We start from the raw sequence: 57,671 nt of genomic DNA on the forward strand, positions 1-57,671 counted from the left end.
CGCCCCGTCGGCGTACACCGAGGCCGGTCCGCCGGAGAGGATGATCGCCGCGGGATCCTTGGCGAGCATCTGCGCGACGCTCATGGTGTGCGGGACGATCTCGGAGTAGACCGACGCCTCACGCACCCTCCGGGCGATGAGCTGGGAGTACTGGGCACCGTAGTCGACGACCAGGACGAGGTCGTGGAGTTGATCCATGGGCGGCAGTCTATGGTCTTCACCTCGTGGCGGACAGCCGGGCGTCCCGGGCAGGGCCTGTGGCGTCCCGCGACCTTGTATCGTTCAGGGCATCGTCCGCGCGTCGTGCGGGCCGCCAAGATCGCGAGGTTGACCCATGACTTCTGTGACCGACATCCTCAAGCTCGCCCGGGAGCGGATGAGCGAGGACCTCGACGCCGCCATGCGTGAGGACCCTGCGGCCACGTCCCGGGTGCTCGTCGCCCTGAGCTACCAGGGGGTCCACGCCATCTGGTCGCACCGCCTCGCCCATGCCCTCTGGACGACGTCGCCGGCCCTGCGGCCCGTGGCGCGCATCATGTCGCAGATCTCCCGTCACGCCACGGGAATCGAGATCCACCCGGGGGCGACGATCGGCCGACGCTTCTTCATCGACCACGGCATGGGGGTCGTCATCGGGGAGACGGCGATCGTCGGGGACGACGTCCTCATGTACCACCAGGTGACCCTCGGCGGTCGGGCGCGGGGGCGGTTCAAGCGCCACCCGACGATCGGGGACCGGGTGCTGCTGGGCGCAGGGGCCAAGGTCATCGGTGACATCACCGTCGGGGACGACGCGAAGATCGGGGCCAATGCGCTGGTCGTCAAGGACGTCGCTCCCGGGGCTGTCGTCGTGGGGAGTCCCGCGACCGTCCACGAAGGGGACGTCGTCGCCTGACCGACACCGCGACCGTCCACGAAGGGGACGTCGTCGCCTGACCGACACCGCGACCGTCCACGAAGGGGACGTCGTTGCCTAAGGGCTCGTCAGTCGGTGTCCCGAGCACCCTCCCCGGCGATCTCGGTGTGGTGACGGACGACCTCGGCGACGATGAAGCCGATGAACTTCTCGGCGAACTCGGGGTCGAGGTGCGACTCGACGGCGAGGGCGCGCAGCCGTGCCACCTGGGCCCTCTCGCGAGCCGGGTCGGCCGGCGGCAGGCCCTTGGCGGCCTTGAGGACACCGACCCGCTGGGTGATCTTGAACCGTTCGGCCAGCAGGTGGATGAGGGCGGCGTCCATGTTGTCGATGCTGTCGCGCAGGGCCAGCAGTTCCTCGGGTACCTCGCTCATGGCCGAACCCTAGGTGACCGGACGGCGCGGGCCGCCCGGTTCTCACCAGACGGCCCGCGGGGATGTCCCGTCATGGCGACGGCGTCGGCCGCCTCCGCCCGGGCGCTCAGTGGACGACGAGCTCGATCCGCTGGAACTCCTTGACGTCCGAGTACCCGGTCGACGCCATGGCCTGACGCAGGCCACCGACGAGGTTCATCGTCCCGTCCGGGATGTGCGAGGGCCCGTTGACGACCTCGGCGAGGGTGCCGACGGTGTCGAAGTGCACCCGCTCGCCGCGCGGCAGACGCGGGTGCCAGGCCTCGGCCCCCCAGTGCCATCCCTTGCCCGGGGCCTCCTGGGCCCGGGCCAGCGGGGACCCGACCATGACGGCGTCCGCCCCGCAGGCGATGGCCTTGGCGATGTCGCCCGACCGTCCCACCGAGCCGTCCGCGATGAGGTGGACGTAGCGTCCACCCGACTCGTCCATGTAGTCACGACGGGCCTCGGCGACGTCGGCGATGGCCGAGGCCATGGGCACCTCGATGCCGAGGACCTGGCGGGTCGTGTGGGCCGCGCCACCCCCGAATCCGACGAGCACCCCGGCGGCCCCGGTGCGCATGAGGTGCAGGGCCGTCTGGTACGAGGCGCATCCGCCGACGATGACCGGCACGTCGAGCTCGTAGATGAACTTGCGCAGGTCGAGCACCTCGGCGGCGTCCGAAACGTGCTCGGCGGAGACCGTCGTCCCGCGGATGACGAAGAAGTCGACCCCGGAGGCGACGACGGCGTCGGCGTAGCGGGCGGCGTTCTTGGGTGACAGGGACCCGGCCACCGGCACGTCGGCGGCCCGGATCTGCGCCATCCGCGCGCCGATGAGCTCCGGTTTGATCGGCTCGGCGTAGATCTCCTGCATCCGGGCGGTGACGCGCAGGTCGTCACCGAGCTCGGCGAGCTCCTCGAAGAACGGGGTCGGGTCCTCGTAGCGGGTCCACAGGCCCTCGAGGTTGAGCACCCCCAGACCGCCCAGACGTCCGAACTCGATGGCCGTCGCCGGGCTCATGACCGAGTCCATGGGGGCGGCCATGATGGGGAAGTCGAAGGTGAGGGCGTCGATCCGCCACTCGAGGTTGACCATCTCGGTTCCCCGGGTGCGCCTGGACGGGACGATGGCGATGTCGTCGAGCCCGTAGGCGTGGGTGGCGCGCTTGCTGCGTCCGATGTCGTACATGTCTCCTCGTCCCCGACGCCGCCGGTTGTCCCGGAGGACGTCGTCGTGTCAGCGTGATGAGTAGTTGGGGGCCTCGACGGTCATCTGGATGTCGTGCGGGTGGGACTCGCGCAGACCCGCCGAGGTGATGCGCACGAAGTGGCCCCGCTCGTGCAGCTCGTCGATGGTGTTGGCACCGGTGTAGAACATCGACTGCCGCAGGCCCCCGACGAGCTGGTAGACGACGGACCCGAGCGGACCCCGGTAGGCCACCTGGCCCTCGATGCCCTCGGGGACGATCTTGTCGTTGCTCGTCACGTCACCCTGGAAGTAGCGATCCTTGGAGTACGACAGCTTCTCACCGCGGGCCGACATGGCCCCCAGGGAGCCCATGCCGCGGTAGCTCTTGAACTGCTTGCCGTTGATGAAGACGAGCTCGCCGGGAGACTCCTCGCAGCCGGCCAGCAACGACCCGAGCATGACCGAGTCGGCCCCGGCGACGATGGCCTTGGCGATGTCCCCGGAGTACTGCAGGCCGCCGTCCCCGATGACCGGGACGTCGAAGGGACGAGCCGCGCGGGCGGCCTCGAAGATGGCCGTCACCTGCGGGACGCCGACCCCCGAGACGACGCGGGTGGTGCAGATCGACCCCGGTCCGATGCCGACCTTGATGCCGTCGGCACCGGCCTCGCACAGGGCCTTGGCCCCGGCGTAGGTGCCGATGTTGCCGCCGATGACGTCGACCCCGGCGGCTGCCGGTTCCTTCTTGAGCCGCGCGATCATGTCGAGCACCCCCTGGGTGTGGCCGTGGGCCGTGTCGACGACGATGACGTCGACCCCCTCCTCGACCAGGGCCATGGCCCGCTCCCAGGCGTTGCCGAAGAAGCCCACGGCGGCGCCGACGCGCAGCCTGCCCTGACCGTCCTTGGTGGCCTTGGGGTACTGGTCGGCCTTGACGAAGTCCTTGAGAGTGAACAGACCCTTGAGCCGACCGTCGGCGTCGACCAGGGGCAACTTCTCGATCTTGTGCGCGGCGAGGAGCTTGAGGGCGTCGGCCGGGGCGGTGCCCACCGGCGCGGTGACGAGCGGGGCGGGGGTCATGACCTCGTGCACCGGCCGGTCGGGGTCGTCCTCGAAACGCATGTCACGGTTGGTGATGATGCCGACGAGGTTGAGCCGCTCGTCGACGACCGGGACGCCGGAGATGCGGTAGGTGTGGCACAGGGCCTCGGCCTCGGCCATCGTCGCGTCGGGGCTGATGGTGATGGGTTGGTCGACCATGCCCGCCTCGGACCTCTTCACCTGGTCGACCATGGTCGCCTGGTCCTCGATGGACAGGTTCCGATGGAGGATGCCCAGGCCGCCCTCCCGGGCCATGGAGATCGCCATCCGGGACTCGGTGACGGTGTCCATCGCCGCGCTCACCAGCGGGATCGCGATCCGGATGTTGCGCGACAGGCGGGTCCCCGTGTCCACCTGGGAGGGGATGACGTTGCTCTCGACCGGCTGGAGGAGGACGTCGTCGAAGGTGAGGGCCAGGGGGGCCAGCTCATCGACGCTGGCGGGGGCACGATCGCTCATGAACAGCCTTTCGGTCCGGGGATGGCGCCAATCCTAGACCCGGCCCGTCGGGGGTCGAGGGGCTCAGTCGGCCCCAGGTCGGTCGGCAGCCCCGAGCCGGTCCGAGGCCGGACGCCAGAGCATGGCGGTGCCCACCGCGACGAGGGGCAGGGCCAGGAAGGGCGAGGAGAACCACTGGAGGAAGCTCAGGGCGACCACCGCCACGGTGAGGATCGTCAGGGCGGTGAGCCGGCGGGACCCGAACGTCGTCACCGCGACGAGCAGCAGCGGACCGACGAGGTACCACGGCTGCAGCCCTGCACCGCACAGGGCGAAGGCCAGGAGGACGCCGGCCTGGAGGAGCAGCGGATCGGCCGGGCGGCCCGGGTTCCCCGTCCGCCCGGGGACCGGCCCCCACCGCACCCAGCAGACGATGATCGCTGCAGCCGTGAGGACCAGGCTCGTCGCCGTGGCCGCAGGGACCAGGGAGGTCACCGGAACCCCGGTCCAGCCGATGATCTGGACGAGGAGCGCGATGGGCGCGTCGCTCGTCACCGACGCCGGGCTGCCGGCGGTGTCATTGAGCCACCCCAGGCCCAGCCCGCCGATGGCGGAGATGGCCGCGAAGGAGCCGATCGCGGGCAGCGCCCCAGCCAGGGCTTCGAGGACCAGCCGTCCCCAGCCGTCCCGCTGCCGACCCGACCTCACCGCCTCGACGTGGACGAGAGCGACCAGCCCCAGGCCGAAGAGCACCCCGGGCTGCTTGAGCGTCCCAGCAAGTCCGACGAGGAGACCACCGGCGACCAGACCTGCCCAGGAACGGCCGGACCGGGCGAGGGTCCAGCCGACGACCAGGGCCCAGAGCCCCACGGCGCACTGGAGGCCGTCGTTGTGCATCCCCCCGACGACGTGCAGCAGCACGAGGGGATTGGCGACGGTGAACCACCGGACGCGGTCGACGTCGGCGCCGGCCAGCTGGGCCAGGCAGGTGACAGCCAGCCCGATGAGCACGAGGGCGAGGAGGCCGGGGATCCTCATCGCCACCGTCGACCAGTACGGGTGGTAGCCGGCGAGCGCCGTCATGGCGGCCTGGATCCACAGCGACCCGGGCGGGTAGACCGCGGTCGTCGCGACCCAGTGCGCGTCGACATGGAGCCCGAGATCGGCGGCCCGACCCTGGGGCACGAGGTAGGGGTTCATCCCGTGGGCGAGCAGCCAGCCCTGGGCGGCGTAGGCCCAGGCGTCGAGGCTGAGCAGCGGCGGGACCGGCAGCAACGGGACGGTCCACGCCCCGACCATGAGGGCACGGTGTCCTCGCAGTGGCCGTGATCGCAGCCAGGCCCACACGAGCGCGACGACACCCAGGGCTCCCGCCACCCAGGACGCCATCTCGACCGGGGAGGTACCGGGGACATGCCCCGGATAGCGGTCGGCGAGGGCCCACAGGGCCAACAGGAGGCTGCCGACCGTGCCGACGAGGAGCACCTCGCCGAGTCGTCGGTGGTCGGTCATGGACGTCCCTTCACTCGGTCGCTCCCAGCGTAGTGGGGTGGGGCGACAGGAAGCGGCCCCGGGACCGCGCGGGTCCCGGGGCCGATCAGCCGTGAGCTCAGCGACTCACTTCTCGTCCTCGTCCTCCGGCTTGTCCACCACGAGGGTCTCGGTGGTGAGCAGCAGGGAGGCGATGGAGGCGGCGTTCGCCAGGGCGGAGCGGGTCACCTTGACCGGGTCGATGACACCGTCGGCGATGAGGTCGACGTACTCACCGGTCTTGCCGTTGTAGCCGTGCCCGGGCTCGAGCTCGGCGACCTTGGCGACGATGACGTAGCCGGGCTCGCCGCCGTTCTCGGCGATCCAGCGCAGCGGCTCGCGCACGGCCTTCTCGACGATCTGGGCGCCGACGAGCTCGTCGCCCTCGAGGCCCAGCTTGTCGGCCAGACCGGCCGAGGCGTGGACCAGGGCCGAGCCGCCACCGGCGACGATGCCCTCCTCGATGGCCGCACGGGTGGCCGAGACGGCGTCCTCGATGCGGTGCTTCTTCTCGTTGAGCTCGACCTCGGTGGCCGCACCCACGCGGATGACGCAGACCCCACCGGCGAGCTTGGCGATGCGCTCCTGGAGCTTCTCGCGGTCCCAGTCGGAGTCGGACTTGTCGTACTCGGCGCGCAGCTGGGCGACCCGGCCGGCGACCTCCTCGGAGGACCCGGCACCGTCGACGATCGTCGTGTTGTCCTTGGTGACGACGACCCGCTTGGCGCGGCCCAGGACGTCCAGACCCACCTGGTCGAGCTTGAGGCCGACCTCGGGGGCGATGACCTGGCCGCCGGTGAGGGTGGCGATGTCCTGGAGCATGGCCTTGCGGCGGTCACCGAAGGCCGGGGCCTTGACGGCCACGGAGGTGAAGGTGCCGCGGATCTTGTTGACGACGAGGGTGCTCAGAGCCTCCCCGTCGACGTCCTCGGCCACGATGAAGAGCGTGCCCTTGGCGGCGATGACCTTCTCCAGCACCGGCAGGAGGTCGTTCATCGACGAGATCTTGCCGGAGTTGATGAGGATGTAGGGGTCCTCGAGGACGGCCTCCATCCGATCCTGGTCGGTCACCATGTACGGGGACAGGTAGCCCTTGTCGAACTGCATGCCCTCGGTGAACTCGAGCTCCGTGCCGAAGGTCTGGGACTCGTCGACGGTGATGACGCCGTCCTTGCCGACCTTGTCGAAGGCCTCGGCGATGAGCTCGCCGATCTGCTCGTCACGGCTGGAGATCGTCGCGACATTCGCCATGTCGTGGGTGGTCTCGACGGCGCGCGAGAGGCTGCGCAGGTTCTCGACGAGGGCCTCCACGGCCTTGTCGATGCCGCGCTTGAGGCCGACCGGGTTCGACCCGGAGGCCACCGCCCGCAGACCCTCGTGCACCATGGCCTGGGCGAGCACCGTGGCGGTGGTCGTCCCGTCGCCGGCGACGTCGTTGGTCTTGGTGGCGACCTCCTTGGCGAGCTGGGCGCCGAGGTTCTCGTACGGATCGGTGAGGTCGACCTCCTTGGCGACGGTGACGCCGTCGTTGGTGATGGTCGGGGCTCCCCACTTCTTGTCAATGACGACGTAGCGGCCCTTGGGGCCGAGCGTCACCTTGACGGTGTCGGCGAGGATGTCGACGCCGCGCTCGAGGGAGCGGCGAGCCTCCTCGTCGAACTGAAGCTGCTTGGCTGCCATGTGTCAGTGCCTCACTTCTCGACGACGGCGAGGATGTCGCGCGCGTTGAGCAGCAGGTACTCGTTGCCGTCGTACTTGACCTCGGTGCCGCCGTACTTGGAGAAGATGACGACGTCGCCCTCCTTGACGTCCATGGGGACGCGGACGCCCTTGTCGTCGACGCGGCCGGGGCCGGCGGCGACGACCTTGCCCTCCTGCGGCTTCTCCTTGGCGGTGTCCGGGATGACGAGTCCGGAAGCGGTGGTCTGCTCGGCCTCGAGAGGCTGGACGAGGACGCGGTCCTCGAGCGGCTTGATCGTGGTTGCCACGTCAAGACCCCTTTCATGATGAAGACGGATGTTTCGTTGTCTCTCGCCAGGGGTTGCGAGCCCCGAGCGTGCGGGCCGTCTGCGTCGCGGGTGCGTCAGGTCCGTTGGCACACTCACCACGAGAGTGCCAACAAGAAACGTACACCGGGGTTAGCACTCAGGCAACACGAGTGCCAAGGGCGGGTGAGCCGACCTCCCCGACGCAATGTGGCACGAACCGGCCGAGGCGGTACCTGGTGGCCCTACAGCGGTCGATGCGTGCCACATTGCCGTCGTCGCGTGACGAGACGGCGACCCCGGGGAGCTACGAACGGGACGCTGCGGCTCGCGGTCGGTGCCCCGGGCACTCCCGGGCGGCGCGGCGTCGCCCACGTTGCTCCGGAAACCTCCGTCCCCCCAGCCCTCCTTGCCGTCCCTGCTCCGGAAGCTGCACCATGCTCCGTGTATTCGGGGCGCACGGTGCACCTTCCGGAGCTTCGTGGGATGCGGGCCGACGGCGTCGGCCGTTTCCGGAGCAGGGTGCGACCACAGCGGTGCCGAGCATTGTCGGGGCCCAGCACTGTCGGGCCCCAGCATCGTCAAGGCGTGCGGCGCCGTCGCCTCCCCTGCAGGTCCGGGACACCGCCGGGCCACCGGAGCCGGGCCCGCGCCATGACGGCGTCTGCCCAGGTCTGGGGCACCGCAACTCCGGATGACGCGGAGCCGGCCGGACGAGGGCTCGCCGACGCCACCGATCCACAACAGGGTCGTCATCTCCGGAAGCGCGACCTCGGCGGTCCTCGTCGCCGGCGCCGACCGGTCCGAACCTCGCGCCGGGATCGTCGGTCGGTCGGCTGCAATGTGGCACGACCCGGCCGAGGGACCACCCGATGCCCCGACCTCGACGAATCCGTTCCACATTGCAGTCATGGGGAGCTGCGATTCGGAGCGGGAGTCCGACTCGCCCGACGATCCGCACCCCCGATCGCCTGTCCACCATCGATGAGTACCCCGACCGCCCGTACCCCGTCCACGGATCCCCGTCGATGAGTCCCCGGACCGTCGACTCAGCTGACGGTGACCCGCGTCGCCACCACTGCCCGGGCCCCGTCGACGGTCGGCGTGCAGATGAGGGTCGCGCTGGCCGGTCCGGAGGGACGCAGGCGTCGTCGCAGGGCTGCCGGATCGACGTCGAGGCCCCGCTTCTTCACCTCGAGGGTGCCGACGTGATGGTCCCGTACCCATCCGCGAAGCACCTTCTCCGACATCGGCAGCGACTCCTCCACCTTGAACCATCTGAGCCACGGGCTGGTCCAGGGGCGGTCGGCGGTCAGGTAGGCGATCCCACGGCTCACCGTGCGGGCATCGGGATGGCCCTCGACGAGGGTCCCCGACGCACGGGCACGGATGGCCGCCGGATGGGGTTCGGCCAGGTAGGACCCGACCGGACCCGGGTCGGGCTCGGGAGAGTCGCCGCCCACCACCTCGTCCCCAGGCACGAGCACTGCGGAGGCCCCGCGCCCCATCCGGGGCCCCTTCCAGATGGTGGCCTCGACGAGGTCCCCACGGCTCCCCACGAAGGTGGTGGCGGCATCCCCCGGGAGGACGCCGCGATCGACCCCGGGGGCCATCTTGACCACGGTGACCCACGGGCCCTCGAGGACCCGGGTGACGAAGGGCCACGGCGGCCGGATGTCCTCCAGACGCCAACTGCGCCCACGCCCACCCCGTCGGGCGGGATCGAGGAGGACAGCGGTCTCCGGGCCGGCACCCGACACGAGGTCCGCAGCGACCGCGGTGGCGTCGGCGGCAACCACCCGTGCCCCGGGCAGGTTGTGGGCCGCGAGCGTGGCCACCGCCGGATCGATCTCGACCGCGGTCACCTCGAGTCCGGCGTCGAGACAGGCGCGGGCATCCGCGCCGCACGAACACCCGAGGTCAATGACCCGACGCACGCCGGCAGCCACGAGACGCTCCGCACGCCACGTCGAGACCTCGCCGCGGGTGGCCTGCTCGAGGCCGTCCCGGGTCCACAGCATCGAGCGTGCCACCTCGCCGATCTTGGTGACCGCACGCTCGGTCATGGACGCCTGGTCGAGGGCCGCGGCGGCCAGGTCGGGGGCGAATTGCGAGCGCAGACGCGCAGCGGCACCGAGGGAGTCCGGGTCGGACTCAGCGCGGGCGACCTCGAGGGCCCTGTCACCCTCCGGTCCGACCAACGCCCGGGCCACCTCGACATCCACGCCGGCACCCTACGCCAGTCGCCGGAGGACGCAATGTGGCACGACTCGCCTCGATCCGCCCCGACCGTGTGCGCAGCCCCTTGGAAGTGCCACATTGCGTCCCCGGAGGGGCCCGTCGGGGCGCGTCCGGCGTCGATGAGCCCGTACAGGCCCGTCGGGGCCCGTCCGGGCCATGGGCCGTGGTCCCGACGTACTCCCACGTCCCCGGCCACCGTGCGTCAAGGCCGGTGGCCCGGACGCCTCACAACACGGTGCAGGTCCATCCCGTCGGCCGACCGTTCTCGTACGGGATGCAGCCGTGGAACTGCCCGACCCCCTCGTCGAAGACGAGCGGCAGGAAGTACCGGTCGCCCTCCCACATGGGCAGCTCCGCCAGGTGGTCGATCCTCTCCCAGGTGAGCGGCCCCTCCTCATTGGCCTCCGGCACCACCCCGTGCCATCGGTCCACGACGAAGACGAGCCCGAAGTGGTCCTCACCGTGCGGGCCGAACCCGGGCCAGGACACCGTGCCACGCAGCCTCATCGAGTCGACCTCGATCCGGGCCTCCTCGCGCAACTCACGCCTCATGCCGGCGGCGACGTCCTCCCCCGGCTCGACCTTCCCACCCAGGCCGTTGTACTTGCCGAGCTGGTCGTCATCGGGGCGGGCCACCCGGTGCACCATGAGCACTCGCTGTCCGTCGGGGTGCAGGACGAATCCGAGCGTGGTGAGGATCGGCGTCATCATGGCCCCATCCTTGCGCACGCCTACGCTGGCCCCATGGCACACCCCAGCCCTGACTCCCACGGCCGCACCCGAGCCGCCACCCGCGCCCTCGTCATCCGGGACGGCCGGCTGCTCGTCGAGACCAATGACGACGGCGACGTCGAGTGGTGGTCACTGCCCGGAGGCGGGCAGGAGTTCGGCGAGACCAAGGAGGAGGGGCTGCGGCGCGAGTGTCGCGAGGAGATCGGGTGCGACGTCGTCGTCGGTCCCCTCGCCCTGGCCCTCGACTACATCGGGGCCCATCACCGATTCGGCGAGGACCTCTTCTGCCAGACCGAGGTGTACTTCTGGTGCACCTTGCCGCCCGACGCCGAACCGACCCCGACCGCGGCCGGCCGGGACGACCACCAGACCGGGATCGCCTGGGTGAGCCTCGAGGACCTGCCCGGCTCCCCGTTCTTCCCCCAGCGCGTCGCCCGCTGGCTCAACGAGGACCCGGGGACCCGGCCCCGGTGGCTGGGTGACGCCGACTGACCCCACCCGGCACCGGCCCGATGGCGTGGCGCCACGGGCCCGGGGCGGCGCCCCCGTCGAAGCCGGGAGGCCCTCCTACCGGGTAGCCGTCACAGGACGTCCCACTCGGGGATGACCGTGAGTTCCCCGTCGAGCGCGGCCTGCTGGTCCGCCGTCAGCCGCGACTTCGGCACGATGACCTCGAAGACGTACTCGTCGAACCACGAGTCGTTCATGGTGAAGAAGCCCTTGGTGCCGACCTCGTCACCCCAGGAGTTCTCGACCCTCCAGCGCACCGGCCTGCCGTCGACGAGGTCGACCCCGACGAAGGTCATGGCATGGGTCGGACCGCTGTGGTGCAGCCGCATCCGGTCCGCCTTGGAGATGCCCAGGTCGACGCCGTAGAGGCTGTCGTAGTCGTGGAGCTTGACGTCCCACACCCCGAGCTTGCGGTCGAACTGCTTCTTGACGTCGCAGGAGAACCACACCGGCTCCCCGGCCCTGATCGACTCGATGGCCAGAGACTTGATCTCGTCGACCCTGGCGGTGACGAAGGAGTACGGCGTCCCGCCCTCCATCCACGGGGTGTGCTCGAGGACGTAGCCGTGGCCGACCGGGTGCTCGGCGCGCGGATCGTCGACGACCGAGACGTACTCGCGCAGGTTCTCCGTGACGACCTGGGAGGCGAACTCGAGCGGGGTGAATTCGCCGACTCGGTGGAAGTTCTTGTCCTTGTCGCGGTACTGCCAGGTGAACCGCTGCGGCGGAGTGCCCAGGTGGATGGCCAGCACCCGCCAGGCGTCCTCGAGCCCCTGGCGTCGGACCTCCTCGGTGCGTCGCGACGCCTCGGCCGGGTCGGAGTCGGTGGCCGCGGCCCGCAGCAGCCCGATGGTGCGCCGGACGATGGTGTCGAGGGCGCGGTTCATCTGGTCGGTGTTGCCGGCCGACTCGGTGTCGGGCATGGCCCACTGCGGCACCAGACCGTACTTGACGACGATGTCGACGAACTGGATCCAGTAGCCGCCGTCACCCACCCCGTCCTCGAGGAGGTTGCGCACCTGCTCGTCCTCGAGGGGACGATCGGCGGTGGCGATGGCCCTGGCCAGGATGTGGTTGACCTTCTCGATCTTGTCGAAGAAGGCGATGTAGTTCTGGGAGAACTCGAAGTCCTCGAGCGAGAGCTGCTTCATGACCTTGGCGCGCAGGACGTTGAGCCCGGCGAACTCCCAGCATCGACCCGAGTGCTTCTGGTTGGCGACCTTCCAGGCATCGAGCCGCTCCGAGGTCGTCTCGTCGATGCCGTTGAGGACGTCGCGGTCGAGGCTGACGGTGTCGGCGTCGGTACCGGTGACGGCGTTCTGGACGATGCGCGAGGTCGGGTCGGCGCGGAAGGCGTCGGCACGGTCGGCGCTGAAGGACGCGTCGAGGGCGAGGGATTCACTCATGAGGTCGGTCTCCTGGGTCGGGTCGGGCAACGGACGTGGACGTGCCGAGTGACTCGGGCGTCCACGTCACACTCTGCCACCGACCGCCGACAGGTCCGCCCGTCAGTAACGGCCGACCGACCCGCCCTGTCGGACCGCGGCACGTCGCCGACCGCGGACGCCCGGCACGCGTCCGCGGGCCGCTGCCGGAGTCTCAGACGAGGACCCGGCTCACCGGCAGGCCGGAGTCGGCGGAGATGTCGAGGCTGGACGGCGGCAGCCCGGCCTTGACGCCCTGGACGCCGAGGGCCGCGATCATGGCCCCGTTGTCGGTGCACAGTCCCGGCCGCGGGCGACGCAGCTCCACGCCGGCGGCCTCCATCCGTTCGGCCAGCAGGGTCCGCAGCCGGGAGTTGGCCGCGACCCCGCCGCCGATGAGGAAGTGCTCGAGTCCGTACTCACGGCACAGGTCGACCGCCTTGGCGGTGAGGACGTCGGCCACGGCCTCCTGGAAGGACGCCGCGACGTCGTCGACCGGCACCGGACGGCCGGCGGCCTGCTCGGTCTCGACCCAGCGGGAGACCGCCGTCTTGAGGCCGGAGAAGGAGAAGTCGAAGCGGTGTCGGGCCAGGTCGTGGCGGGCGGTGAGTCCACGCGGGAAGTGGACCGCCGTCGGGTCGCCCTGGGCTGCGGCGCGGTCGATGACCGGCCCACCCGGGTAGGGCAGCCCGAGCAATCGGGCGACCTTGTCATAGGCCTCCCCGGCGGCGTCGTCGATGGTCGACCCGACCTCGGTGATGCCGGTGGCGATCGAGGTCACCTTGAGCAGCGAGGTGTGTCCGCCCGATACGAGCAGGGCGCCGCACGGCATGGGCAGGTCGCCGTGCTCGAGCAGGTCGACCGCGACGTGCCCGGCCAGGTGGTTGACGCCGTAGAGCGGCTTGCCGAGGTAGCGGGACAGGGCCTTGGCCGCCGACAGGCCGATGACGAGGGCACCCATGAGTCCTGGACCGGCGGTGACGGCGATGCCGTCGAGCTGCGCCAGGTCGACGTCGGCCGTGGCGCAGGCCGCCTCGAGCACCGGGACCATGGCCTCCAGATGGGCCCTGGAGGCGACCTCCGGCACGACCCCGCCGAAGCGCACGTGCTGTTCCATCGAGGAGGCGACCTCGTTGGCGAGCAGCTCGTTGCCCCGGACGATGCCGACCCCGGTCTCGTCGCAGGACGACTCGATGCCCAGGATGAGCGGTTCAGACATGGTTCTCCTCCGAGGGTGTGGTGGTGAGGTCGAGGCCCATGACGAGGGCGTCGACCCCGGCCCCGTAGTATCCGGCGCGCCGGGACCAGACGGTGAACCCGGCGGATTCGTAGAGGTGGCGGGCGGACGGGTTGTCCTCACGGACCTCCAACAGGACGCGGTCGGCACCGTGGGTACGAGCCCAGTCGAGCCCCCGGGCCAACAGCTCGCCGCCCAGCCCCCGACCGCGACGGTCGGGCCGCACCATGATCCGGTCAAGATCGCACAGGTCGACGACGAGATGGAAGGTGGCGGCGCCCGCCGGGCGACCGGCGGCCCGCTCGTCACCCTCGTCCTCCTCGATGACGAGGACGTGACGGTCCCCGGCGGCCAGGTCGTCGGCCCAGGAGCGGCGCGACCACCGCTCCCCCGCCCCGAAGCACGAGTCCTCGAGGTCCATGACGGCCTCGAGGTCCTCGGGCCGGGCGGTGCGCACGCTCATCGGCGCGGCAGGCGGATGCGCGCCGGGGCGAGGGTCGCCTTGCGGGTCGTGGGGACGGTGGCGTCGGGGTCGCGCAGGTAGAGCGGCTCCAGGCCGACGTCGGGCAGCTCGTGCCAGCGGGCGGCCAACAGGCCCGCGTCGAGGTGTTCCGGGGATCCGGCGGCCGGCGTCAGGTCGCGGGCTGCGCAGCCGGGTCCACCGACCGGCAGTCCCCCCGGAAGCCCCTGGGGAGAGGTGACGTGGGGCCCGTCGAGTCGCTGCCCACGCTGGTCGTAACGAGCCCAGTACAGCTCGTGGCGGCGGGCGTCGGAGCAGACGACGAACTCGCCGGTGGGCGCGTTGTCACCAGACACCCACTGGGCGGCCAGGACGTCGAGGGAGCACACCGGGTGCGGCGTGGAGCCGCCCAGGTGGGCCAGCACGCGTCCGGTGACCACGCCGACCCGCAGCCCGGTGTAGGGGCCGGGGCCGACCCCGACGGCGATCTCGTCGACATCGGTGAGGGCCACCCCCGCCTCGGCGCACACCTGCTCGACGAGCGGCATGAGCTGCTCGGCGTGGGCGCGCGGATCGTCGACCCGCCGCTGCGCGAGCACCTGCCCACCGCGCGCCAGGCCCACGCACACGGCACTCGAGGTGTCGATGCCCAGGGTGAGGGAGTCGACGGTTTCGGTCATCACTGCTCCTTGTCGGTGGTCGCGGCCGGTACGGAGGCCACGGCGTCGACGAGGTGCGTCAGGTCGACGCCCTCCCACCGTGGTCCGACCGGATCGAGATAGACGGTGCGGGTGTCGTCGGCGGGGTCCTCGGAGCGGACGATGTCGACGGCCAGGTAGGACCTCTCGAGGTCCTCGGCGATCCCGGCGCCCCACTCGACGAGGGTGACGCAGCTGTCCATCGTCTCGTCGAGGTCGAGGTCGACGAGCTCGGCCAGGGAGCCGAGGCGGTAGGCGTCGACGTGGACGAGACCGGGGCGCCCGTCGACGCCGGCATGGCGTCGCACGAGGACGAAGGTCGGGGAGATGACGGGTTCGCGGACTCCCAGGGCCTCGCCGATTCCCTGGGCCAAGGTCGTCTTCCCGGCGCCCAGATCGCCCGACGCGACGATGACGTCGCCGGCACGCAGGTCGTCGACGAGGGCACGTCCCAGGGCCCACATGGCCTCGGTCGTCGGCACCTCGACGCGGACGGGCAGGGTGCGCACGAGGTCGGGTCCGTCGGCGCGGTAGCCGTGCTGGACGAGCAGTGCGTGCATCCGGGACCGAGTCGACGGATGGGCCGCCCAGCCACGGACGACGAGGTCACGGCAACCCAGGTCGGTCGCGACCTGGACGGCAGCGGTGAGCATCCGGATGTCGATCGGCTCATGATCGTGTCCCGGGGCGACGATGACGGACCGCACCTCGCCGACCTCGCCCCGCTGGTCCAGTTGCAGGACGCCGACCGGTCGGTGGCCCTGGGCGGCGGCGGTCGGGGCGTCGGTCTCGGCGACCAGGCACAGGTCCTCGTCGATCCACCGGGTGAAGGCCTCGAGCATCCGGTCGCCGGAGCTCTGCGCCGTGCGGGTCTCGCGCAGCTGCCCGCTCAACGCCTCCGCGAGCACGGCGGCGTCGGGCGGCTCGGCGAGTCGCACCGTGATCTGCTCCGGGTCGAGCGTTCGCGTCCGCTCACTACTCAGCTCTGTGTTGCCCACGAGGGTCCATCCTAGGGCTGTCATGTCGTCGTGCAGGGTCCGAATGCACCGACGTGCACCCGGACCGTGCCCTCGGCCCACCGTGGTTCAGACCGCCGGGCCCGGACGGACCCGAACGGGGGAATTCACGGCAGGGTCTCAGTCGCCCCAGGTGTCGTTGCCGGAACGACCGTAACGCGACTCACGGTCGCGTCGGGCCTCGTCCTTGCGCAGCCGGTCACCGCGTCGGCCGTGCTCACCGTGACCCCGGCCGCCACGGCCGTACCCGCCGTGGCCCCACTCGCCATGGCCTCGGCCACCGTGGGACCCGCGTCCCTGGCGGGACTGGTGGGAACGGGACTTCTGGGACCGCCCCTTCTGGGGACGGGGGGCGACGAGGGCGTCGTACTCCTCCTGGGCGATGGGGGCCCCGAGGCACGGGGTGCACGCGGCGACCTCGGCCACGTGCTCGTCACCGAGGACGACCTGGGCCTCGACCGGGTGCACCCCGGCCGAGCGGTACAGCCTGGCCATGGTACGGCGCTGGTGCGGCAGGACCAGGCTGATGACGGCCCCGTCCTGGCCGGCGCGGGCGGTGCGTCCGGCCCGGTGCAGGTAGTCCTTCGAGTTCATCGGCGGGTCCATCTGGAGCACCAGGGTGACGTCGTCGACGTCGATACCGCGGGCCGCGACGTCGGTGGCGACGAGGACGGGCAGGGAGCCCTCCTTGAAGGCCGCGAGGGTGCGGGCGCGAGCACCCTGGGTGAGTCCTCCGTGCAGGGCTCCGGCCATGACCCCGGCCTCACGCAGCTGCTCGGCCATCCGCGAGGCGCCGCGCTGGGTGCGGGCGAAGACGATGGTGTGCCCGCCCCGGTTGGAGATCTCGCACATGAGCGGGACCTTCTCGTGCGGGCGGATCTGGAAGGCGTGATGGGTCATCGTCGCGACCGATCCGCGCTCCGGGTCGATCTCGTGGGTCACCGGGTCGTGGAGGTAGGTCGTCACGAGGTTGTTGACGGCGTCGTCCAGGGTCGCCGAGAAGAGCATCTTCTGGCACTCGCCGGGGACGGCGTCGAGGATGGCGCCGACGGCCGGCATGAAGCCGAGGTCGGCCATGTGGTCGGCCTCGTCGAGAACGGTGATCTCGATCCCGGACAGGTCGGCGTCGCCGGTCTCGAGGAGGTCGACGAGACGCCCGGGAGTGGCCACGACGATGTCGACGCCCTTCTTGAAGGCCTTGGTCTGTGGGCCGTAGCTCATGCCACCGGCGATGAGGATCGTCGAGAGGCGCATGGACGAGGCCAGGGGCGAGACGACGTCGGCGATCTGCATGGCCAGCTCGCGGGTCGGCGAGAGGATGAGCGCACGGGGGCGGCGGTCAGGACGCTGCGCGGCCGACAGGCGCGCCAGGACGGGGACCCCGAAGGCCAGGGTCTTGCCCGATCCGGTGGAGGCGCGTCCCAGGACGTCACGGCCGGCGATGGCGTCGGGGATGGCGGCGACCTGGATGCGGAACGGGGAGGTGATCCCGGTGGCGGCCAGGGCGGCCACGATGGGGTCGGGCACGCCGAGGGTGGAGAACCCCTGGGTGTGGTCGACGGCGGAGGTGTCGAGGTCGGTCAGCTCCTCGGCCGTCCACTCCATGACGTCGGGGTTCTCGTCGTGTCCGGCGTGGTCGAAGCGGTCACCGCGTCCCGAGCGGAACTCGCCTCGGGTGGAACCGGAGCGACGGTCGTCGCGGGTCGAACCGGGGCGACGGTCGTCGCGGGCGAACCCGTCCCGGCGACCGGACCGGTCGAAACGGTCGGACCGTTCATGACGGTCCTCACGACGCGCACGCCCGGACCGGTCGAAACCGTCGTCCTCACGTCGGTCGTCCCGGGGGTCGTCGTCCCGACGGTCGAACCGGCGGTCGAACCGGCGGTCGTCGTCCCGACGACGGGGGCCACGGCGACGGTCGTCCTGACGGCGGTCGTCACTCCATCGTCGATCGCCGTTCCAGGAGTCGCGACCTCGGTCGTCGTTCCATCGACCACGACGGTCGCCCTCCCGACCCCGCGACCGGCGGTCCTCGCGCCCCTCGTCCCGCCCGCCGCGCGGCTGCCAGGACTCGAAGGTGCGGCCGCGCGAGTCGGACTCGCCACGGTGCGGGCGCACGTCGACGTCACCACGACGGGTGCGGTCACCACGGCCTGCGCGGGCCTCACGGAAGTCGTCGCGTCGGGTCCCCCGGGCATCGTCGCGGAAGTATCCGGCGTCGTCCCGACGGGTTGATCGAGCGTCGTCCCGACGAGTTGATCGAGCGTCGTCCCGACGAGTTGATCGAGCGTCGTCCCGACGGGGACGCCCCGCCCCGCCACGGGTGCGCGGCTTGTGTCCACGAGCAGCGCGTTCCGCAGCGCTCCATCGCTTCTTCGGTGATCCGTCCGCCTTGAACGACTTGGGGCGACGGGAAGCTGAATTGTTGGGCATGTCATGGTCCTCACGGCACACGGACACGACCGCGTGCACGACGCGGCCGGACGCAGGTTCACTGCGTCGATCGGACTGGAATCGATCGTCCTGGATGGGTTGCTTGTCTCGATGGCGGGGCGAAGAGCTGCTGGTCGTACGCCACTGGCAGTGACGTGCCACGGGGGTCGGGATCGCCGTCCGGCATCCCGCCCAGACGCCCCGGGAATCCGGGCGCATCGAGCAACTGAACGCATCATGGGCCCCGTGCGGGGCCAGAGCCAACGTCCTCACTCTACTCCGACCCCGGACAAGCACCAAACGAGAAAGCCGACGCCGTCACCGCGTGTTCATCCAGGCGAAAGATGTCGCACAGGATCCCGTCACCGTCGCCGGATACCATCGAGATGTGCGCGTAGCGATCATCACCGAGTCCTTCCTGCCCCAGGTCAACGGGGTGACGAACTCGGTGCTCAGGGTTCTCGAGCACCTGCGGGCCCATGGCCATGAGGCGATGGTCATGGCCCCGGGCGACGCCGACACCCCCAAGGAGTACGAGGGATTCCCCGTCATCCCGCTCGCCTCCCTCGCCTTCCCGGGCTACACCGACGTGCGCGTCTCGACGACCCCGCAGTGGACGATGGAGCGCTACCTCAGTGAGTTCCAGCCCGACGTCGTCCACCTCGCCGCCCCGTTCATGATCGGCTACAAGGGAGCCCTGGCCGCCGCCGCGCTCGGTGTGCCGTCGGTCGCCATCTACCAGACCGACATCCCCTCGTACGCCGCTCGGTACGGCCTGGGCAAGCTCGAGGCCTACGGCTGGTACCGGGTGCGTCAGATCCACTCCCTCTCGGTGGCGACCTACGCCCCCTCGACCTTCTCCCGCGACCAGCTCGTCGTCCACGGCGTCCCTCGGGTCGGCATCTGGGGGCGCGGCGTCGACAAGGTGCGGTTCGACCCGTCGAAGCGGTCCCAGGAGCTCCATGATCGCTGGGCTCCCCATGGCGAGGTCGTCGTCGGCTACATGGGGCGTCTGGCCGCCGAGAAGCGAGTCCAGGACATGGCGGTGCTCGCCGACATCCCCGGGGTCAAGCTCGTCATCGTCGGCCATGGACCCGACCGCGAGGAACTCGAACGGCTCATGCCCGATGCCGTCTTCACCGGCGGGCTCGGCGGCGAGGCCCTGCCCCAGGCGGTGGCGTCGATGGACGTCTTCTGCTCGACCGGCGAGCTCGAGACCTTCTGCCAGGCCATCCAGGAGGCCAAGGCCTGTGCGGTCCCGGTCATCAGCCCACGCCGTGGCGGACCCATCGACCTCGTCGACCCCTCGCGCACCGGGTGGTTGTACGAGCCGGGCAACCTCACCGAGTTCCGACGCCACGTCGTCGACCTCGTCGGCGACGCCTACAAGCGTCGGGCCATGGGCCTGGCCGCGCGGGCGTCGATCGAGGAACGCACGTGGGAGCACCTGTGCTCCGAGCTCGTCGGCCACTACGAGGACGCCATCCGGGTCGGCGGGCGTACCCCGCACGCCAGGCATGCCCTGTGGAGTGACGCCGACCTGCGCGAGATCGCCTGAGGTCAGACCCGGCGGGCGGGCGTCGTGAGGTCGCCGATGACCTGCGGCAGGTGGTCGGCCAGGGCGTCCGGGGAGATCGGCCCGCGCCACCGGTCCGCCGTGAGGGCCTGGATGCTCGCACCCGCCAGCGCGGCCCGTCGGGCGCTCAAGCCGGCAGCCAGAAGGGACCCGCAGATTCCGGCGAGCACGTCCCCCGACCCTGCCTGGGCGGTCCACGCCGGGCCGGGCAGGGCGACGTCGACCTGCCCGTCGGGTCCGGCGACCCACTGCACCGACCCCTTGAGCAGGACGGTCGCACCCCATCGAGCCGCGGCCGTGAGGGCGGACTCACGAGGCCGTACCGACACCTCCTCGCGGGAGAGGTCGAGCAGCCGGGCGAGCTCCCCGGCATGGGGAGTGAGCAAGGACCCGGCGGGCAGCCGCATCCGGCCGGTCGACAGGAGCCGCAGGGCATCGGCATCGACGACCACGGGAACCCCCTCGTCGACCCGCCGTCGCAGTCGGTCCGGATCGGCGTCAGGCCCCCACCCCGACCCGACCACCCAGGCCTGCACCCGTCCCCGGCCGACGACGACCGAAGGCATGCGTGACAGGACGAGGTCGGCGGCCCGCTGCGGGCCGGCGAAACGGACCATGCCTGCCCCGGCACGCAGCGCACCGAGCACGCCGAGCACCGCCGCCCCGGGGTAGGTCGACGAGCCGGTGTCGAGGCCGACGACCCCGCGGGAGTACTTGTCGTCCCGTGGACCGGGCGCCGGCCACCACCGGGCCAGGTCGTCGACGGTGGCCATCGGCTCCCCCGGCTGCTCGACGCCGATGTCGACGACGTGCACCCGACCACACAGGAGGGACGCCGGCTCGACGACATGGCACCACTTACGACTGGCGAAGGTCATCGTCTCGGTGGCGGGCACCGCCGTCGTCACCTCTCCCGAATCGGCGTCGAGACCCGAGGGGAGGTCGACGGAGAGCACCGGGATGCCGCGTCGACGAAGGTCCCGGCCGAGGTGGGCCAGACGGTCAGGGATCCCGGGGCGACCTCCGATGCCCAGCACGGCGTCGATGACGAGGTCATGGTCGGCGGCGGCGACCTCGTCGAGGCTCACCCGGCGGCAGCCGGCGGAGGTCGCGGCGGCCAGTCCGGCCGGGTGCGCGGAGCCGATGACCTGGCACAGGTCGACCTGTGCTCCCGAGCGCCCGAGGTCGGCGGCGGCGAAGAGGCCGTCCCCGCCGTTGTTGCCGGGGCCGACGAGGACGAGGACACGGCTCCCGGACATCCGCGTGCCGGGCGCAACTCCTGCCTTGCCCGCGATCATGGTCCTGGCCAGGTCGGCGACGTGGCCGGCGGCCACCTGCATGAGGTCGACGCCGGGGTGACCGGCGACGTATCGCTCCTCGGCGGCGCGCATCTGGGCCGCGGTGCACACCGTGATCATGTCGCCTCGCAGATGACCACGGCGATGGCGACACCGGCGTCATGACTCAAGGACAGGTGCACCCGGTCCACGCCTCGGTCGTCGAGGGTCTGCGCACTCACGCCGCGGAACCGGAACCGGGGCGCCCCACCGGCCTCGCCGATGACCTCGACCTCACGCCACCGCAGGCCATCCGGCCCTCCCAGCGCCTTGACGAGGGCCTCCTTGGCGGCGAAGCGAGCGGCCTGGGAGGCCGGCGGCAGGTCGAGCTCGGAGCCGACGAGGACCCGCCCGGCCAAGCCCGGACGGCGCCGCAGCGCCTCCTCCCAGCGCGACACCTGGCACAGGTCGACGCCGACACCGATGATCATGGGGTCAGCGTAGCGAGGGCGGGCACCGCCGACGACGGGCTCCGCGACCGATGTCAGGAATCCACCGTGAGCGGGGGTTTCTTCCCCTGGAGGGGAACATCTGCGAGCTGGCGGGGAAATCCTGACACCGTCCTCACTCGACCGTGACGGACTTCGCCAGATTGCGGGGCTGGTCGACGTCGTGGCCCAGGGCAGTGGCCAGCTCCAGGGCGAAGGCCTGCAGCGGGACCGTCGCGACGAGCGGCTGCAGCAGGGTGGAGCAGCGCGGCAGGGCGAAGAGCGTGTCGGCGAAGGGACGCACCGACTCGTCCCCCTGCTCGGCCAGGACGATGGTTCGGGCACCTCGCGCCCGGATCTCCTGGATGTTGCTCACGACCTTGTCGTGCAGCTGGTCGCGGCCCTGCGGCGGGACGATGACGAAGACCGGGGTACCCTCCTCGATGACCGCGATGGGGCCGTGCTTGAGCTCGCCGGCGGCGAACCCCTCGGCGTGCATGTAGGCGATCTCCTTGAGCTTGAGCGCGCCCTCGAGGGCCACCGGGTACCCGACGTGGCGGCCGAGGAAGAACACCGCCTGCTCGTGCACGGCCATGGTGCGGGCCAGCTGGTACACCGGCTCGATCCCGTCGAGGACCGACTGGATGGCGTCGGGCATGGCCTCGAGCTCGGTCATGATGGCGCGGATCTCGTCGCCGTACTTCATGCCGCGCACCTGGGCCAGATAGAGGCCCAGGAGGTAGCAGGCGACGACCTGGGTGAGGAAGCCCTTGGTCGAGGCCACGCCGATCTCGGGACCGGCGTGGGTGTAGATGACGGCGTCGGACTCGCGCGGGATGGTGGCGCCATTGGTGTTGCAGATGGCGATGACCTTGGCCCCCTGCTCGCGGGCGTGCCGGATGGCCATGAGGGTGTCGGCGGTCTCGCCGGACTGGGAGATCGTGACGACGAGGGTCATGGGGTCGATGATGGGGTCGCGGTAGCGGAACTCGCTCGCCAGCTCGACCTCGCAGGCCACCCGGGTCCAGTGCTCGATGGCGTACTTGGCGACCATGCCGGCGTAGAAGGACGACCCGCAGGCGACGATGACGATCTTGTTGATCCGGCGCAGGTCCTCGGGCGAGATGCGGACCTCGTCGAGCACGAGCTCACCACGATCGGACCAGCGCCCGAGCAGGGTGTCGGCCACGGCCCGGGGCTGCTCGAAGATCTCCTTGCGCATGAACCAGTCGTGGCCCTGCTTCTCAGCGGCCGACAGGTCCCAGTCGACGTGGTACGGGTGGGCCTCGGACGGATTCCCGGCGAAGTCGGTGACGGTCACCGCATCAGGGGTGATGGTGACGACCTGGTCCTGGCCGAGCTCGAGGGCGTCCCGGGTGTGCTCGATGAAGGCGGCAACGTCCGAGGCCAGGAAGTTCTCCCCCTGTCCGACGCCGACGACCAGGGGCGAGTTGCGCCGGGCGGCGACGACGGTGTCGAGCTCGTTCGGGGTCACCGCGACGAGGGTGAACGCCCCCTCGAGACGGGAGGCGACGGCCCCCATGGCCTGCTGGAGGGTGCTGCCTCCGGCCAGCTCACGGGCCAGCAGGTGTGCCGCGACCTCGGTGTCGGTGTCGGAGCGGAACTCGACCCCCTCGTCCTTGAGCTCGGCGCGAAGGGCGGCGAAGTTCTCGATGATGCCGTTGTGGACGACGGCGACCGAACCGTCGGCCGACACGTGGGGATGGGCGTTCTCGTCGGTCGGGGCGCCGTGGGTGGCCCATCGGGTGTGACCGATGCCCTGCCGGGACGCCGGCAGCGGGTTGGCCTCCAGTTCGGCCTCGAGGTTGGTGAGCTTGCCGGCCTTCTTGGCCCAGTGAAGACCGCCGTCGGCGACGACGGCCAGTCCTGCTGAGTCGTACCCGCGGTACTCGAGGCGTCGCAGTCCCTCGATGATGACGTCCTCAGCCTGACGCTGGCCCACATAACCCACAATTCCGCACATGGCAAGAAACGTACAGGACGGGTGAGCGTTTCGTCCAAACACGCGCCGGCCAGGCGTGGCGGTCCGTCGACACCGGCCACTCCCTAACCCGGTGACACCCGTCCTGTCCAGCGATCACCGATCGGTTGCACGAACTTCACCACCAGGACCACGACTCATGGACGTTCGCTCAAATACCCGGAACGCCCTTGGCTGACCGGTCGGTTAAGTGATGGCATCGAGACACGCGCCCCACACCGAAGCGGGGCACCGACAGAGGAGACTCACCGATGAGATCGACCAGAATCCGCAGAGCACTCCTGGCCGCCGTCACGGCGACCGCGACGATCATCCCCCTGGCGGTCAGCACCGCGACCGCGTCCGCCGCGACCATCTCCCCCGACGCCCCGGGAGGCGTGGCCGCCCCACACAGCCCCGACGGGGTGCCCTCGAACGGGACGGGACCCATGTACCGGACCTGGCCCATCGCCTCGTCGTACTCCCACCAGCACCCCGGGGCGAACCCGAGAGGCGCCAACGACTTCACCTGCCGTCCCACCCCGGGGACCCGACCGGTCGTGCTCGTGCCCGGAACCGGTGAGGATGCCTTCGCCACGTGGTCCTACTACGCGCCGATGCTCCACGATGCCGGCCTGTGCGTGTTCACCTTCAACTACAACATCATGACCTCCCCCGACCGCGAATGGGCCGCCACGACCGGCGACATCCGTTCCACCGCGGCATTCCTCGCCCACTTCGTCGACAAGGTCCGCACCGCCACCGGGTCGGACCGGGTCGACCTCGTCGGCCACTCGCAAGGCGGTGGCCCGCTGCCGAGGGCCTACATCAAGTGGTACGGCGGAGACCGTGCGGTCAATCACCTCATCGGACTCGTCCCGTCCAACAAGGGCACGACGGTCTACGGTCTGGCGACGCTCATCGGCCTCGACCGGCCGGGCAGCCTGAGCGTCACAGCCCTCCAGGACTACGCCGACAAGCACAACTACGAGTCACTGCCCCAGCAACTCGCCGGTTCCTCGTTCCTCGGTGAGCTCAACGACGGCGGGATGACCGCCGCCGGCGTCCGCTACACCGTCATCAGCACCAGGTACGACGACGTCGTCACGCCCTACACCAACGCCTTCATCCACGAGGACGGGGTGACCAACATCACCATGCAGAGCGTGTGCGCCAAGGATCACACCGACCACTTCGGGTTCACGTACGACCCGGTCGCCTTCCAGGTCGTCCTCAACGCGCTGCTGCCGGACAGGGCCACGAAGGTGACCTGCGTCTACGTGCCGGGATACATCCAATGAACCTCCGACCCCACCGACAGCGGCCCCCTCCGCTAGAGTCGGGCCAGTCCGAGCCTGTACATCGAGGTGCCTCCACGCATGATCCTGACCCCGTCCCACCCGGTCGACGACGACAACACCGAGCCGGGTCCGTTCATCGAGCTCAGCCGTCAGACCTGGGCCGACCTGGCCGACAGCACGGACATCGACATCGACGACGCCACCCTCGACCGCATCCGGGGCCTCGGTGACCCGACCGACCAGGTCGACGTCGACGAAGTGTACCGGCCGCTGACCCAGCTCATCCACCTGCACTGCATGCACACGGGGGCGCTCTTCGACGCGTCGAACTCGTTCCTGGGGCTGCAGCAGCATCAGATGCGCCGCACCCCCTTCGTCATCGGGATCGCCGGCTCGGTGGCCGTCGGCAAGTCGACCGTGGCGCGTCTGCTCAAGGAACTGCTGGCCCGATCGCCCCGGCGTCCCCAGGTCGACCTCGTCACCACCGACGGGTTCCTCCACCCCAACGCCGTGCTCGAGGAGCGCGGCATCCTCGACCGCAAGGGATTCCCCGAGTCGTACGACCGCAAGGCTCTCCTGCAGTTCGTCGTCGACGTCAAGTCCGGTGAACCCGAGGTGAGCGCCCCGGTGTACTCCCACGTCGAGTACGACATCGTCCCCGGTGAACGTCGGGTCGTGCGGCACCCGGACATCCTCATCATCGAGGGGCTCAACGTCCTGCAACCGCCACGACTGCGACACAACGGGACGATGGGTCTGGCCCTGAGCGACTTCTTCGACTTCTCGGTGTACATCGACGCCGACGAGGCCGACATCATGCGCTGGTACATCTCACGGTTCCTGGCCCTGCGTCAGACGGCGTTCACCAACCCGCGGTCCTTCTTCGGCGACTACGCCAGGCTTCCCGACGACGAGGCCGCCGAGGTCGCCAAGTCGATCTGGCGACGGATCAACGCGCCCAACCTCACCCAGAACATCCTGCCGACCCGGGGGCGGGCGACGGCGATCCTGCACAAGGGCCCCGACCACGAGGTCCGCAACGTGTGGATCCGCAAGATCTGAACGGTCCGAGGCTCAGGGGCAGGGCGTCGCCGGCAGCACCGGGTGGTCCCCCGCCAGACGCGACACCGCCTCGGCCCGGTCGGCGGGCCCGAGCACGACGTGCAGGTGGTCGGGCGCGGCCACGACGACGGGCGCTCCGGCCAGCTCCGGAGCCAGCTGGGCGACGGCCTCCGGCCCGAGGAGCAGCCACGACGCGGTGAGCCAAGACGGGGAGGTCACCTCGACGACGCCATCGGTGAGGGTCGTCGAGACGCCCGTGGCCGCCAGGTCTCGACGCAGCCCCGCCAGACCCGACGACCACGCGGCCTCGAGGTCGAGATCAGCGACCGCGGCGTCGTTGAGCAGACCGAGCCCCTCGTCCCCGTCGAAGGCCAGGACGACGACCGTGACCTCCTGCCCGTCCACCTCCCCGGCCGGCAGGTCACCGGCGAGTGAGAGGGGACGGGCATGGCGGAACGACCGTCCGGCGCGCTCGGTCGGCGGCAGGATGCGCACCACCCCGTGCTCGGCCATGGAGGCGTCGGTGATGAGGGTCGCCCCGTCGAGCAGCGACCTCACCTGGCGGGTGACGACCTCGTCGACGACGTGAGGCCAGTCCCGTCTGGCCAGGTCGGACACCTGGGTGGCGGCGCTGGCCAGGTCGAGGTCACCCAGCGGGGTGGAGGCGATCTGCGCCCCGACGGTGGCGTCGACCCCGAGGGCCGCGAGGGTCTGCTCGACGAGCTCGCGCAGACGCCGCGCCCCGGCGACGTCGAGCATGGGCAGGGCGTCGTCGGGGCGCGATCGGGAGAAGAGGGCCATCAGATGGCCAGCCGGTCCTTGACGATCCCGGCCAGACGCTGGCAGATGGAGTCGGCCTCGTCCTGGGTGGCGGCCTCGACCATGACGCGGACCAGCGGCTCGGTGCCCGACGGACGCAGCACGACGCGGCCGGTGTCGCCGAGGGTCTGGTTCGCGTCGGCGACCGCCTTGTTGACCTCGGGGTCCATGCCGGCGCGCAGCTTGTCGACCCCGCGGACGTTGATGAGGGCCTGCGGCAGGCGGGTCATGACCGAGGCGAGCTCCTGGAGCGACTTGCCGGTGCGAGCGACGCGCGCGGCCACGTGCAGCCCGGTGAGGACGCCGTCGCCGGTGGTGGCGAACTCGCTCATGATGACGTGGCCCGACTGCTCGCCGCCGAGGGAGAACCCGTTGGCGTTCATCGACTCGAGGACGTAGCGGTCCCCGACCTTGGTCTGGTCGACGTGGATCTCGTGCTCACGCATCGCCAGGGTGAGGCCGAGGTTGCTCATGATCGTCGCGACGACGGTGTTCGAGGCGAGTCGATGGTCCTCCTGGAGGGCCAGGGCCAGGATCGCGAGGATCTGGTCGCCGTCGACGAGGTTGCCCTCGTGGTCGACGGCCAGGCACCGGTCGGCGTCACCGTCGAAGGCGAAACCGAGGTCGGCATGGTTGGCGAGGACCGCGGCTTGGAGCTTCTCCGGGTGGGTGGAGCCGGCGCCGTCGTTGATGTTGATGCCGTTGGGTTCGTCATGGATGGCGATGACCTCGGCGCCCTGGGCACGGAACGCCGTCGGGGCGGTGTGGAAGGAGGCGCCGTTGGCGGTGTCGAGAACGATCGTGAGCCCCTTGAGGGCCTGCTCCTGGCGCAGCGAGCGCACCAGGTGGTCGATGTAGGTCTTCACGGCATCGGCGGAGTACTGGATGCGTCCGACCTTCTCACCTGTGGGACGCTGCCAGGGCTCACCCATCCGCTGCTCGATGGCGTCCTCGAGATCGTCGGCGAGCTTGACGCCGCCGCGCTGGAAGAACTTGATGCCGTTGTCGGGCATGGGGTTGTGGGAGGCCGACAGCATGACACCGAGGTCGGTGCGGAACTCGTTGACGAGATAGGCGGCAGCCGGGGTGGGGATGACCCCGACCCGGATGACGTCGACCCCGGCGCTGGCCAGACCGGCGCAGACCGCGGCCTCGAGGAACTCCCCCGAGGCGCGGGGATCGCGGGCCACGAGGGCCGTCGGCTGGCGATGCCCGAAGGCTCCCGCCTCGCCCAGGACGTGGGCCGCCGCGACCGACAGGTCGAGGGCCAGTTCGGCGGTGAGGTCCTGGTTGGCCACACCGCGCACACCATCAGTTCCGAAAAGTCGTGCCACGGGCGACCACTCTACCGGTCCGCTCATCACCGGTGAGCGAGTGGTGCTCTTCGGGTCGGCCGACCACTTCCGGCTCCGGCTGACCGCAATGTGTCACCGGAGCCTCCCATCGTGGGGTTCGACATCGTCGTCGGGTGTTCTGCGCCACATTGCAGTCATTCGCGTCAGGGATGGGCGTCGAGATCCCACCGACCCGCCACGGGGCCCGGACCGACACCCCTCCCGGAACGCACAGGGCCCCCGAACACACTGGGCCCCGGAACACACTGGGCCCCGAACACACAGGGGGCGACCCCGAAGGGCCGCCCCACTGGATGCGAGAAGGTTCGGATCAACGCTTCGAGTACTGCGGAGCCTTGCGGGCCTTCTTGAGACCGGCCTTCTTGCGCTCCTTGACGCGGGCGTCGCGGGTGAGCATCCCGGCCTTCTTGAGGGCCTTGCGGGAGGCCTCGGCGTCGATGGCGTTGAGGGCCCGGGCGATGCCCAGACGCAGCGCACCGGCCTGACCCGTCACGCCGCCACCCTCGATGCGGGCGATGACGTCGTAGGCACCCTCGACACCGGCGGTGCCGAAGGGCTCGGAGACGATCTGCTGGTGGACCTTGTTGGGGAAGTAGTCCTCGAGGGTCCGACCATTGATCTTCCACTCACCGCTGCCCGGGACGAGGCGGACGCGGGCGATGGCCTCCTTGCGGCGGCCGGTGGCCTGACCGGGGGCGACGACGGCGGGACGCTCCGACTCGCCGGCGGCGACGGCCGGGTTGGAGTCGGTGCGGTAGGCGATCTCACGGTCGCCCTCGATGAACGGCTGGACCTCGGTCTCGAGGTTCTCGTTGACGGTGTCAGTCACTGTTCCCAATCCTTCTGCGATCACTGGGCGATCTGGGTGATCGCGTAGGGCTGCGGCTTCTGGGCAGCGTGCGGGTGCTCCGGGCCGGCGTAGACCTTGAGCTTGCCGAGCTGCTGACGCGAGAGCTTGTTCTTGGGCATCATGCCCCACACGGCACGCTCCACGGCGCGACGCGGGTCCTTGGCGAGCAGGTCGCCGATGGAGATCGTGCGCAGACCGCCCGGACGGCCGGAGTGGTCATGACGCAGCGACTTGTGCGCCTTGTCGCCGGTGACGTGGATCTTCGACGCATTGATGACGATGACGAAGTCGCCGGTGTCGATGTGCGGGGCGTACTGCGGCTTGTGCTTGCCACGCAGCAGGGTGGCGGCGGTGGTGGCCAGACGACCCAGGACGACGTCCTGCGCGTCGATGACGTACCAGTTCCGCGTCACCTCGCCGGGCTTGGGGCTGTAGGTGGTCACAGGTACCTTCTCGAAAGTCGTGTCCCCTCGCGGGGACCTGGACACCCGGACCGGGCGGTTCGGGCAGTGCATCGGAGCACGCGCTGGGCGCGTGAACGCAATGGGCTCCCGGGCAGCTCCTCCTCGACGGCGTCGTGCGCAGACGCCGGGGACCGGCCACCGCATCACGACATCGACGTGTCGGACAGTCGGAGCGGCCGCGGCGGCCGACTCCCGTTTGCTCGAGGGCAACAGGAGCACTGTACACGCCCGACTCCCCCGGGTCGAATCGGGCCTCGTCGCGGCCCTTGGGGTCAATGGCCGGGGGCCGGACACCGCGGTGTCCGGCCCCCGGCCATGGGTCGTCGCTCGTCAGCAACCGGTGTGCGGCAGCCTGGGCGGACGCATTCCCTCCGGGGCGGAGGCGCTGGACCGCGGGGTCGAGGGTGCAATCGACGGGAGGTCAGCGGGGGCCGAGGTGGACGGCGTCGCCGCCCCGGTCGGGGTGACCGTCGGCGTGGCGCTCGACCCCGGGGTAGGGGTCGGGGTCATCGTCGGGCCCGGCGTGGGCGTCGGAGTCGGCGCCGCCGTCACCTCGATGGCGATCTCCTGGGTCGCCGTGTTGCCGAACAGATCGGTCGCCTCGAGGACGACCTTGTGGGTCCCGGTCGACGCCGGCGTCCCGGACAGGGTGCCGCGAAGGGTCGTCAACCCGTCGCCGTCGAGCCCGTTGCGCCACTGGAGGCCGTCGGGCAACTCACCACGGATCCGCCAGGTCAGCGGGGCGCCGCCGGCGACCGACACCGTCACCGGCTCGAGCGCCTGCCCCGCGGTGATCCTCTGGACGGCCTTCCCGGTGACGGTGAAGGCCGGCTTGGTGGTCACGGACACCAGGTCGTTGTCCTTGACCGCGAAGCGCTGGGTGGTCGAGTTGCCGGCGTAGTCCGAGACCGTCATGACGAGGGTTCCGTCCGCCGACGGGAAGGCGTGGAAGGCCGTCGGGTCATCGGTCGTCGGGTCGGCTCCCCATCCGCCTCGCACCGACCCGCCCCGGCGGATGCTCGTGATCTTGGTCGAGGAGCCGTCGGCCCCCTCCCAGGCGATCGTCAGTCCGTACCAGTCCGGCGAGGTGAGGTTCCTCATGTGGAAGCCCGACCGGTCCTTCTCCACGACGATGTCGTCGAGGGTGACCGGCGCGGCGAACGAGTCGTGGGTGCGTCCGCGGTGGCTCAGCCCCTGACTCTTCCCGGCCGAGACCGTGAGGTCGTAGGAGTACCCCTCCCTCACCGGGACCGGGACGTGCGCGGCCCCCTTGGAGCAGGGCACCTCGAGGCCGTACGGCTGGTCGTCGATGACGCCTTCGGCCACCTCGACCAGACGGACGTCGACGCGACAGGTCGCCCCGGCCGACCCCTTGGCGTCCCAGGTGACGTCGAGGACCCCGGGTCGAGCGGCGTCGGACAGCAGCTTGGACGCCGTCGGCGCCTCGGCGACCTTGATCTTCCGCGGCTGGGCCGAGTAGTCGTAGCTCACCGTGGTGGGCGCCGACAGCTGCCCGTCATGGCCGACGGCACGCACCGCGAAGGTGACCTTGCCGGTCGTGTCGGGCACCGCCTTGATGTAGGCCAGATCCGTGTACCCGGAGGCCAGATGGACCTTCCGGCCGCTGGGTCCGGTCGACTCGACGACGTAGCCGGCGACCTCGGAGAACGGAGCGGTCTTCCACGACAGGACCGCCTGCCCGTCGTCGTAGACCTTGTCGAGGTGGACCGACCCGGGCGCCGACGGCGCCGCGGACCCGTCGCGCACCGAGAGGGACCCGATGTTCATCTGGTAGTCGGTGGCGGCATCGAAGCTCAGGCCGATCGTCGAGATGGTGCGGCCGGCGAAGCGGCCCAGGTCGAGGGTCGAGGTGTGCCAGTCACCCTTGGCCCGGCTGTCGGGGACGTCGACGGTCACCACGTGGCCGGGATCATCGGCGAAGACGAGGGCGGCCTTCATGACGGCGTGGTCGTCCGAGCTCTTGCGGAAGGTGATGGGCATGGTGGTCCTCGCCGTCACCGCCAACCGGCTCTTGAAGAGTCGCAGCGTCGTCGGCTTGCTCATCGACCCGTGCACGACGAGGGAGGACCCGCCCTGCCAGGCCCCGACCTGCGCGTAGGGCAGGGTGACCGGTGCGCCGTGGACGTCCTTGCGGCTCTCGGCGGGGCCGTAGTCGAAGTCGACCGACGGTCGTGAACCCTCGGTGTCGATCCACCACTGCCAGCTCGGCAGGATCGACTGGGAGTCCATGTCGGTCCACGAGCTCGCGTTCGACACCCGTCCGCCGGAGAACCACTGCATGCCGTGCCCGGTGTTGAAGTCGGTGTGGAACCGGCTGCCGCCGATGACCGATCGCGCCGGCGTGAAGTCGGCGACGCCGACCCAGGACGAGGAGTCGGCCACCCCGACCTCCGGTCGGGCATGACCCGGATGGGACCCGGTGTCGAGGGGATTCGACGTCACTCCCGAGAAGTACATCCGCTCACGCTCGGAGACCATCCACTGGTACGGATCCTGCTGGAAGACGGGGACGTCCTTGCTCGCACCCTCGGGCTTGATGGCGTCGGCCAGCCCTCGCTGGTACATGTCGCTGGGCGTGAAGAGGGCGACGGAGGCCTTGGGGCTGTGGTTCTGGGCCGAGGCGTAGAGCCTGGGCAGTCCGGTGGCGGTGGGGTGCTTGCCACTGAACCCCGCCTGATTGGCCTCGACACCGAAGAAGAGCGACTGGTGCGGGTCGTACCCGTCGGCCTTGGCGGCCTCGACGGACCGGTCCTGGGACCCCGGCCAGTTGTAGTTGAGGAAGACCGAGTTCATGATCCTGCCGTGGTCGAGCAGGCCGGCCTTGGAGGAGGACCACGTGCCCGAGGAGTTCGTGTACCACTGGGTGTAGAGCCCCTTGGAGGTGAGGTAGCTCATGAATGGCTTGAACCGGGCGTCCTGGAGGCTGCCCTCCTCCTCATTGAGGAAGAATCCGTCGAAGCCGAAGTACCTGGCCATGTCGACGAGCTTCTCGGCGATGATGTAGCCGTCGGACGTCGGGTCCTTGTCGAACGCCTCCTTGAAGGTGAGCCCGGGACGGAACGCCGGGTCGAAGTAGATCGTCGCGATGGACTTGACGCCGTTGCGGTGGGCGGCGTTGGTGTAGGCCGGGTTCGGGATGTCGACGATGCCGAACTCGAAGTTGCGGGTCCGCCAGTCGCTCGTGGCCGGATCGTAGAGGGACTGCGGGGTGCGAGCCGTGGCCGCTCCGTGCCAAGGGCTCCAGTAGTCGGCGTACTGCCAGAAGTTGAGGGCATTGTTGGCGAACCCGGTGTTCGAGCGGAAGTTCCCGAAGAACGAGTTCCCGTAGTCCCCCTGCATGAGCATGACCTCGGCCTTCCCGTCGAGATCCGGCCTGGCCTGGGTGGTCGGGTCATGGGCGATGCGCTTCTGCAGCGGCACCTGTGCCCGCAGCTCACGCGCGAAGGGATCGGTCCGAGGGTTCCACGTCCGGATGTCCTGGAGGCGATGACCGGCATTGCGCGGCTGGGCGGACGCGAGCGCGTTGTCCCCGACCGGGGCGACGCTGTCGTCGGCCCAGGCCGGGACGGCCAGGCCGGCGAGCCCCACGAGGGCGGCGACGCCGGCTGCGAGTGGTCGTTTCATGGTGGTCCTTTCGACGGTGAAGGCGCGACCACGATAAACCGTTTTAGTACGAGTGGGTGAACGGTTGCGGGCAAAGCGCTCAGCCCGACCGATCACATCGGCCGGGCCGGCGTCCGGTCAGATCGAGTGCAGTGGCCGGGCGTCCGGGCGCAGCGAGGACCGTGGGACGATCTGCTTGCCGAACGGGACGCAGGACACCGGGATCATCTTGAGGCTGACGACCGCATTGGCCAGGCCGACGATGGTGATCGACTGGGCCAGGGCGGCGGCGAGGTGCGCCAGGGCCAGCCACCACCCCGCGACGAGGAACCAGACGACGTTCATGACAGCGCTCCCCGCCCCGGCACCGGGCTTGTCGACGACGGCCGAACCGAAGGGCCACAGCACGTACCGCGCCATCCGGAAGGAGGCCACGCCCGCCGGAATGGTGATGATGAAGATGCACGCGACGACGCCGGCGACCACGTAGGCCAGGGCCAACCAGAAGCCGCCGAGCAGCAACCAGATGATGTTGAGAACAGTACGCACGGTGCCTCCTCGGGCCGACCTCGTGGACCCGGTGCGGCCCACCCCCGGATCGACGCACGACGTGTCCGACAGGTTCCCGCGTCCACCCGGCCCCTATCCTTCGACCATGACGACGTCCACCGACCCCCGCCCGCGCCGCGCAGCCGCTGACTGCCCGGCGCCGCTGTCGACCCATCGGCTGGGCATCGTCTTCGAGCGGCCGCAGGCGCCGGACCTCCACATCGTCGACGACCTCGACCTCACGGTGCGCTCGGGGACGATCGTCTGCCTGGCAGGCCGGTCCGGGTCGGGAAAGACCAGCCTCCTGCGGTGCTGCGCCGGTCTGCTGCGGCCGACCTCGGGAACGGTCGAGTGGTCGGGGCGCGAGATCACCTCGATGAGCCCGTCGGCCCTGGCCATCGCCCGGCGGTCCGCACTCGGCTACGTCGACCAGTCGAACCCCTGTCTGGACGGGCTGAGCCTGCTCGAGAACGTCCTCCTGCCGGCCGTGCCGTTCACCCGCGGGGCGTCGGGTCGTCGGGAACGACCACGGTTCCGGGAGCGGGCGATGGCCCTGCTGGCCGACGTCGGCCTCGACGCACAGGCCGACCACGACGCCGCCGTCGCGTCCGGAGGCGAGCGTCAGCGCACGGTCATCGCCCGCGCCCTCCTCACCGAGCCGGCGGCGCTCGCCGTCGACGAACCGACAGCCTCCCTCGATCGGGCCAGTGCGGACCGGGTCATCGACGCCCTGCGCACCGCCGCCGCCAAGGGAACCGCCATCCTCGTCACCTCGCACGACCATGCGGTCATCGAGGCGGCGGACTCGGTCCTGGCCCTCGACTGAACCGAGGCCGCGATCCGGTCAGCGTCGTCCGACCCGCGCATCGACGACCGCCATGACGAGGTGACCTGCGCTCATGAGAAGGGCGGTCGCCACTCCGGCCAGGACGACCGGCACCGCCACGGACCGCCACAGGGCGACGGCCGCAGCCAGCGCGCACAGGATGAGCCCGGGCAGGAGGGTCCGTCCTCCCGAGGCCGCTTCGGCCCGCCAGACGAGGCCGACCGTCCATCCCAGGGAGTCGAGCAGGTCGGCACGCTGCCTGCGACCGGCACGTTCGGTGAGCGCGGCCATGACCATGAGGCACAGCGAGCACCCCAGGGCCAGCAGGACGAGACCCGCTCCGGCTGCGGTCGTCGTCCCCGACATCGATCGGGCCAGGTCGGAGGAGCCCAACGAATCCCTCACCCGCGACCAGGCGGCGACCATGGCGGCCACGGTGAGGGCTGCCAGCGTGGTCCCGGCGGGCACCGCGACCCTGGTGATCCGCGACTCACGCGACAGGGCGGACCCCACGGCGGCCGGTCCGGGCCAGCGTCGGTGCGCCCATCCGAGGGTCGCGAGGCGGCGTCGACCCCGCGCGGAGGTCGGCCGCACCGCGCCACGGGCCAACACCGTCGGCACGACGAGTCCCAGGGCGATGTCGACGAACCCGGCAGCCGCGAGGGCCGCCGCGACGAGGTGCTCCGACCAGGCCATCGTCAGGGTGACCGTCGTCGCCACGACGACGAGAACGATGCCCGGCACCCGACTCGACGTGAGATCGGCCCAGATCCCCCACGGCGACCAACCGCAGCTGGCCAGCACCCTCGCCCGCCGACGCCGTGCCCCCATCTCGAGGACCTCGACGAGAACCGCCAACCCCACGGCACCGGCGAGGGCCAGACCGAGGATCCACCCCATGGCGGTCGAGGCGCCCGCGATGACCCGGGTCACCGCACCCATCTCGGTGAACGGGACGATCGCCGTGATCGCCTTCTCACCATCGTTGTCGGGCTGGTAGTGGACGCCCAGGTGGGCCGTCCCCGCCCCGGCGACGACCGTGGCGTCGAGGCCCATGGCACCGATCCGCGACGCCACCTCGCGCACCCGCTCGAGAGCCGCGTCGTCGTGGGCGTCGCTTCCGGCCACCTTGACCCTGATCGACGAGATGCCCACTCCGCTGCTCATCGCCGCCACGGCCGAGTAGGCCATGACGACCTGGGGAATCCCCGGGGTCGGCCCGCGTCCCCCGAAGGCCTCCGGGAGACGCCGACCGGCGCGACCCGTCACCGGGTCCGCCGTCCGGACGACCGCGTCGGAGAACGGGTCCATGCCCGCGGTCCCCGAACGATGGGCATGGATGGTGCCGAGGAACTCGAAGGCCGGCATCTGGATGTACCGGTCCATCCGGATCGTCGAGCTGCGGTAGCCGGACTCCAGGCCGTAGGGCATGGTCGTCGTCTCACCGACTCCCTCGACGGCGAGGGACGCCGAGGTCCCCGGAACCTCCGCCCCACCGAGCCGATAGGTCGCCGGTGAGAGCGGACGCACGATCTTGGCGGTGAGCGGGTCCTCCCCCGACGCCGTCCCCCAGTAGTCCACGAGCGGTCCGGACACGATTCCCGCCGGTGTGCCGACGGCTTCGCCGATCTTCGTCGAGACGGTCGCCCTCGAGGTCGTCGCGGAGGTCCGGCCCTTCGCCGAGGTCACGGTGCGCGTCGAGGTGACGATCTTCGGCAACTGGTCGCTCGCCAGCAGCACCGGGACCGTCCCCGACCGGGGCGCCCGGGCATCGACGTTGACCGGGTACGTCCTCGAGGCGTCCTTCTCCAGGCGCCTCGTGGCCGCCTCGTCACGCCCCCAGACCGTCTCGGCCCGGCGCAGCAGCTCGAGGGATCGAACGGTGGTGGCGTCCGCCCCACCCAGCGCGAGTTCAGCCACCGGGTCGACGGCGACCAGCGCACCGGTGCGTGCGACGTCGAGACGGGTGCCCAGCTGCTCGACCCCACCGGACCGGCCCGCCGTGCAGGTCTGGTCACGGGCGAGCAGCGGGATCGAGGGAGAGACCGCGCGGGCGGGACCGCACTCGTCGGCCGCTGCCGCGTCGATCCTGCCTCCCACCTGCCAGCTGTGGACGGCCAGGCCGTCGTCGAGGGTGGCCGACGTCGTGGTCGTCGCCGACGTGCCAGCGGGGACGCTCGTCGTGACGACGGCGTCCCCCTTCGAGCTCAGGGTGTCGACGTACACGAACGGCGCCGCCACCTGGACGCCCGGGATCCTGCGTACGGCGTCGAGGGCGGAGCTGTCGATGTCCGGCTGCACCATCCACGCATCAGGGGCGGTGAGGAGGGCACCGCGCAGGGAGACGAACCCGGGGACCCCGCCGGATGACCCCAGCCGGCCGAGTCCGGCGCTCGGTGCGGTGACGAGGATGTCGTAGGAGTCGTGCCACGCCGCCCCGGCCCTCGTGCGGACCTCGGCACTCGTGCGCCAACCGATGAGCGAGCCGCACGCCATGACGATGGACACGACGATGGCGGCAGCCGTCGGTGCCACCCACCGGCCGCGCCTCATCCCCGCCCCGTCGCCCATGACCAGTCCACCATCGCGGACCATCATGTCATCGGTCGATGCCGGTGGCCACACCTTCCGTCGCCCCGGTGTCGGTCAGTTCGCCAGCGATTCCAGGGCGTCGAGGTCGATCAGCGGGGCGCGACCCGCCCGCAGCTCGAGGAACACACCCTCGCCGCGTGAACCCCCAAGAGCCGTGTGCGTCTGGGCCGTGAGTTCACGGTCCAGACGCACACGGCTCGGCGCCACCGTCGATGAGCTAGCATCCGACGCCGTGACCCAGCCCTCGCCAGACCCCGCCCGCCGCGCCGACGACCGCGCCTCCGATCGGCCCGCGCCACGTCGGGACCATCGGCCGGGTCTCGGGGTCGAGGTCTCGGCCGGGGCGCACCGCAGCGAGGACGTCTTCCGCCGAGGGGTCGTGTCCTTCGTCCGGCGCTCCCCGCGCATGAACATCTCGCAGACCCGCGCCATGGAGCGGCTCACCGATCGCTATCTCCTCGACGTGCCCCGTGACACGACGAGCACCTCGGTGGCCCCCGGGGCACGGCTCGACCTCGAGAAGGTCTTCGGGCGTCGCGCCCCGCTCACGGTCGAGATCGGTTCGGGCTCGGGCGACACCCTCGCCGCGGTCGCCGCCGCCCATCCCGACCGCGACTTCATCGGCTTCGAGGTCTACCTGCCGTCCATCGCCACGACCTTCAACAAGCTCGAGGACGCCGGGGTGAGCAACGCCCGGATCGTCATGGCCGACGCCGCGGCCGGCCTCGAACACCTCCTGGGGCCCGGTGACCTCGACGAGCTGTGGACCTTCTTCCCGGACCCTTGGCACAAGAAGCGCCACCACAAGAGGCGCATCGTCAACCCCGACATCGCCCGCCTCGTCGCCGGTCGGCTCCGCCCCGGCGGCCTGTGGCGGCTGGCCACCGACTGGGACGACTACGCCGAGTGGATGCTCGAGGTCCTCGGGGCCGAGCCGGGCCTGGAGCCGGTCGACGCCGCGCCGGTCACCACCCCGGACGAGACCGACCCGCTCGCCGGCCGCCCCGGCCTGTCCCCACGCTGGACCGAGCGACCCCTCACCCGCTACGAGGGCAAGGGCGTGGCCGCCGGGCGTACCGTCCACGACCTCACCTGGCGGGCCGTAGGATCTCGTCCATGAGCCGCTGGCGTCTGGACATCGCCTACGACGGGACGAGCTTCTCCGGCTGGGCGACCCAGCCCGGCCTGCGCACCGTCCAGGGTGAGCTCGAGACGTGGGTCCCGCGGGTCCTGCGCCTGCCCGACCCCACCCCCCTCACGGTGGCCGGCCGCACCGACGCCGGGGTCCACGCCCGCGGTCAGGTGGCCCACGTCGACCTTCCCGACGGCCTCGACCCCCGCCCGGATCTCGGGCGCCGCCTGGCCCGAGTGCTCGACCCGGACCTCGTCGTCACCGACGTCACCGCGGCGCCCCAGGGTTTCGACGCCCGCTTCTCGGCCCTGTGGCGTCGCTACGTGTACCGGCTCTGGGACGCCACCTCCCGGCCCGACCCGCTGGCCCGTCACCATGTCACCCGGGTCCGCGAGAGCCTCGACCTCACCAGGCTCGATGAAGCCGGCACCTCCCTGCTCGGGCTGCGCGACTTCGCCCCCTTCTGCAAGTGGCGTGAGGGCGCCTCGACGATCCGGACCCTGCTCGACTGTCACGCCGAGCGCCTGGCCGACCACTGCGGCACCATCGAGATCACCGTGCGCGCCGACGCCTTCTGCCACTCCATGGTGCGATCGCTCGTCGGGGCCCTCGTCGCGGTCGGCTCCGGTCGGCGCGACCGGGCCTGGTTGGACGAGATCGCCGCCTCGCCGACGCGCAGTTCGGCGGTGCTCGTCATGCCGGCCCGCGGACTCACCCTCGAGGAGGTCGGCTACCCGCCACCCGACCTCATGGCGGCCAGGGTCGCCGAGTCCCGCGCCCGCCGCACCTCCGCCGACCTCCACCGCGGGACGACCACTGCCGACCCGACGGACTGCGACTGCATCCCGCCCGAGCCGACCGGAGGACCGCGATGAGCCACTATTTCCAGACGCCGTCCGGCCCGGTCGAGCGGCGCACCATCACCGCCCACATCTGGGATGAGGACCTCGACCTCGTCACCGCCGGAGGGGTCTTCTCCGGTTCACGCCTCGACCTGGGCACCTCGGTGCTGCTCCGTTCGGTGACGCCACCCCCGAGCCCCGGAACCTTCCTCGACCTGGGCTGCGGCTACGGACCAATCGCCTGCGCCCTGGCCAGGGCCGTCCCGGGGGCGCGGGTCGTCGCCGTCGACGTCAACGATCTGGCGGTCGAGCTCACCGGACTCAATGCCATGCGGCTGGGCGTCGGCGAGCGGGTGGAGGCCATGCGACCCGAGCAGGTCGACCCCGACCTTCGCTTCGACGAGATCTGGTCGAACCCGCCGATCCGGGTCGGCAAGACCGTCCTCCACGAGATGCTCACGACCTGGCTGGAGCGGCTGACCGAGGACGGCGTCGCCCATCTGGTCGTGGGGCGCAACCTCGGCGCCGACTCGCTGGCACGCTGGCTCGACGACCGGGGATGGCCCACGTCCCGCGTCGCCAGTGCCAAGGGGTTCCGGGTCCTCGACGTCACGAGGTGACCCCTGCCGGACCGACCCTTCGACCACACCGAGTCCACGAGGGGTGACGAACCGCACACCAGGGGCATAGACTGCTGCGGTCCCGTCGGACGGGGAACACCGGTGAGAATCCGGGACTGACCCGCAACCGTGACGTCGCCCCAGGGCGGCGAAGCCGGAGCGCCGACCGCCGGGCACGACCCGCTGAAGTTCGTCGAGGTCACGAACGGGTCGCGACGCCCGCCGTCGCGCTCACCCCTCGTGATGTCAGAGAGGTGTTCCATGAAGACGTCGGCCGTCCTTGTCGCAGCCACCATGACCGTCACCCTGGGTCTGGCCCCACTGTCCACGTCCGCCACGACGGCCCGGGCCGCCCCCTCCACCACGAGTTGCGCCCACAGGTCCTCGGCCACCGCAGCCGCCGACTGGGTCGCGGCCACCTACACGACGGACAGGTCCGCCTGGAACGGCGGGTCCTTGGCCCAGGGCATCATCGCCCTCGTCGGCGCCGGCGGACATGACAAGGACGTCGCCGAGCTCGACACCGCGATGGCGACCGCCTACCCGACCTACGCCAAGGGCGGCCCGGGGTCAATCGCGTACGTCCTCGTCGCCGTCGAGTCCCAAGGTCAGGACCCGACGTCCTGGCACGATCATGACCTCGTCGCCGAGTTGCGGTCGGCTCTCGCCAAGTCCCCGGACGGCGGCGGTTTCTTCGGACCGGGGCTGTCGGTCATCGCGCTGTCCCGCGCCGGCGCGACGGTTCCCGGCACGGTCCTCGACGCCCTGCTCAAGACCCAGGGCAGCAACGGCGCCTTCGGCTACTATGACTTCTCCGACCCGACGAAGTTCACCGCCGACCCCGACTACACCGCCCTGGCCATCGCCGCCCTCGACTCCCTGTCGTCGCCGAGCAGCGCCGCGTCGGCGGCCCTCGACAAGGCCATCGCCTGGGCCGAGAGTTCGCAGACCAAGGATCACTACTGGGCGAACTATTCACCGGTCAACAGCACCGGCATGATGATCCCGGCCCTGGCCCAGGCCGGGGTCGATGTCTCGGCCTCGCAGGCCTGGCTCGCCAGCGAACTCAAGCGCTCCGGCGGGAAGGCCTTCGCCGCCTCCCCCGACTCGACCGAGCCCAACCTCATGGCGACCACCCAGGGCCTGTGGGGTCTCACCGGTTTCGGGCTGACGAACACCACTCCGGCGAAGGTCCGCGCCGCTGCGTCGGCGTGCAGTTCCTCCCCGACGCCGTCCACCTCGGCCTCCCCGACGACGCCGTCCCCGACCTCCTCGTCGACCCAGCCGAGCTCGACGAGCCCGGCGGCCACCCTTCCCGGCGCGACCTCGACCAGCTCCACCCGCCCGGTCCGGCTGCCCTCGACCGGTGACGACTCCTCGGTCGCCGGGCTCGCGGGCCTGGCCGTGCTGTCGTGGGTCCCCGCGATCCTCGTGGCCGCCCGTCGCAGGAAGTGAGGGTCGCGTTGATCGGCTGTCTGCGCCGACTCGTCGCCGTCGTGGCCCTGACCCTCCTGGCACTGCCGACGCTGGCGCCGGGCGGGGCGACCTCGGCCCACGCCACCCTCCCGGTCAGGGCCATGCCGGCCAATGCGCGTGGGGACTGCCTGGCCTCGGGCAAGGTGTGGATGTACGTCGTCTACGAGGACGGCCCGGTCCTGTCGAACACCTGCGTCTCGAGCTTCTCGACCGGCACCGCCGCCCTCCAATCGGCCGGGGTGTCGATCGACCGGCGGTCCGACTCGATGATCTGTCGGCTCGACGGGTACCCCTCGGTGTGCCTGGAGTCGAGCCAGTTCCGCGGCCAGTACTGGACCTACTTCCACTCCACCGACGGCGTCACCTGGCAGTACTCCACCCTCGGTGCCGACAGCTACCATCCGAGGCCGGGGTCGATCGAGGGCTGGTGCTACAACAAGCCGGGCGTGTACCGGTGCACCCCCGGCACGCTGGCAGTGACCCGGACGACCACGGCGCCCCGACCGACCGCCACGGCCACGTCGACCGCTCCGAGGCCGGGAGCGGCCACGACACGTGGGACCACCACCCGTGCCACCGAGACTCGGGCGGCGTCGAACGGCCCGACCCGGAGCCAACCCACGACCGGCACCTTCTCGGCCACCCCGGGCGGACAGCCCTCCCGACACGCGACGCCGATGTCCCCGGCGAGCACGCCCGGTCGAGCCGGCTCGGCGTCCTCCAGCGCCACCCCGGCAGCGTCGTCCGACTCCAGCACCCCGTCCGGCTCGTCCACCCCGACGATCGAGTCGGACGCCGGCACCGCCTCCCCCGCACCGGCCGCACCTGCGGGGGGCTCGGGCACCCCGTGGGGAGTCGTCACCGTTCTGGGGATCATCGTGCTCGGCGGTGCCGGGTTCGGCGGCTGGCGAGCGTACCGGGCACGAGGGGCACGGCGCTGAACGGTGTCGCGCCTGCTCCCACGTCCAGCTGACCCCGTCGTCGAGCCGCCGTCCTCCACGCGGGGGCGGTCCGACGGCGGGACGAGGGACACCGTCCGCCCGACCAGGACCGGCAACCACCCCCGGACCACCCATCCCTGGGCCTGGTGGGCCTGGGCCCTGGGTACCGGGGCGGCGGTGAGCCTCACCAACAATCCGCTGCTCGTGTCGCTCGTCGTGGCCGCCGTCGTCCTCGTCGTCGTCAACCGGCGCACCGACGACCCGTGGGCCCGCTCGGCCGGCACCTATCTCGTCCTGGCCCTCGTCATCATCGTCATCCGGATCTTCTTCCAGGTGACGATGGGGGCCCGCTCCGAGGGCACCGTGCTCCTGCGGCTGCCCCGGGTCGACCTGCCCGCCTGGGCGGCCGGGATCAGCCTGGGCGGGCCGGTGACCGCCGAGGGACTGGCCGCCACGGGCTACGAGGCCCTCAAGCTCGCCGCGATGCTCGCCTGTTTCGGGGCAGCGAACTCCCTGGCGAACCCCCGTCGGGCGCTCAAGAGCGTCCCGGCGGCCCTGCACGACATCTCGGTGGCCGTCGTCATCGCCCTGTCGGTCTTCCCCCAGCTCATCGTCTCGGTCGGTCGGGTGCGCCGTGCCCGACGGCTCCGCGGCGGGCGATCCACCGGCCTGCGGGCGATCGGGGCCATCGTCGTCCCGGTCCTCGAGGACGCCGTCGAGTCGTCCATGGCCCTGGCCCGGAGCATGGAGTCACGCGGCTACGGCCGTACCCGCCAGGGACGTCGCGTGCCGCGCGGCACGGCCGCCCTCCTCGTCGTCTCGGTGCTGCTGCTCGTCGTGAGCAGCTACGCCATCCTGGCGAACCCCACCGGGTACTTCGCCCCCGATCCGGCCACCTGCACCCCCGGAACCCTGTGCGGCTGGCTGTTCGGTGACCGGTTCGGCCAGCGGGTGGGCATCATCCTGCTCCTCATGTCCCTGGTGGGGGTGGTCATCGGCCTGCGGTCGTCGGGACGCCGGCTGGGGCTGACGCGGTACCGGCCGGACCCCTGGACCCTGCGTTCGACCCTGTGCGCCGCGTGCGGCCTGGTGGCCCTGGCCGTGATGATCGGGCTCAACCGGGCCATCCCCGCGCAGATCACCGTCTCGACGAGTCCGCTGGGTTGGCCTCCGCTGCACCCCGCCATGATCGCGGTGGCGGCGGTCGTCGCGGCTCCCGCCGTGCTCACCGTCGCGCCGCCGCGGCGTCCCGGTCACACGGCGTCGACGACGACCCTGCCGCGCAGCTGTGAGGAGAACTCATGAATCCGGCCATCATCCTCGACGACGTCACGCTCACCCACCCGGGGGCGTCGACGCCGACCCTGCGTCAGGTCGACGTCGAGATCGCCGAGGGCGACCTGGCCCTGCTCGTCGGCCGCACCGGCACCGGCAAGTCGACCCTGCTGTCGAGCCTCAACGGGCTCGTGCCGCACTTCACCGGTGGGCGTCTGGACGGCCGCGTCCTCGTCGCCGGCCGGGACACCCGCTCCTGTCGGCCGCGTGACCTGGCCGAGGTGGTCGGAGTCGTCGGGCAGAACCCGCTGGCCGGGTTCGTCACCGACACCGTCGAGGACGAGATCGCCTACGGCATGGAGCAGCTCGGGATCTCCGCGTCGATCATGCGCAAACGGGTCGAGGAGACCCTCGACCTCATGGGCATCGCGGATCTGCGTCGACGCCCCCTGCTCGACCTGTCCGGGGGGCAGCAGCAGCGCGTCGCCATCGCGGCGGTCCTGGCCGCCCAGCCGCGCATCCTCGTCCTCGACGAGCCGACGAGCGCCCTCGATCCCACCGCCGCCCAGGACGTCCTGGCTGCCATCACGACCCTCGTCGACGAGGTCGGGCTCACCGTCGTCCTGGCCGAGCATCGTCTCGAGCGGGTCATGCACGCCGCCGACACGGTGCTGTGGCTGCCCGGGGACGGCAGCGTCGTCCAGGGCGAGCCCAGACAGGTCCTCGCCAGGGCCGACGTCGTCCCCCCGCTGGCCGCGCTGGCCCGGGAACTCGGCTGGCCGACCGTGCCCTCGTCGGTGCGCCGGGCCCGACGCCGTATCGGGGCCCAACCGGGCCTGCCGGTGGCCCCGGCGCCGACCGAGGCGATGAGCTGGGATCCCGGCGACCACCCGGACGTGCTCGTCACCACCGGACTGGCCGTGAGCTACGGCGACCTCGTCGCGGTCGACCACCTCGACCTGGCTCTCCAGGCCGGTACGGTCACCGCCCTCATGGGTCGCAACGGCGCCGGCAAGTCGTCGCTCCTGTGGGCCCTCCAAGGGGCGACGCGGTCCTCCGGGAAGGTCGAGGTGAGGCAGGCCGGCGGGCATGGCGCGGACCCTCGGCGGGCCGACCCCGCCACCGCCAGGACCCTCGTCACCCTCGTCCCGCAGACCGCCTCCGACCTGCTCTACCTGCCCAGCGTCGGCGCCGAGTGCCATCAGGCCGACACGGAGTCGGGGGTGCCCGAGGGCACGACCGCCGCCCTCCTGCGCACCCTGGGCGTCGACCTGCCGGCCGATCGGGACCCGCGTGATCTCTCGGAGGGGCAAAGGCTGGCCCTCGTGCTCGCCATCCAACTGTCGGCGCGGCCCGCCGTCGTCCTCCTCGACGAACCGACCCGCGGTCTCGACTACGCCATGAAACGGGAGCTCGGACGGATCATCCGGCAGATCGCCGACGGAGGGTCCTCGACTCCGGCAGCGCATCCGGCGGCCGTCGTCGTGTCCACCCATGACGTCGAGTTCGCGGCCGCCACGAGCGACCGGACGATCGTCCTGGCCGACGGCCAGGTCGTCGCTGACGGGACCACCCGAGCCGTGTGCACCTCCTCGCCGGCCTTCTCCCCCCAGATCGCCAAGGTGTTCCATCCCGCCGATCTGCTCACCGTCGCCGACGTCCGGGCCAACCGCGACCTGCTCCACCTGCCGACCGGACCCGAGGACGTCCGATGAGGACGACGTGGACCGCCCGGGCCCTCCTCGTCCTCACTGCGGTGCTCGGGCTGGTGGCCTTCTGCTGGCCTCTGGTGCTCTCCCCCGGGTCGATCGCCGACTACCAGACGCGCACCCCCTTCCTCTTCGCCGCCATCCTGCCGGTGGCCCTCGTCGTCGTCGTGAGCCAGATGTCGGCCGACGGGATCGACGTCAAGGCCCTGGCGATGCTCGGGGTGCTCACCGCCTGCGGTGCCGGGCTCAGGCCCTTGGGGGCGGGCACGGCCGGGATCGAGTTCGTCTTCCTCCTCATCGTCCTGGGCGGACGGGTGTTCGGCGCGGCCTTCGGCTTCGTCCTGGGCACGACGACGCTCTTCACCTCGGCCCTGCTCACCGCCGGGTTCGGGCCCTGGTTGCCGTACCAGATGGTGGCCGCGGGGTTCGTCGGGTTGGGCGCCGGGCTACTGCCGCGGCGTCTGCACGGGTGGGCCGAGACCGCCGCCCTGGCGCTCTACGCGTCCTTCGCGTCATTCGCCTACGGCTGGCTCATGGACTTCTCGTTCTGGCCCTTCAACCTCGGCATGGCCACGCAGATCTCGTACCGGCCCGATGCCCCCGTCCTCACGAACCTGTGGCACTTCGTCCTGTTCAACCTCGCCACCTCGATGGGCTGGAACCTCGGCCGAGCGGTGACGAACGTCATCCTCATCGTCCTCGTCGGCCAGCCCGTCATGAGGGTGCTGCGGCGGGCGGCACGGCGGGCCCAGTGGGGTCTGTCGGACGCCGCCTCACTCGCGGGTGGGCCAGGACAGCTGCACCAGCCCAAGCGTCCAGACGGACCCGACCTGTCGCGTGGAGGGTCCTGACCGTCAGGACCGCGTCGGGACGACCCGCTGAAGCACGGCCGCCCAGTCCCGTTCGATGAGGTGCCCACCCCAGCGCACCCCACCCCAGCAGACGAGGGCGCCGACGACGAGCCCGACGACGGCGGCGGCCAGGGACAGCGCAGCGACCTGGTGGCCCCAGATGGCCACCCCGAGAAGGACGAGCGACGGGGCACACAGGATGATCGAGATCGGCATCGACGCCAGGGTGAGGGAGAAGGCCGTCCCGTTGAAGGAGCCGGTGGCGAAGGCCCCCTGCCTGGCCTCCGGCATCGCCGACTGGCTCACCGCGCCGATGACGCTGCCCACGCCGGTGGCGACGAGGGCCGCGCCCCAGGTGACACCGAGCAGGGCCAGCAGGACACCCCAGCGACCGAGCCAGGCGGTCACGGCCACGATGACGAGGGTCTGCACCGGCAGGATGACGACGAGGTAGGCCATCGTCCTGCCCCACCGGTCTTCGACTCCGCGCACCCCGGCCTGGATCTGGACCCACAGGGCCGACCCGTCGTAGCTGATGAGCTGACCGAACTGGCCCGGTGCGTACATGCTCAACGCCGCCGGGAGGAGCACCAGCAGGATGCGTCGGTCCACCTCTCCCCCACCGTTGATCATGAGTGGCACGGCGATGGCCAACGGCACGATGAGGGAGGTGAGGACGAAGGTCACCATCCGGGGATCACGGCGCAGGTACCGCAGCTGTCGTGCGGCGATGGCTCCGGCGACCGTGTTCGGCACGATCCGGTCGACCGGGCTCGTCGACGACGCCTTGCTCGTCGCGTGGCCCGCGGCCAGGGGCGACACGAGGGCCCGGTCGATCGCCCGCTCCCACAGGACGAGCAGTCCGAGCACCGTCGCCGCCGCGAGCCCCAGGCGCAGAGCGGCCAGCCCCCAGTGGCCCGCGCCGACGTCCCCCGGCAGGGCCCAGGCCCAGCCGACCGGGGTCCAGCCGAGGACCTCACCCGTCGTCACGACCGCGGGATCGGACAGGGCCTCGCGATCCTGGAACAGTGGGGTGAGGTACTGGGTGCCGATGCCGGAGGCCATGGCGATGACACCGACGACGATCGCGGTGAGGTCACGGAACCGCCGACTCGCCAGGCCGGCCGAGAAGGAGGCGATGAGCCATCGTGAGGTGGCGACGCTCGTCACCAGGCCGAGCAAACCCCCGATGACGGCGGCGACGACCGCCGCCGGGTGGTGCCGCCACGAGGCGGCCAGGCCACCGACGACGACGAGGGTCAGCAGGGACCCGAACCCGGTGAGGGCGGCCGCCAGCAGTCCCGGCAGCAGGTCTCGCGAGCGCACCGGGAAGAGGGCGAACCGCCCGGGGTCGAGCATGGGGTTGGACCCGAAGGCGATGACGGGAAGGACCACCCAGGCGGCCAGGACGAGTACCCCGAGGAGCACCCCGACCGACCCGTGGACCGTCGCGGTGGCGTCCGAGACGGTCCAGGCACCGATGGCCAGGCCGACCGCCGAGATGATGCCGAAGGCACCGATGACGACCCAGCCGACGACGGCAGCCGACTTGGCGGTGCGCCAGCTGCCCCAGGTGGAGCGCCAGGCGAACCTCAGGACTGATGCAACCACGACAGGCCCTCCTGGGTGCGCACGGGACCACCACCGACGAGCTGGACGAAACGGTCCTGCAGGCTCATCCCACCTCGGACGGCCTCGACCGTGCCGACAGCGAGCACCCGGCCGGCGGCGATGACGGCGACGGCGTCACAGAGCGACTCGACGAGCTCCATGACATGACTCGACATGACGACCGTCCCCCCACCGGCGACGAACTGGTGGAGGATCGAGCGGATCGTCTGGCCCGAGACCGGGTCGACCGACTCGAAGGGCTCGTCGAGGACGAGCAGGGACGGGTTGTGCAGGAGGGCGCAGGCCAGGCCGATCTTCTTGCCCATGCCGGCCGAGTAGTCGCAGACGAGGGTGTCGGCGTCACCGGACAGGCCCAGGACGTCGAGCAGGGTCTCGATGCGGGCATCGATCTGGGCCCCGTCCATCCGACGCAGCTGTCCGCAGAAGCGCAGCAGCTCACGGCCGGAGAGTCGGTCGAAGGTGCGGTACCCGTCGGGCAGGATGCCCATGAGGGCCTTGGCCGCGGGCGGGGCGGTCCACACGTCGTGGCCCCACACCCGAACGACGCCGCGGTCGGGACGCAACAGCCCGGTGGCCATCGACAGGGTCGTCGTCTTGCCGGCACCGTTGGGGCCGACGAACCCGAAGAGGCATCCCTGGGGCACGGCCAGGGACAGATCGTCGACCGCGCGTTTGGGCCCGAAGGACTTCGACAGGTGCTCGATGACGAGGGCTGGAGCGTCCGATTCCATGCGTACCATCCCACCACTGGCCGGGGTCACGGGTCGACCGGACGGTCGATCCGGCTGCCCTCCCGATCACGTCGGACGGGGTCATCCGGGTGCGAGTTCGTGAAGAATCTCGCTTCCCGGGGAATAATGGGTGACGTCGTGGCGTTACCGCCACCAGAGCCCCCGCCGCGGGGGCGTCGCGTCGGAGCCACCGGCGCGGTCACCTGACGACCTTGGAGGAAGCATGGCCGTGTACACCCTTCCCGATCTGCCCTACGACTACAGCGCCCTGGCCCCGCACATCGCCCCGGAGATCATGGAGCTCCACCACGACAAGCACCACGCCGCGTACGTCGCAGGCGCCAACGGTGCCCTCGACAAGCTGGCCGAGGCCCGCGAGAAGGGCGACTTCGGCGTCATCAACCAGCTCGAGAAGGACTTGGCCTTCAACCTCGGTGGGCACATCAACCACTCGGTGTTCTGGAAGAACATGTCCCCCGACGGAGGTGGCCGTCCCGAGGGCACCGAGCTCGCCAGCGCCATCGACGAGTACTTCGGCTCCTTCGAGGGCTTCCAGGCCCAGTTCAGTGCCGCCGCCAAGGGCCTCCAGGGGTCCGGCTGGGGCATGCTCGTGTGGGACGTCCTCGGCCAGCGCCTCAACACCATGCAGCTCTTCGACCAGCAGGGCAACCTGCCGTCCTCCCAGATCCCGGTCGTCCAGCTCGACATGTGGGAGCACGCCTTCTACCTGCAGTACAAGAACGTCAAGGCCGACTACGTCACCGCCTGGTGGAACGTCGTCAACTGGCAGGACGCCGAGGAGCGCTTCGCCAAGGCCCGCACGCAGACCGCCGGTCTCGTCTGAGCCTGCCCTCGACCGTCCATCCGGGTCGTCGACCCGACCGACTCATCCCCGTGGCTCCCGTCCCGTCGGACGGGAGCCACGGGCGTGTCCGGGCCGGCCCGTCGTCAGACGCGTCCGGGACGACCCCGAACGCCTGCGCGCTCGGGGTCCGGACGGTCACGGCGTCGACCGAATCGGCGACGACACGCGCAGCCGACCTGAGCAGTTCACCCCGGAGCGGCGTCAACATCGATCGAACGGCGGTGAAAACGTGTACAGGAGTGTTAGCTTCAGCGCACATCCGGGACACGGTCGGTCCCGGTGACCATGCCCACGGCACACCGACCGGCGTGCCCTTCGCTGGAGAACCACATGCGCAACGATGCCACCACCTCGAGGTCGAGGGCCCGCCGGATCGGCGCCGCCCTCGCCGCCCTCGCGACGGCCTATTCCGTCACGACCCTGCCAGTCGCCACCGGGCACGCCGAGGGACCAGCCCCGGTGACCCGGTCGGACTCCGCCACACCGTCAGGCGCGCCGGCGTACCGGTTCCCCGGCAATGACGGGAAACCCCATCGCGTCACCTACGACAAGAATTCGTTCATGATCGACGGCCAGCGCCTCAACGTGTGGTCCGGTGAGATCCACTACTGGCGTCTGCCCTCCCAGGAGGCCTGGCGCGACGTCATGCGCAAGGCCAGGGCCAGCGGCTTCAACGCCGTCTCCCTGTACTTCTTCTGGGGCCTGCACCAGGAGACCGAGAACGGCCCCTTCGACTTCTCCGGCATCCGCGACATCGACGCCCTGCTGTCCATCGCCGAGCAGGAGGGGCTCTACGTCATCGTCCGTCCCGGACCGTACGTCAATGCCGAGATCTCCATGGGCGGCCTGCCCGCCTTCATGACGAACCGGTCCGGTGCCCTGCGTGGCATGGACAACCTCGAGCAGTCCAAGGTCTGGCTCAAGGCCTTCGACGCCATCGCCCGCAAGCACCTCGTCACCCGCGGCGGCGGCTCGATCATCATGTACCAGGTCGAGAACGAGATGCTCGACGAGAACGCCGACCGGGCCGCCTTCGTCAAGGCCCTGACGTCCTTCGTCAAGTCCGACGGAATCGACGTCCCCGTCTTCCACAACGACTACAACCTCGGCGGACGCTACGCCGACACGGCGAAGTACGGCACCGACTTCTACGCCTACGACAGCTACCCGCTGGGCTTCACCTGCAATGCCCCGCGCCGGGCCATCCCCGACACCGAGGACGCGTTCCGTCGGTTCGCCCCGGACACGCCGCAGTTCATCACCGAGGCCCAGGGCGGCGCGTTCACCCCGTGGGGAGCTCCGTTCACCCCGAGCCAGTGCTACGACTACACCGATCCGTCCTTCATCCGCCAGTGGGGCACGACCAACATCGGCAACGGCGTCACCGCCTTCAACTACTACATGCTCGAGGGCGGGACGAACTGGGGCTGGACCGGGGCACCGGCCAGCGGGTTCACCTCCTACGACTACGGGTCGTCGATCACCGAGAACCGGGTGCTCACCGAGAAGGTCGCCGTCCAGAAGGAGATCGGGTACTTCCAGCGCGCGCTGCCCTGGCTCACGGCGTCCGACCCGGTCGACGCCCCGGCGGCCACCGAGGTCAAGGGCGCGGCCGTCAAGAGCTACCAGCGGCTGGCCGGCACCGATCCGCAGGGACCGCGGTACCTCGGCTTCCGGCTGTCGGACTCCAACGCCACGACCGACACGACCTTCGCCACCCCGCTGTGGCTCGACGCCGGCGGCGCCGGCGCGTCGAACGTCACCATCGACGACCGCGACCCGGCCATCACCTACCAGGGCGCGTGGACGAAGCAGACCGACGCCAGCGCCTCGGACGGAACCATCTCGACGTCGTCGGCCAAGGGGGCCTCGGCCAGCTACACCTTCACCGGCACGAGCATCAGCTACGTCTCGAGCACGGGCACCGGGTACGGCAAGGCGTCGGTGAGCATCGACGGAGGCGCCCCGGTCACCGTCGACGGCCACGTCGACTCCGACCAGAACCGTCCCTCCCAGCAGGTCCTGCACCAGTTCACCGGTCTGTCGGCCGGCTCCCACACCATCACGGTGACGAACCTGGGCGCTCCGGCCACCGGCGGCACCGGGACGACGATCGCGATCGACTCCTTCGTCGTCGGGGGTGCGGCCGCCGGCGTCGTGCACAATGACTCCGAGCCGGGCTTCCTCACCTTCTCCGGAACCGGCTGGCAGCACACCAACGGCCAGGCCTGGGCACAGACCGACATCGGACAGGACGAGGCCTACAGCGACGTCAAGGGCGATTCCTACTCCTTCACGATCACCGGGACCGGGTTCGACCTCGTGTCGTCCTTCTCGGAGAACCACGCCCGGGCCGCCGTGACCATCGACGGAACCCCCGCCGGCACCACCGAGGAGACCACCGTCCAGCCGGCCCAGGCGCAGAAGACGATCTTCTCGCGCTCCGACCTTCCGGCGGGCACGCACACCGTCACGGTGACGAACACCGGCGAGCCCTTCGCGAACTCCTCGGGCACCTTCATCTCCATCGACGCGGTGCGCGTCCACCAGGGCCGGACGACGACGGTCAAGCGGACCGGATGGGCGCGCATCCCCCAGGACACCTCGACCGCCCTGCACCTGCACGGACGTGACTCCCTCATGATGGCGGCGAACCTCGACATCGCCGGCCACAAGGTGGCCTACACCACCTCCCAGCCCTTCGGCGCCCCGCTCACGACGTCTCCCCGGGGCACGGTGCAATACCTCGTCGGGCACCGTGACGATCCGGGCGAGACGGTGCTCCAGCTCACCGCCGGCCAGTCCCGGCCGACGGTCCGTGGCGAGGGCGTCCGCACCACCTGGGACGCCACCACCGGCCAGCTCCGCCTCAACTACACCCATGGGTCGACGCCGACCGACATCACCGTCGGCACCGGCGCCGAGGCCCTCACGCTACGGATCATCGACCGGCAGTACGCCGCGACGACCTGGCAGCTCGAGAGCACCGTCGACGGCCGGACCGTCCGCACGGACGTCGAGGGCGCCTACCTCGCCGGCCAGGCCGTGCTCACCGGGTCGATGGTGGCCCTCCAAGGGCAGATGACCCAGCCCGGTCGGCTGACGGTCCTCACCGACAAGGCCGTCACCGCCGCGACGTGGAACGGATCGCCGCTGCCCACCCTCGAGGGCTCGACCGTTCCCGGTCCGGTCCGGGTCGAGGCACCGACCCTGTCCTGGCGGGCCAAGGACGGTGCCCCCGAGGCCGCCCGCGACTATGACGACTCGTCCTGGACGACGGTCACCTCGACGACACCCTCGACGACCTGGCAGAAGCCGGTGCTCGGCGGAGTCGTCCTCGACTCGAACCACCTCGGCCTGTACGAGGGGTCGGTCTGGTACCGCGCCCACTTCACCTCCGACGGCGGCACGACGATGAAGCTCAACGCCAACGGTGGCAAGGGTGCACCCGGCCCCAACGGCAAGGATCCGGCGTTCATGCAGGTGTGGGTCAACGGCACCTACCTCGGTGCCCCCAAGGCCACCGGGGGGACGACCACCCTCACCCTGCCCGAGGGCATCAAGGCCGGCGACCCCGTCGTCGTGTCGGTGCTCGTCCACAACCTCGGCCAGAACCTCGACTGGTCCGACGACGGCCTCTCGCGGCAGAGCCGTGGTCTCAACTCCGCGTCACTGCCGGCACAGGGATCACCCACCTGGCGGGCGCGCGGCGCCGTACCGACCGCGACGAGCGGTGACACGGCGCGCGGTCTGTACAACAACGGCGGGCTCACCGGCGAGCGCGAGGGATGGCACCTTCCCGGGTACCCGACGAGTGACTGGGCCCCGGCGACGACCCTCAAGGCCGACCAGCCGGGTGTGCGGTGGTACCGGGCCACCTTCGACCTGTCGGTCCCCAAGGGGCAGGACACGGCCTTCGAGGTCGTCGTCAAGCCCTCGGGGCAGGGCCAGGGGATCGACGGCGTCGGCGCCGACCACAGTCAGGCGACGATCTTCGTCAACGGATGGAACACCGGGGTCTACGTCGGTGACGTCGGCCCGCAGACCCGCTTCCCCATCCCGGCCGGATTCATCGACCCGCACGGCACCAACTCCATCGCGATCGCCGTGGCCGCCAAGGAGGCCGGGGCCGGACCCGAGTCGGTGAGCATCGAGCCGGTGCACTCGGCGACCGGTGCGCTGGTGAGCTCGCTCAACCCCGCCCCGCGCCACCACGGTGGTTCGGGTGAGGCGACACCGACGCCGACGCCCACGCCGACCGCACCCGCGACGCCCACGCCGCCGGCGACGCCCACGGTGACGTCGACCCCCTCGGCGCCCCACGGGTCGGGCTCGCCCACTCCCGGCACCGGATCGTCCACCTCGACCCGCCCCGGACACAGCGCCCCGGGACATCCTCGGCCGCCGAAGCTCCCGCACACCGGCCGCTGACCGACCGACACCACGACGCCCCCCGTCCTCACGGGCGGGGGCCGTCATCTCAGGCGGACTCGCCGAACGGCCGGTACACCCATCGCTCGACCGGCCGGCGCAGGATCGTCGAGCGCCACACGCTGGCCGCGACGATCGGCGCCAGGACGACGGTCTGGTCGACCAGGGTGATGGCGCGGAAGGGCCGCACCTCCGTCACCGGGACGAAGGCCACGTGACCGGCGCGGTTGCCGGGCCGGGAGGCGCAGACGTCAAGGGTGCGTCCGGCATGGGTGACGTGCAGCCAGGTGTGTCCGACGTGGTACCAGGGATGGTGCTCGAGTCTCACCCGCGAGGCGTGGACGGCGCGGACCCGGTAGCCGAGCCGGCGCAGCACCTGGCGCAGCGCCAGGTTGTACTGGATCCCGCTGCCGTGCCCGGCGGCCAGGGCCCGCTCCGGCGTGAGCCACAGATGCCAGCAGGAGTAGTGGGTCATCATCGAGTTGACCATTCCGGTGGCCAGGTCGACGAGCTCCCACCCGTCCAGACCGGAGTCGGTGCACGCCTCGACGACGTCGTCGACCGTGCGGAGCACCCGCTGCGACCCGTCGGGGGCCCGATGCACCGGCAGAGCCGGCTCGGACCGCGGCGCCCAGCAGAACGGAGCGACGAGGGAGGCGGCCACGACGCCGAGACCGAGGAGACGCTTCATGACGGGTCCTTCCGCTGGGAGGTGGGTGTCGGCGCCCCGCGCCGTGACGGGGAGAGGAGGTCCTCGACACCGTGGTGTTGACGCCGGACCTCACGGCGGTCCTTGAGCTCCTGTTTCCAGTAGGGCCGACGCGGGATCGCCTCGGCCAAGGTGCTGTGCAGCTCGATCATCCGTCGTCCGGAGGCCTGCCAGGTGTACTGCTCGGCCCGCCGCCGCGCCGCCTGGCGCAACTCGGGCCCCAGACGCCGGGACAGGCGCTCGACGGCGTCGGCCAGGCTCGCCGGGTCGGGCGACCCGGACTCCCCCGAGGACGGGTCGACGAGTTCGTGGGCCCCGCCCCGGTTCGACGTGACGACCGGGGTACCGCAGGCCAGGGCCTCGAGCACGGCCAGGCCGAAGGTCTCGGTGGGGCACACCGACAGGCTGATGTCGGCCGCCGCGAAGGCCCGGGCGACATCGGCACGGGACTCGACGAAGCCGTGGAAGGTCACCGGACCGTCCGAGGCCTGCTCCTTCATGGCCTCCAGATCGGGTCCGACGCCGTAGAGATCCATGTGCACCGGCACTCCTCGCCGGTGAAGTTCCAGGGCGGCGGCCAGGGCCAGTTGTGGGCTCTTCTCATGGCTCATCCGGCCGACGTAGCACAGCCGCAGGACGCCGTCGGGGCGAGGGCTGGGCAGGTCGGCGTCGCGCCGATCGGGCCGGAAGGTGTCCAGATCGACGCCGAGGGGCACCTTGACCAGGTGGGCGTCGAGGTCGGCGAACTCCCCGGCCGAGTAGTCGGAGGTGACGACGACGACGTCGAACTCCTTCGACAGGCGTCGGTTGAGCGCCCCGACCCCGGCCTCCACGCCGAACTGACGGCGCAGCCACCCGGCGAGCATGTCGTCGAGGCGTTCGTGGCTGAAGAGCACCGACCCGACCCCACGGCGTCGGGCCCAGGCCGCGGCCGGGGTGAGGGTCCACTTGTCGGAGACCTCGATCGAGGTGGGTCGGAACCGGTCGAGGATGTCGAGGGCCCGCCACGGTGTCGCGATCATCCGGTACTGCTGGGAGATCCGTGGCGCGGCCACCTGGACGACGATGCCGTCGTCGGTCTCCTCGACCAGGTCGTGCGGCCCCGGGATGACGAGGATACGATCGCACCCGGCCGCGACGTACTGGCGTCCCAACTGGTCGATGGCGACCTTCATGCCACCCGAGACCGGGCCGACGAAGTTGGCGAGCTGTGCGATGCGCAGGGGGGACGACACCCTGCAAGCCTACGGCGCCGGGCCGGGCGCACCAAGGCTGGGTGACCGGGACACGGTGCCTGGGCCGTGGATCCTGGGCCGTGGATCCCGGGCGGGGGGACTTGGGGCGGGGAGACTGGGGCGGGGACGCAGCGGGCCCCCGGGGACATCGTCCCCGGGGGCCTCACGTCTGGGCGGGATCAGGCCTCCTCGCCGGCCTTCTGCTCGGAGTCGGCGGTCTCCTCGACCTTCTCGTCCTCGGCAGCCTTCTCCTCGGCGTCAGCGGCCTCCTCGACCTTCTCCTCGGCCGGGGCCTCGGTGGCCTCGTTGATCGCAGCCTTGGCGGCCTCGGCGGTGGCCGGCGCGGCGGCCTTGGCGGCGACCTTCTCGCGGACGATCTCGATGACGGCCATCGGGGCGTTGTCACCCTGCCGGTTGCCGATCCGGGTGATGCGGGTGTAACCGCCGTCGCGACCCTCCATGAGGGGGGCGATCTCGGTGAAGAGGACGTGGACGACGCCCTTGTCGGTGATCGTCCTGTTGACGACGCGACGGTTGGCGACGGTGTCGACCTTGGCGCGGGTGATGAGCTTCTCGGCGAGCGGGCGGACGCGCTTCGCCTTGGTCACCGTGGTGACGATGCGGCCGTGCTCGAAGAGCTGGCTGGCGAGGTTGTGGAGGATGATCCGCTCGTGGGCGGGGGTGCCTCCGAGGCGGGGTCCCTTGGTGGGCTTCGGCATGTCGGTCTCCTTGTGTGTCGGTGTGGCGGGCAGGTGGACCCGCCGCGGTCCGGCTGGAGGGAGGACGTCGTCCTCCCCTCCCCGCACCGGGTGGCGCGGGGGTTCGGTCAGGGTCCACCCCCCTGACCACCCGCTCCCGGGGTGGACGCCCCGGGACGGGCTGGGTGCTCACGGTCGTGAGCTGCGGTCCCCACCGAGGTGGGAATCATGGTCGATCAGTACTGCGCTGCCCGGTGAGGTCGCTCGGCCGAGCAGGGGCGGTAGCCGATCAGTACTGCCCTCGGCGGTAGCCGATCAGTACTGCCCTCGGCGGTAGCCGATCAGTATTGCTCCGTCTCGGCGAAGTCGTCGTCCTCGCCCTCGTCGTCGTACGTGTCGGCGGCGGCCAGCGGGTCGAAGCCGGGGGCGGAGTCCTTGAGGGACAGGCCGAGCTCGGCCAGCTTCTCCTTGACCTCCTCGATCGACTTGGACCCGAAGTTGCGGATGTCGAGCAGATCCTGCTCCGACCGCGAGACGAGCTCACCGACGGTGTGGATCCCCTCGCGCTTGAGGCAGTTGTAGGAGCGCACGGTGAGGTTGAGCTCCTCCACCGGGGTGGCGAGGTTCTCGGCGTACTGCTCGTCGACCGGCGACGGCCCGATCTCGATGCCCTCGGCCTCCTGGTTGAGCTCACGGGTCAGTCCGAAGAGCTCGACGAGGGTGCGTCCGGCCGAGGCGACGGCGTCGCGCGGCAGGATCGAGGCCTTGGTCTCGACGTCGAGGACGAGACGATCGAAGTCGGTCCGCTGCTCGACGCGGGTGGCCTCGACCTTGTAGCTCACCTTGAGCACCGGCGAGTAGATCGAGTCGACGGCGAGCCGACCGATCTCGGCGTCGGGGTCCTCGTTGAGGCTGGCCGAGACGTAGCCACGTCCGCGCTCGACGATGAGTTCCATCTCGATGCGGCCGTCGTCGTTGAGGGTGGCGATGTGCAGATCGGGGTTGTAGATGGTGACCCCGGCCGGCGGGTTGATGTCGGCCGCGGTGACCTCACCGGCCCCGGACTTGCGCAGGTACATGGCGACCGGCTCGTCCTCCTCGGACGACAGCACCAGGCCCTTGAGGTTGAGGATGATCTCGGTGACGTCCTCGACGACCCCTTCGAGGGTCGAGAACTCGTGCTGGACACCCTCGACCTTGATGCTCGTCACAGAGGCGCCCGGGATGGACGAAAGCAGGGTGCGACGCAGGGAGTTGCCGACGGTGTAGCCGAAGCCGGGCTCCAGGGGCTCGATGACGAACCGCGAGCGGAACTCGGAGACGGGCTCCTCGGTGAGGGTGGGGCGCTGGGCGATGAGCATGGTGGTGTCCTTTCACGCCGACCGCTATATGACGGCGTCTGAGGGGGTGGCGGGGAACCCCCGCCGGGGTTGCTCGTGGCGGGGAAACCCCGCC

General features: G+C 70.8%; 47 protein-coding genes (1 of these 47 running past the window's edge). 16 read left to right on the forward strand and 31 right to left on the reverse strand.

Going from position 1 to position 57,671, the window contains the following annotated elements; all coding sequences use genetic code 11:
- Positions 1 to 198, reverse strand: partial view of a glutamine-hydrolyzing GMP synthase gene (guaA, locus tag E0E30_RS09135; protein ID WP_130866001.1) — the beginning only. 1,356 nt of this gene lie to the left of the window's left edge; 198 of the gene's 1,554 nt are visible here — the first part of the coding sequence; its start codon is at positions 196 to 198; its stop codon lies beyond the left edge, outside the window.
- A 136-nt stretch (positions 199 to 334) separates the two neighbouring features.
- Between guaA and cysE the strand changes: the two genes are divergently transcribed.
- A complete protein-coding gene (cysE, locus tag E0E30_RS09140) occupies positions 335 to 895 on the forward strand; it encodes a serine O-acetyltransferase (protein WP_130866002.1) in 561 nt (186 codons plus the stop codon).
- Positions 896 to 984: 89 nt separating this feature from the next.
- On the opposite strand, the gene E0E30_RS09145 is transcribed toward cysE, so the two are convergent.
- The 8 genes from E0E30_RS09145 to E0E30_RS09180 form a co-directional block, all read right to left on the reverse strand.
- Entirely contained in the window at positions 985 to 1,290 is a 306-nt protein-coding gene (locus E0E30_RS09145) for a chorismate mutase (protein WP_130866003.1), read from the reverse strand.
- 106 nt (positions 1,291 to 1,396) lie between these two features.
- Positions 1,397 to 2,500 (reverse strand): GuaB3 family IMP dehydrogenase-related protein, encoded by a 1,104-nt coding sequence (locus E0E30_RS09150; RefSeq protein ID WP_130866004.1) that lies wholly within the window; start codon positions 2,498 to 2,500, stop codon positions 1,397 to 1,399.
- A 48-nt stretch (positions 2,501 to 2,548) separates the two neighbouring features.
- On the reverse strand, positions 2,549 to 4,060 hold the full coding sequence (guaB, locus tag E0E30_RS09155) for an IMP dehydrogenase (RefSeq protein WP_130866005.1): 1,512 nt from the start codon (positions 4,058 to 4,060) through the stop codon (positions 2,549 to 2,551).
- Positions 4,061 to 4,123: 63 nt separating this feature from the next.
- Positions 4,124 to 5,551 (reverse strand): polyprenol phosphomannose-dependent alpha 1,6 mannosyltransferase MptB, encoded by a 1,428-nt coding sequence (gene mptB / locus E0E30_RS09160; RefSeq protein ID WP_130866006.1) that lies wholly within the window; start codon positions 5,549 to 5,551, stop codon positions 4,124 to 4,126.
- 105 nt (positions 5,552 to 5,656) lie between these two features.
- Positions 5,657 to 7,249: a chaperonin GroEL gene (groL, locus tag E0E30_RS09165; protein WP_130866007.1), complete on the reverse strand. Its 1,593-nt coding sequence runs from the start codon at positions 7,247 to 7,249 to the stop codon at positions 5,657 to 5,659.
- Positions 7,250 to 7,260: 11 nt separating this feature from the next.
- Positions 7,261 to 7,557, reverse strand: a complete 297-nt coding sequence (gene groES / locus E0E30_RS09170; RefSeq protein WP_130866008.1) for a co-chaperone GroES — start codon at positions 7,555 to 7,557, stop codon at positions 7,261 to 7,263.
- 1,046 nt (positions 7,558 to 8,603) lie between these two features.
- Complete coding sequence (locus E0E30_RS09175; protein WP_130866009.1) at positions 8,604 to 9,779, reverse strand: class I SAM-dependent methyltransferase; 1,176 nt, start codon at positions 9,777 to 9,779, stop codon at positions 8,604 to 8,606.
- A gap of 241 nt (positions 9,780 to 10,020) precedes the next feature.
- Positions 10,021 to 10,506: an NUDIX hydrolase gene (locus E0E30_RS09180; protein WP_130866010.1), complete on the reverse strand. Its 486-nt coding sequence runs from the start codon at positions 10,504 to 10,506 to the stop codon at positions 10,021 to 10,023.
- A 33-nt stretch (positions 10,507 to 10,539) separates the two neighbouring features.
- Between E0E30_RS09180 and E0E30_RS09185 the strand changes: the two genes are divergently transcribed.
- Positions 10,540 to 11,019 carry an NUDIX domain-containing protein gene (locus E0E30_RS09185; RefSeq protein ID WP_130866011.1) on the forward strand — a complete coding sequence of 160 codons (480 nt, stop codon included), beginning with the start codon at positions 10,540 to 10,542 and terminating at the stop codon, positions 11,017 to 11,019.
- Between the two features lie 89 nt (positions 11,020 to 11,108).
- Here E0E30_RS09185 and E0E30_RS09190 read toward each other — a convergent pair whose 3' ends face one another.
- The 6 genes from E0E30_RS09190 to E0E30_RS09215 form a co-directional block, all read right to left on the reverse strand.
- A complete protein-coding gene (locus E0E30_RS09190) occupies positions 11,109 to 12,443 on the reverse strand; it encodes a C1 family peptidase (RefSeq protein WP_130866012.1) in 1,335 nt (444 codons plus the stop codon).
- A 193-nt stretch (positions 12,444 to 12,636) separates the two neighbouring features.
- A complete protein-coding gene (gene tsaD / locus E0E30_RS09195) occupies positions 12,637 to 13,680 on the reverse strand; it encodes a tRNA (adenosine(37)-N6)-threonylcarbamoyltransferase complex transferase subunit TsaD (RefSeq protein WP_130866013.1) in 1,044 nt (347 codons plus the stop codon).
- Positions 13,673 to 14,161, reverse strand: a complete 489-nt coding sequence (locus E0E30_RS09200; protein WP_130866014.1) for a GNAT family N-acetyltransferase — start codon at positions 14,159 to 14,161, stop codon at positions 13,673 to 13,675. Before E0E30_RS09200 ends, tsaD begins: the two co-directional genes overlap by 8 nt.
- On the reverse strand, positions 14,158 to 14,838 hold the full coding sequence (gene tsaB / locus E0E30_RS09205; RefSeq protein ID WP_130866015.1) for a tRNA (adenosine(37)-N6)-threonylcarbamoyltransferase complex dimerization subunit type 1 TsaB: 681 nt from the start codon (positions 14,836 to 14,838) through the stop codon (positions 14,158 to 14,160). Before tsaB ends, E0E30_RS09200 begins: the two co-directional genes overlap by 4 nt.
- Positions 14,838 to 15,854, reverse strand: coding sequence for a tRNA (adenosine(37)-N6)-threonylcarbamoyltransferase complex ATPase subunit type 1 TsaE (gene tsaE, locus E0E30_RS09210; protein ID WP_342588116.1), 1,017 nt, complete (start codon positions 15,852 to 15,854; stop codon positions 14,838 to 14,840). The genes tsaB and tsaE overlap by 1 nt, the downstream gene beginning before the upstream one ends.
- Positions 15,855 to 15,992: 138 nt before the next feature.
- On the reverse strand, positions 15,993 to 17,477 hold the full coding sequence (locus tag E0E30_RS09215; protein ID WP_130866835.1) for a DEAD/DEAH box helicase: 1,485 nt from the start codon (positions 17,475 to 17,477) through the stop codon (positions 15,993 to 15,995).
- 1,216 nt (positions 17,478 to 18,693) lie between these two features.
- On the opposite strand from E0E30_RS09215, the gene E0E30_RS09225 reads away from it, so the two are divergent.
- Positions 18,694 to 19,863 carry a glycosyltransferase family 4 protein gene (locus E0E30_RS09225; RefSeq protein WP_130866016.1) on the forward strand — a complete coding sequence of 390 codons (1,170 nt, stop codon included), beginning with the start codon at positions 18,694 to 18,696 and terminating at the stop codon, positions 19,861 to 19,863.
- A gap of 2 nt (positions 19,864 to 19,865) precedes the next feature.
- On the opposite strand, the gene E0E30_RS09230 is transcribed toward E0E30_RS09225, so the two are convergent.
- The 3 genes from E0E30_RS09230 to glmS form a co-directional block, all read right to left on the reverse strand.
- On the reverse strand, positions 19,866 to 21,299 hold the full coding sequence (locus E0E30_RS09230) for an NAD(P)H-hydrate epimerase (RefSeq protein ID WP_130866017.1): 1,434 nt from the start codon (positions 21,297 to 21,299) through the stop codon (positions 19,866 to 19,868).
- Complete coding sequence (locus E0E30_RS09235; RefSeq protein ID WP_130866018.1) at positions 21,296 to 21,649, reverse strand: holo-ACP synthase; 354 nt, start codon at positions 21,647 to 21,649, stop codon at positions 21,296 to 21,298. Before E0E30_RS09235 ends, E0E30_RS09230 begins: the two co-directional genes overlap by 4 nt.
- A gap of 133 nt (positions 21,650 to 21,782) precedes the next feature.
- A complete protein-coding gene (glmS, locus tag E0E30_RS09240; protein WP_130866019.1) occupies positions 21,783 to 23,630 on the reverse strand; it encodes a glutamine--fructose-6-phosphate transaminase (isomerizing) in 1,848 nt (615 codons plus the stop codon).
- A gap of 269 nt (positions 23,631 to 23,899) precedes the next feature.
- Here glmS and E0E30_RS09245 point away from each other — a divergent pair, with 269 nt between their 5' ends.
- Positions 23,900 to 24,928: an esterase/lipase family protein gene (locus E0E30_RS09245; protein ID WP_130866020.1), complete on the forward strand. Its 1,029-nt coding sequence runs from the start codon at positions 23,900 to 23,902 to the stop codon at positions 24,926 to 24,928.
- Positions 24,929 to 25,006: 78 nt separating this feature from the next.
- Entirely contained in the window at positions 25,007 to 25,990 is a 984-nt protein-coding gene (gene coaA / locus E0E30_RS09250; protein WP_130866021.1) for a type I pantothenate kinase, read from the forward strand.
- Positions 25,991 to 26,002: 12 nt separating this feature from the next.
- On the opposite strand, the gene E0E30_RS09255 is transcribed toward coaA, so the two are convergent.
- From E0E30_RS09255 to E0E30_RS09280, 6 genes are all read right to left on the reverse strand, one after another.
- Positions 26,003 to 26,791, reverse strand: coding sequence for a hypothetical protein (locus tag E0E30_RS09255; RefSeq protein WP_130866022.1), 789 nt, complete (start codon positions 26,789 to 26,791; stop codon positions 26,003 to 26,005).
- Positions 26,791 to 28,143 (reverse strand): phosphoglucosamine mutase, encoded by a 1,353-nt coding sequence (gene glmM / locus E0E30_RS09260; protein WP_130866023.1) that lies wholly within the window; start codon positions 28,141 to 28,143, stop codon positions 26,791 to 26,793. Before glmM ends, E0E30_RS09255 begins: the two co-directional genes overlap by 1 nt.
- Positions 28,144 to 28,474: 331 nt before the next feature.
- A complete protein-coding gene (gene rpsI / locus E0E30_RS09265; RefSeq protein WP_130866024.1) occupies positions 28,475 to 28,993 on the reverse strand; it encodes a 30S ribosomal protein S9 in 519 nt (172 codons plus the stop codon).
- Positions 28,994 to 29,013: 20 nt separating this feature from the next.
- Positions 29,014 to 29,457 carry a 50S ribosomal protein L13 gene (rplM, locus tag E0E30_RS09270; protein ID WP_130866025.1) on the reverse strand — a complete coding sequence of 148 codons (444 nt, stop codon included), beginning with the start codon at positions 29,455 to 29,457 and terminating at the stop codon, positions 29,014 to 29,016.
- A 351-nt stretch (positions 29,458 to 29,808) separates the two neighbouring features.
- Complete coding sequence (locus E0E30_RS09275) at positions 29,809 to 33,123, reverse strand: endo-beta-N-acetylglucosaminidase (RefSeq protein ID WP_130866026.1); 3,315 nt, start codon at positions 33,121 to 33,123, stop codon at positions 29,809 to 29,811.
- A 117-nt stretch (positions 33,124 to 33,240) separates the two neighbouring features.
- Positions 33,241 to 33,651, reverse strand: a complete 411-nt coding sequence (locus tag E0E30_RS09280; RefSeq protein WP_130866027.1) for a YccF domain-containing protein — start codon at positions 33,649 to 33,651, stop codon at positions 33,241 to 33,243.
- Positions 33,652 to 33,757: 106 nt separating this feature from the next.
- On the opposite strand from E0E30_RS09280, the gene E0E30_RS09285 reads away from it, so the two are divergent.
- Positions 33,758 to 34,477 carry an ABC transporter ATP-binding protein gene (locus tag E0E30_RS09285; RefSeq protein WP_167853923.1) on the forward strand — a complete coding sequence of 240 codons (720 nt, stop codon included), beginning with the start codon at positions 33,758 to 33,760 and terminating at the stop codon, positions 34,475 to 34,477.
- 18 nt (positions 34,478 to 34,495) lie between these two features.
- Here the strand turns inward: E0E30_RS09285 and E0E30_RS09290 are convergent, their stop codons facing one another.
- Entirely contained in the window at positions 34,496 to 37,075 is a 2,580-nt protein-coding gene (locus tag E0E30_RS09290) for a hypothetical protein (RefSeq protein WP_130866029.1), read from the reverse strand.
- A 226-nt stretch (positions 37,076 to 37,301) separates the two neighbouring features.
- Between E0E30_RS09290 and trmB the strand changes: the two genes are divergently transcribed.
- The 8 genes from trmB (at position 37,302) to E0E30_RS09330 (ending at position 45,915) form a co-directional block, all read left to right on the forward strand.
- Positions 37,302 to 38,189, forward strand: a complete 888-nt coding sequence (gene trmB / locus E0E30_RS09295) for a tRNA (guanosine(46)-N7)-methyltransferase TrmB (RefSeq protein ID WP_245306560.1) — start codon at positions 37,302 to 37,304, stop codon at positions 38,187 to 38,189.
- Complete coding sequence (truA, locus tag E0E30_RS09300) at positions 38,186 to 39,076, forward strand: tRNA pseudouridine(38-40) synthase TruA (RefSeq protein WP_130866030.1); 891 nt, start codon at positions 38,186 to 38,188, stop codon at positions 39,074 to 39,076. Before trmB ends, truA begins: the two co-directional genes overlap by 4 nt.
- On the forward strand, positions 39,073 to 39,663 hold the full coding sequence (locus E0E30_RS09305) for a class I SAM-dependent methyltransferase (RefSeq protein ID WP_130866031.1): 591 nt from the start codon (positions 39,073 to 39,075) through the stop codon (positions 39,661 to 39,663). Before truA ends, E0E30_RS09305 begins: the two co-directional genes overlap by 4 nt.
- Before the next feature lie 261 nt (positions 39,664 to 39,924).
- Entirely contained in the window at positions 39,925 to 41,118 is a 1,194-nt protein-coding gene (locus E0E30_RS09310; RefSeq protein ID WP_130866032.1) for a hypothetical protein, read from the forward strand.
- Positions 41,115 to 42,080 carry a hypothetical protein gene (locus E0E30_RS09315; RefSeq protein ID WP_130866033.1) on the forward strand — a complete coding sequence of 322 codons (966 nt, stop codon included), beginning with the start codon at positions 41,115 to 41,117 and terminating at the stop codon, positions 42,078 to 42,080. The genes E0E30_RS09310 and E0E30_RS09315 overlap by 4 nt, the downstream gene beginning before the upstream one ends.
- A gap of 3 nt (positions 42,081 to 42,083) precedes the next feature.
- A complete protein-coding gene (locus E0E30_RS09320; protein WP_245306561.1) occupies positions 42,084 to 43,385 on the forward strand; it encodes a CbiQ family ECF transporter T component in 1,302 nt (433 codons plus the stop codon).
- Positions 43,382 to 45,070: an ABC transporter ATP-binding protein gene (locus tag E0E30_RS09325; protein ID WP_130866034.1), complete on the forward strand. Its 1,689-nt coding sequence runs from the start codon at positions 43,382 to 43,384 to the stop codon at positions 45,068 to 45,070. The genes E0E30_RS09320 and E0E30_RS09325 overlap by 4 nt, the downstream gene beginning before the upstream one ends.
- On the forward strand, positions 45,067 to 45,915 hold the full coding sequence (locus E0E30_RS09330; protein ID WP_130866035.1) for an ECF transporter S component family protein: 849 nt from the start codon (positions 45,067 to 45,069) through the stop codon (positions 45,913 to 45,915). Before E0E30_RS09325 ends, E0E30_RS09330 begins: the two co-directional genes overlap by 4 nt.
- Positions 45,916 to 45,918: 3 nt before the next feature.
- On the opposite strand, the gene E0E30_RS09335 is transcribed toward E0E30_RS09330, so the two are convergent.
- Both E0E30_RS09335 and E0E30_RS09340 read right to left on the reverse strand, forming a co-directional pair.
- Positions 45,919 to 47,526: a hypothetical protein gene (locus E0E30_RS09335; protein ID WP_130866036.1), complete on the reverse strand. Its 1,608-nt coding sequence runs from the start codon at positions 47,524 to 47,526 to the stop codon at positions 45,919 to 45,921.
- Positions 47,508 to 48,278 (reverse strand): ATP-binding cassette domain-containing protein, encoded by a 771-nt coding sequence (locus tag E0E30_RS09340; protein WP_167853924.1) that lies wholly within the window; start codon positions 48,276 to 48,278, stop codon positions 47,508 to 47,510. Before E0E30_RS09340 ends, E0E30_RS09335 begins: the two co-directional genes overlap by 19 nt.
- 223 nt (positions 48,279 to 48,501) lie before the next feature.
- On the opposite strand from E0E30_RS09340, the gene E0E30_RS09345 reads away from it, so the two are divergent.
- A complete protein-coding gene (locus E0E30_RS09345; protein ID WP_130866038.1) occupies positions 48,502 to 49,122 on the forward strand; it encodes a superoxide dismutase in 621 nt (206 codons plus the stop codon).
- Between the two features lie 351 nt (positions 49,123 to 49,473).
- Positions 49,474 to 53,574, forward strand: coding sequence for a beta-galactosidase (locus E0E30_RS09350; RefSeq protein WP_210115812.1), 4,101 nt, complete (start codon positions 49,474 to 49,476; stop codon positions 53,572 to 53,574).
- A 49-nt stretch (positions 53,575 to 53,623) separates the two neighbouring features.
- Here E0E30_RS09350 and E0E30_RS09355 read toward each other — a convergent pair whose 3' ends face one another.
- The 4 genes from E0E30_RS09355 to E0E30_RS09370 all read right to left on the reverse strand — a co-directional run bounded on the left by E0E30_RS09355 (position 53,624) and on the right by E0E30_RS09370 (position 57,577).
- Complete coding sequence (locus tag E0E30_RS09355; RefSeq protein ID WP_130866039.1) at positions 53,624 to 54,265, reverse strand: hypothetical protein; 642 nt, start codon at positions 54,263 to 54,265, stop codon at positions 53,624 to 53,626.
- Positions 54,262 to 55,458, reverse strand: coding sequence for a glycosyltransferase (locus E0E30_RS09360; RefSeq protein ID WP_130866838.1), 1,197 nt, complete (start codon positions 55,456 to 55,458; stop codon positions 54,262 to 54,264). The genes E0E30_RS09355 and E0E30_RS09360 overlap by 4 nt, the downstream gene beginning before the upstream one ends.
- A 239-nt stretch (positions 55,459 to 55,697) precedes the next feature.
- Positions 55,698 to 56,237 carry a 50S ribosomal protein L17 gene (gene rplQ / locus E0E30_RS09365; RefSeq protein ID WP_130866040.1) on the reverse strand — a complete coding sequence of 180 codons (540 nt, stop codon included), beginning with the start codon at positions 56,235 to 56,237 and terminating at the stop codon, positions 55,698 to 55,700.
- Positions 56,238 to 56,557: 320 nt separating this feature from the next.
- The gene (locus E0E30_RS09370) at positions 56,558 to 57,577 is read right to left on the reverse strand and encodes a DNA-directed RNA polymerase subunit alpha (protein ID WP_130866041.1); all 1,020 of its coding nucleotides are present in this window, start codon (positions 57,575 to 57,577) and stop codon (positions 56,558 to 56,560) included.
- Positions 57,578 to 57,671: the final 94 nt, after the last annotated feature.

Source organism: Acidipropionibacterium timonense (assembly GCF_900605005.1).
In the GTDB taxonomy this organism is placed as follows: domain Bacteria; phylum Actinomycetota; class Actinomycetes; order Propionibacteriales; family Propionibacteriaceae; genus Cutibacterium; species Cutibacterium timonense.

Excerpts from the sequence above, each read along its gene's own strand:
- cysE (WP_130866002.1), top strand. The coding sequence starts at position 335 with ATGACTTCTGTGACCGACATCCTCAAGCTCGCCCGGGAGCGGATGAGC.
- E0E30_RS09145 (WP_130866003.1), bottom strand. The coding sequence starts at position 1,290 with ATGAGCGAGGTACCCGAGGAACTGCTGGCCCTGCGCGACAGCATCGAC.
- E0E30_RS09150 (WP_130866004.1), bottom strand. The coding sequence starts at position 2,500 with ATGTACGACATCGGACGCAGCAAGCGCGCCACCCACGCCTACGGGCTC.
- guaB (WP_130866005.1), bottom strand. The coding sequence starts at position 4,060 with ATGAGCGATCGTGCCCCCGCCAGCGTCGATGAGCTGGCCCCCCTGGCC.
- mptB (WP_130866006.1), bottom strand. The coding sequence starts at position 5,551 with ATGACCGACCACCGACGACTCGGCGAGGTGCTCCTCGTCGGCACGGTC.
- groL (WP_130866007.1), bottom strand. The coding sequence starts at position 7,249 with ATGGCAGCCAAGCAGCTTCAGTTCGACGAGGAGGCTCGCCGCTCCCTC.
- E0E30_RS09180 (WP_130866010.1), bottom strand. The coding sequence starts at position 10,506 with ATGATGACGCCGATCCTCACCACGCTCGGATTCGTCCTGCACCCCGAC.
- E0E30_RS09185 (WP_130866011.1), top strand. The coding sequence starts at position 10,540 with ATGGCACACCCCAGCCCTGACTCCCACGGCCGCACCCGAGCCGCCACC.
- E0E30_RS09190 (WP_130866012.1), bottom strand. The coding sequence starts at position 12,443 with ATGAGTGAATCCCTCGCCCTCGACGCGTCCTTCAGCGCCGACCGTGCC.
- tsaD (WP_130866013.1), bottom strand. The coding sequence starts at position 13,680 with ATGTCTGAACCGCTCATCCTGGGCATCGAGTCGTCCTGCGACGAGACC.
- E0E30_RS09200 (WP_130866014.1), bottom strand. The coding sequence starts at position 14,161 with ATGAGCGTGCGCACCGCCCGGCCCGAGGACCTCGAGGCCGTCATGGAC.
- tsaB (WP_130866015.1), bottom strand. The coding sequence starts at position 14,838 with ATGACCGAAACCGTCGACTCCCTCACCCTGGGCATCGACACCTCGAGT.
- E0E30_RS09215 (WP_130866835.1), bottom strand. The coding sequence starts at position 17,477 with ATGGAGTGGACGGCCGAGGAGCTGACCGACCTCGACACCTCCGCCGTC.
- E0E30_RS09230 (WP_130866017.1), bottom strand. The coding sequence starts at position 21,299 with ATGATCACGGTGTGCACCGCGGCCCAGATGCGCGCCGCCGAGGAGCGA.
- E0E30_RS09235 (WP_130866018.1), bottom strand. The coding sequence starts at position 21,649 with ATGATCATCGGTGTCGGCGTCGACCTGTGCCAGGTGTCGCGCTGGGAG.
- glmS (WP_130866019.1), bottom strand. The coding sequence starts at position 23,630 with ATGTGCGGAATTGTGGGTTATGTGGGCCAGCGTCAGGCTGAGGACGTC.
- E0E30_RS09245 (WP_130866020.1), top strand. The coding sequence starts at position 23,900 with ATGAGATCGACCAGAATCCGCAGAGCACTCCTGGCCGCCGTCACGGCG.
- coaA (WP_130866021.1), top strand. The coding sequence starts at position 25,007 with ATGATCCTGACCCCGTCCCACCCGGTCGACGACGACAACACCGAGCCG.
- E0E30_RS09255 (WP_130866022.1), bottom strand. The coding sequence starts at position 26,791 with ATGGCCCTCTTCTCCCGATCGCGCCCCGACGACGCCCTGCCCATGCTC.
- E0E30_RS09275 (WP_130866026.1), bottom strand. The coding sequence starts at position 33,123 with ATGAAACGACCACTCGCAGCCGGCGTCGCCGCCCTCGTGGGGCTCGCC.
- E0E30_RS09285 (WP_167853923.1), top strand. The coding sequence starts at position 33,758 with ATGACGACGTCCACCGACCCCCGCCCGCGCCGCGCAGCCGCTGACTGC.
- E0E30_RS09290 (WP_130866029.1), bottom strand. The coding sequence starts at position 37,075 with ATGATGGTCCGCGATGGTGGACTGGTCATGGGCGACGGGGCGGGGATG.
- truA (WP_130866030.1), top strand. The coding sequence starts at position 38,186 with ATGAGCCGCTGGCGTCTGGACATCGCCTACGACGGGACGAGCTTCTCC.
- E0E30_RS09305 (WP_130866031.1), top strand. The coding sequence starts at position 39,073 with ATGAGCCACTATTTCCAGACGCCGTCCGGCCCGGTCGAGCGGCGCACC.
- E0E30_RS09310 (WP_130866032.1), top strand. The coding sequence starts at position 39,925 with ATGAAGACGTCGGCCGTCCTTGTCGCAGCCACCATGACCGTCACCCTG.
- E0E30_RS09325 (WP_130866034.1), top strand. The coding sequence starts at position 43,382 with ATGAATCCGGCCATCATCCTCGACGACGTCACGCTCACCCACCCGGGG.
- E0E30_RS09330 (WP_130866035.1), top strand. The coding sequence starts at position 45,067 with ATGAGGACGACGTGGACCGCCCGGGCCCTCCTCGTCCTCACTGCGGTG.
- E0E30_RS09340 (WP_167853924.1), bottom strand. The coding sequence starts at position 48,278 with ATGGAATCGGACGCTCCAGCCCTCGTCATCGAGCACCTGTCGAAGTCC.
- E0E30_RS09345 (WP_130866038.1), top strand. The coding sequence starts at position 48,502 with ATGGCCGTGTACACCCTTCCCGATCTGCCCTACGACTACAGCGCCCTG.
- E0E30_RS09350 (WP_210115812.1), top strand. The coding sequence starts at position 49,474 with ATGCGCAACGATGCCACCACCTCGAGGTCGAGGGCCCGCCGGATCGGC.
- E0E30_RS09355 (WP_130866039.1), bottom strand. The coding sequence starts at position 54,265 with ATGAAGCGTCTCCTCGGTCTCGGCGTCGTGGCCGCCTCCCTCGTCGCT.
- E0E30_RS09360 (WP_130866838.1), bottom strand. The coding sequence starts at position 55,458 with ATGAAGGTCGCCATCGACCAGTTGGGACGCCAGTACGTCGCGGCCGGG.
- rplQ (WP_130866040.1), bottom strand. The coding sequence starts at position 56,237 with ATGCCGAAGCCCACCAAGGGACCCCGCCTCGGAGGCACCCCCGCCCAC.
- E0E30_RS09370 (WP_130866041.1), bottom strand. The coding sequence starts at position 57,577 with ATGCTCATCGCCCAGCGCCCCACCCTCACCGAGGAGCCCGTCTCCGAG.